This is a genomic window from Paracoccus contaminans, assembly GCF_002105555.1.
In the GTDB taxonomy this organism is placed as follows: Bacteria; Pseudomonadota; Alphaproteobacteria; order Rhodobacterales; family Rhodobacteraceae; genus Paracoccus; species Paracoccus contaminans.
Genome location: NZ_CP020612.1, coordinates 2,847,646 through 2,903,392, shown reverse-complemented (window position 1 = coordinate 2,903,392; position 55,747 = coordinate 2,847,646). Strand labels below are relative to the sequence as shown.

At 69.5% G+C, this 55,747-nt stretch carries 55 protein-coding genes, 1 tRNA gene and 1 pseudogene (2 of these 57 running past the window's edge); 22 read left to right on the top strand and 35 right to left on the bottom strand.

What is annotated here, in order from left to right; all coding sequences use genetic code 11:
- The 3 genes in view from B0A89_RS13885 to B0A89_RS13875 are tightly spaced (each overlapping or abutting the next) and all read left to right on the top strand, a layout consistent with a single transcriptional unit that may run on beyond the window.
- Window positions 1–370, top strand: partial view of an NADH:ubiquinone oxidoreductase subunit NDUFA12 gene (locus tag B0A89_RS13885; protein WP_085378614.1) — the 3' portion only. Its footprint begins 5 nt before the window's first position; 370 of the gene's 375 nt are visible here — the last part of the coding sequence; its start codon lies off the left edge, out of view; it ends in the stop codon at window positions 368–370.
- Entirely contained in the window at window positions 371–850 is a 480-nt protein-coding gene (mlaD, locus tag B0A89_RS13880; protein WP_085378613.1) for an outer membrane lipid asymmetry maintenance protein MlaD, read from the top strand.
- Entirely contained in the window at window positions 847–1,512 is a 666-nt protein-coding gene (locus B0A89_RS13875; protein WP_085378612.1) for a DUF2155 domain-containing protein, read from the top strand. Before mlaD ends, B0A89_RS13875 begins: the two co-directional genes overlap by 4 nt.
- On the opposite strand, the gene aat is transcribed toward B0A89_RS13875, so the two are convergent.
- The 9 genes from aat to B0A89_RS13830 all read right to left on the bottom strand — a co-directional run bounded on the left by aat (window position 1,509) and on the right by B0A89_RS13830 (window position 11,546).
- Complete coding sequence (gene aat / locus B0A89_RS13870) at window positions 1,509–2,156, bottom strand: leucyl/phenylalanyl-tRNA--protein transferase (protein WP_085378611.1); 648 nt, start codon at window positions 2,154–2,156, stop codon at window positions 1,509–1,511. The two genes, B0A89_RS13875 and aat, sit on opposite strands and share 4 nt — an antisense overlap.
- A 410-nt stretch (window positions 2,157–2,566) precedes the next feature.
- Entirely contained in the window at window positions 2,567–3,913 is a 1,347-nt protein-coding gene (gene accC / locus B0A89_RS13865) for an acetyl-CoA carboxylase biotin carboxylase subunit (protein WP_085378610.1), read from the bottom strand.
- A 10-nt stretch (window positions 3,914–3,923) separates the two neighbouring features.
- On the bottom strand, window positions 3,924–4,430 hold the full coding sequence (accB, locus tag B0A89_RS13860) for an acetyl-CoA carboxylase biotin carboxyl carrier protein (RefSeq protein ID WP_085378609.1): 507 nt from the start codon (window positions 4,428–4,430) through the stop codon (window positions 3,924–3,926).
- On the bottom strand, window positions 4,399–5,388 hold the full coding sequence (locus tag B0A89_RS13855) for a lysophospholipid acyltransferase family protein (RefSeq protein ID WP_085378608.1): 990 nt from the start codon (window positions 5,386–5,388) through the stop codon (window positions 4,399–4,401). Before B0A89_RS13855 ends, accB begins: the two co-directional genes overlap by 32 nt.
- The gene (locus B0A89_RS13850; RefSeq protein ID WP_240558566.1) at window positions 5,385–6,335 is read right to left on the bottom strand and encodes a DMT family transporter; all 951 of its coding nucleotides are present in this window, start codon (window positions 6,333–6,335) and stop codon (window positions 5,385–5,387) included. The genes B0A89_RS13855 and B0A89_RS13850 overlap by 4 nt, the downstream gene beginning before the upstream one ends.
- Window positions 6,336–6,432: 97 nt before the next feature.
- A complete protein-coding gene (gene tkt, locus B0A89_RS13845; RefSeq protein ID WP_085378607.1) occupies window positions 6,433–8,454 on the bottom strand; it encodes a transketolase in 2,022 nt (673 codons plus the stop codon).
- Window positions 8,455–8,546: 92 nt separating this feature from the next.
- Window positions 8,547–9,518, bottom strand: a complete 972-nt coding sequence (locus tag B0A89_RS13840; RefSeq protein ID WP_085378606.1) for a tyrosine recombinase — start codon at window positions 9,516–9,518, stop codon at window positions 8,547–8,549.
- Entirely contained in the window at window positions 9,515–11,287 is a 1,773-nt protein-coding gene (locus tag B0A89_RS13835) for a hypothetical protein (RefSeq protein WP_157115362.1), read from the bottom strand. Before B0A89_RS13835 ends, B0A89_RS13840 begins: the two co-directional genes overlap by 4 nt.
- Window positions 11,271–11,546, bottom strand: coding sequence for a hypothetical protein (locus tag B0A89_RS13830; protein WP_157115361.1), 276 nt, complete (start codon window positions 11,544–11,546; stop codon window positions 11,271–11,273). Before B0A89_RS13830 ends, B0A89_RS13835 begins: the two co-directional genes overlap by 17 nt.
- A gap of 225 nt (window positions 11,547–11,771) precedes the next feature.
- Between B0A89_RS13830 and B0A89_RS13825 the strand changes: the two genes are divergently transcribed.
- The 4 genes and pseudogenes from B0A89_RS13825 (at window position 11,772) to B0A89_RS15415 (ending at window position 14,808) form a co-directional block, all read left to right on the top strand.
- Entirely contained in the window at window positions 11,772–12,278 is a 507-nt protein-coding gene (locus B0A89_RS13825; RefSeq protein ID WP_240558711.1) for a shikimate kinase, read from the top strand.
- Entirely contained in the window at window positions 12,275–13,387 is a 1,113-nt protein-coding gene (gene aroB / locus B0A89_RS13820) for a 3-dehydroquinate synthase (RefSeq protein ID WP_420814398.1), read from the top strand. Before B0A89_RS13825 ends, aroB begins: the two co-directional genes overlap by 4 nt.
- A gap of 56 nt (window positions 13,388–13,443) precedes the next feature.
- Window positions 13,444–13,991, top strand: a pseudogene (ssb, locus tag B0A89_RS13815) (single-stranded DNA-binding protein).
- Between the two features lie 31 nt (window positions 13,992–14,022).
- Complete coding sequence (locus B0A89_RS15415) at window positions 14,023–14,808, top strand: transglycosylase SLT domain-containing protein (RefSeq protein WP_205949759.1); 786 nt, start codon at window positions 14,023–14,025, stop codon at window positions 14,806–14,808.
- Between the two features lie 273 nt (window positions 14,809–15,081).
- Here B0A89_RS15415 and hemB read toward each other — a convergent pair whose 3' ends face one another.
- On the bottom strand, window positions 15,082–16,086 hold the full coding sequence (hemB, locus tag B0A89_RS13805; RefSeq protein WP_085378602.1) for a porphobilinogen synthase: 1,005 nt from the start codon (window positions 16,084–16,086) through the stop codon (window positions 15,082–15,084).
- A gap of 127 nt (window positions 16,087–16,213) precedes the next feature.
- Between hemB and B0A89_RS13800 the strand changes: the two genes are divergently transcribed.
- A complete protein-coding gene (locus B0A89_RS13800) occupies window positions 16,214–16,774 on the top strand; it encodes a hypothetical protein (protein WP_085378601.1) in 561 nt (186 codons plus the stop codon).
- A 43-nt stretch (window positions 16,775–16,817) separates the two neighbouring features.
- Entirely contained in the window at window positions 16,818–20,375 is a 3,558-nt protein-coding gene (mfd, locus tag B0A89_RS13795) for a transcription-repair coupling factor (RefSeq protein ID WP_085378600.1), read from the top strand.
- Between the two features lie 269 nt (window positions 20,376–20,644).
- Here mfd and B0A89_RS13790 read toward each other — a convergent pair whose 3' ends face one another.
- From B0A89_RS13790 to B0A89_RS13780, 3 genes are read right to left on the bottom strand one after another with little or no spacing between them, the layout of a single operon-like run.
- Complete coding sequence (locus tag B0A89_RS13790; RefSeq protein ID WP_085378954.1) at window positions 20,645–21,610, bottom strand: 5-oxoprolinase subunit C family protein; 966 nt, start codon at window positions 21,608–21,610, stop codon at window positions 20,645–20,647.
- Window positions 21,603–22,301 (bottom strand): 5-oxoprolinase subunit B family protein, encoded by a 699-nt coding sequence (locus tag B0A89_RS13785; RefSeq protein ID WP_085378599.1) that lies wholly within the window; start codon window positions 22,299–22,301, stop codon window positions 21,603–21,605. Before B0A89_RS13785 ends, B0A89_RS13790 begins: the two co-directional genes overlap by 8 nt.
- Window positions 22,301–23,071, bottom strand: coding sequence for a LamB/YcsF family protein (locus B0A89_RS13780; RefSeq protein WP_205949758.1), 771 nt, complete (start codon window positions 23,069–23,071; stop codon window positions 22,301–22,303). The genes B0A89_RS13785 and B0A89_RS13780 overlap by 1 nt, the downstream gene beginning before the upstream one ends.
- 173 nt (window positions 23,072–23,244) lie before the next feature.
- On the opposite strand from B0A89_RS13780, the gene B0A89_RS13775 reads away from it, so the two are divergent.
- Genes B0A89_RS13775 through B0A89_RS13765 form a run of 3 tightly spaced genes read left to right on the top strand, consistent with a single transcriptional unit; the run spans window position 23,245 to window position 26,120 of the window.
- A complete protein-coding gene (locus tag B0A89_RS13775) occupies window positions 23,245–24,231 on the top strand; it encodes a TRAP transporter substrate-binding protein (protein WP_085378598.1) in 987 nt (328 codons plus the stop codon).
- Complete coding sequence (locus B0A89_RS13770; protein WP_085378597.1) at window positions 24,212–24,799, top strand: TRAP transporter small permease; 588 nt, start codon at window positions 24,212–24,214, stop codon at window positions 24,797–24,799. Before B0A89_RS13775 ends, B0A89_RS13770 begins: the two co-directional genes overlap by 20 nt.
- 10 nt (window positions 24,800–24,809) lie before the next feature.
- Window positions 24,810–26,120 (top strand): TRAP transporter large permease, encoded by a 1,311-nt coding sequence (locus B0A89_RS13765; RefSeq protein WP_085378596.1) that lies wholly within the window; start codon window positions 24,810–24,812, stop codon window positions 26,118–26,120.
- Window positions 26,121–26,169: 49 nt separating this feature from the next.
- On the opposite strand, the gene B0A89_RS13760 is transcribed toward B0A89_RS13765, so the two are convergent.
- The 8 genes from B0A89_RS13760 to B0A89_RS13725 form a co-directional block, all read right to left on the bottom strand.
- Window positions 26,170–26,631 carry a hypothetical protein gene (locus tag B0A89_RS13760; RefSeq protein ID WP_085378595.1) on the bottom strand — a complete coding sequence of 154 codons (462 nt, stop codon included), beginning with the start codon at window positions 26,629–26,631 and terminating at the stop codon, window positions 26,170–26,172.
- The gene (locus B0A89_RS13755) at window positions 26,628–28,274 is read right to left on the bottom strand and encodes a CTP synthase (RefSeq protein WP_085378594.1); all 1,647 of its coding nucleotides are present in this window, start codon (window positions 28,272–28,274) and stop codon (window positions 26,628–26,630) included. The genes B0A89_RS13760 and B0A89_RS13755 overlap by 4 nt, the downstream gene beginning before the upstream one ends.
- 144 nt (window positions 28,275–28,418) lie before the next feature.
- Window positions 28,419–28,970 (bottom strand): preprotein translocase subunit SecG, encoded by a 552-nt coding sequence (gene secG, locus B0A89_RS13750; protein WP_085378593.1) that lies wholly within the window; start codon window positions 28,968–28,970, stop codon window positions 28,419–28,421.
- Between the two features lie 76 nt (window positions 28,971–29,046).
- A complete protein-coding gene (gene hisA / locus B0A89_RS13745) occupies window positions 29,047–29,763 on the bottom strand; it encodes a 1-(5-phosphoribosyl)-5-[(5-phosphoribosylamino)methylideneamino]imidazole-4-carboxamide isomerase (RefSeq protein WP_085378592.1) in 717 nt (238 codons plus the stop codon).
- A gap of 148 nt (window positions 29,764–29,911) precedes the next feature.
- On the bottom strand, window positions 29,912–31,714 hold the full coding sequence (edd, locus tag B0A89_RS13740; protein WP_085378591.1) for a phosphogluconate dehydratase: 1,803 nt from the start codon (window positions 31,712–31,714) through the stop codon (window positions 29,912–29,914).
- A 92-nt stretch (window positions 31,715–31,806) separates the two neighbouring features.
- On the bottom strand, window positions 31,807–33,099 hold the full coding sequence (locus B0A89_RS13735; protein ID WP_085378590.1) for an Nramp family divalent metal transporter: 1,293 nt from the start codon (window positions 33,097–33,099) through the stop codon (window positions 31,807–31,809).
- A 167-nt stretch (window positions 33,100–33,266) separates the two neighbouring features.
- Window positions 33,267–33,342, bottom strand: a tRNA-Ala gene (locus tag B0A89_RS13730).
- Between the two features lie 218 nt (window positions 33,343–33,560).
- Window positions 33,561–33,881, bottom strand: coding sequence for an FYDLN acid domain-containing protein (locus tag B0A89_RS13725; protein ID WP_085378589.1), 321 nt, complete (start codon window positions 33,879–33,881; stop codon window positions 33,561–33,563).
- 92 nt (window positions 33,882–33,973) lie between these two features.
- On the opposite strand from B0A89_RS13725, the gene B0A89_RS13720 reads away from it, so the two are divergent.
- Both B0A89_RS13720 and B0A89_RS13715 read left to right on the top strand, forming a co-directional pair.
- Complete coding sequence (locus tag B0A89_RS13720) at window positions 33,974–34,678, top strand: M48 family metallopeptidase (protein WP_240558565.1); 705 nt, start codon at window positions 33,974–33,976, stop codon at window positions 34,676–34,678.
- Window positions 34,679–34,692: 14 nt separating this feature from the next.
- A complete protein-coding gene (locus tag B0A89_RS13715) occupies window positions 34,693–35,373 on the top strand; it encodes a GntR family transcriptional regulator (protein ID WP_276207429.1) in 681 nt (226 codons plus the stop codon).
- An 87-nt stretch (window positions 35,374–35,460) separates the two neighbouring features.
- Here the strand turns inward: B0A89_RS13715 and B0A89_RS13710 are convergent, their stop codons facing one another.
- The 3 genes from B0A89_RS13710 to B0A89_RS13700 form a co-directional block, all read right to left on the bottom strand.
- Window positions 35,461–36,765, bottom strand: coding sequence for a homoserine dehydrogenase (locus B0A89_RS13710; RefSeq protein ID WP_085378587.1), 1,305 nt, complete (start codon window positions 36,763–36,765; stop codon window positions 35,461–35,463).
- Between the two features lie 91 nt (window positions 36,766–36,856).
- Window positions 36,857–37,375 carry a hypothetical protein gene (locus B0A89_RS13705; protein ID WP_085378586.1) on the bottom strand — a complete coding sequence of 173 codons (519 nt, stop codon included), beginning with the start codon at window positions 37,373–37,375 and terminating at the stop codon, window positions 36,857–36,859.
- Entirely contained in the window at window positions 37,363–38,178 is an 816-nt protein-coding gene (locus B0A89_RS13700; RefSeq protein WP_085378585.1) for a glycosyl transferase, read from the bottom strand. Before B0A89_RS13700 ends, B0A89_RS13705 begins: the two co-directional genes overlap by 13 nt.
- Window positions 38,179–38,539: 361 nt before the next feature.
- On the opposite strand from B0A89_RS13700, the gene B0A89_RS13695 reads away from it, so the two are divergent.
- Window positions 38,540–39,385, top strand: a complete 846-nt coding sequence (locus B0A89_RS13695) for an LLM class flavin-dependent oxidoreductase (RefSeq protein ID WP_338045733.1) — start codon at window positions 38,540–38,542, stop codon at window positions 39,383–39,385.
- 45 nt (window positions 39,386–39,430) lie between these two features.
- Here B0A89_RS13695 and scpA read toward each other — a convergent pair whose 3' ends face one another.
- The gene (scpA, locus tag B0A89_RS13690) at window positions 39,431–41,563 is read right to left on the bottom strand and encodes a methylmalonyl-CoA mutase (protein WP_157115431.1); all 2,133 of its coding nucleotides are present in this window, start codon (window positions 41,561–41,563) and stop codon (window positions 39,431–39,433) included.
- Between the two features lie 48 nt (window positions 41,564–41,611).
- On the opposite strand from scpA, the gene B0A89_RS13685 reads away from it, so the two are divergent.
- Entirely contained in the window at window positions 41,612–42,199 is a 588-nt protein-coding gene (locus tag B0A89_RS13685; protein ID WP_240558564.1) for a DUF4174 domain-containing protein, read from the top strand.
- 109 nt (window positions 42,200–42,308) lie between these two features.
- On the opposite strand, the gene B0A89_RS13680 is transcribed toward B0A89_RS13685, so the two are convergent.
- The 7 genes from B0A89_RS13680 to B0A89_RS13655 all read right to left on the bottom strand — a co-directional run bounded on the left by B0A89_RS13680 (window position 42,309) and on the right by B0A89_RS13655 (window position 48,363).
- Window positions 42,309–44,366, bottom strand: coding sequence for an acetyl-CoA carboxylase biotin carboxylase subunit (locus tag B0A89_RS13680; RefSeq protein ID WP_085378950.1), 2,058 nt, complete (start codon window positions 44,364–44,366; stop codon window positions 42,309–42,311).
- A 106-nt stretch (window positions 44,367–44,472) separates the two neighbouring features.
- Window positions 44,473–44,682, bottom strand: a complete 210-nt coding sequence (locus tag B0A89_RS13675) for a hypothetical protein (protein ID WP_085378583.1) — start codon at window positions 44,680–44,682, stop codon at window positions 44,473–44,475.
- Window positions 44,683–44,793: 111 nt separating this feature from the next.
- A complete protein-coding gene (locus B0A89_RS13670; protein WP_085378582.1) occupies window positions 44,794–45,027 on the bottom strand; it encodes a hypothetical protein in 234 nt (77 codons plus the stop codon).
- Window positions 45,028–45,199: 172 nt separating this feature from the next.
- A complete protein-coding gene (locus B0A89_RS13665; protein WP_085378581.1) occupies window positions 45,200–45,601 on the bottom strand; it encodes a hypothetical protein in 402 nt (133 codons plus the stop codon).
- 102 nt (window positions 45,602–45,703) lie between these two features.
- Entirely contained in the window at window positions 45,704–45,853 is a 150-nt protein-coding gene (locus tag B0A89_RS14870; protein WP_169712181.1) for a YajG family lipoprotein, read from the bottom strand.
- Window positions 45,854–46,028: 175 nt separating this feature from the next.
- Window positions 46,029–46,790, bottom strand: a complete 762-nt coding sequence (locus B0A89_RS13660; protein ID WP_085378580.1) for a DUF6497 family protein — start codon at window positions 46,788–46,790, stop codon at window positions 46,029–46,031.
- A gap of 40 nt (window positions 46,791–46,830) precedes the next feature.
- A complete protein-coding gene (locus B0A89_RS13655) occupies window positions 46,831–48,363 on the bottom strand; it encodes an acyl-CoA carboxylase subunit beta (RefSeq protein WP_085378949.1) in 1,533 nt (510 codons plus the stop codon).
- Between the two features lie 121 nt (window positions 48,364–48,484).
- Between B0A89_RS13655 and alr the strand changes: the two genes are divergently transcribed.
- From alr to B0A89_RS13625, 6 genes are all read left to right on the top strand, one after another.
- Window positions 48,485–49,525, top strand: coding sequence for an alanine racemase (gene alr / locus B0A89_RS13650; RefSeq protein WP_085378579.1), 1,041 nt, complete (start codon window positions 48,485–48,487; stop codon window positions 49,523–49,525).
- Window positions 49,526–49,711: 186 nt separating this feature from the next.
- Window positions 49,712–50,479 (top strand): MlaE family ABC transporter permease, encoded by a 768-nt coding sequence (locus tag B0A89_RS13645; RefSeq protein WP_085378578.1) that lies wholly within the window; start codon window positions 49,712–49,714, stop codon window positions 50,477–50,479.
- The gene (locus B0A89_RS13640; RefSeq protein ID WP_085378577.1) at window positions 50,476–51,207 is read left to right on the top strand and encodes an ABC transporter ATP-binding protein; all 732 of its coding nucleotides are present in this window, start codon (window positions 50,476–50,478) and stop codon (window positions 51,205–51,207) included. The genes B0A89_RS13645 and B0A89_RS13640 overlap by 4 nt, the downstream gene beginning before the upstream one ends.
- A 129-nt stretch (window positions 51,208–51,336) precedes the next feature.
- Window positions 51,337–52,449 (top strand): PhoH family protein, encoded by a 1,113-nt coding sequence (locus B0A89_RS13635; RefSeq protein ID WP_085378576.1) that lies wholly within the window; start codon window positions 51,337–51,339, stop codon window positions 52,447–52,449.
- A 2-nt stretch (window positions 52,450–52,451) separates the two neighbouring features.
- Window positions 52,452–52,973: an rRNA maturation RNase YbeY gene (ybeY, locus tag B0A89_RS13630; protein ID WP_085378948.1), complete on the top strand. Its 522-nt coding sequence runs from the start codon at window positions 52,452–52,454 to the stop codon at window positions 52,971–52,973.
- A complete protein-coding gene (locus B0A89_RS13625) occupies window positions 52,970–53,920 on the top strand; it encodes a CBS domain-containing protein (protein WP_085378575.1) in 951 nt (316 codons plus the stop codon). Before ybeY ends, B0A89_RS13625 begins: the two co-directional genes overlap by 4 nt.
- Window positions 53,921–54,021: 101 nt before the next feature.
- Here the strand turns inward: B0A89_RS13625 and B0A89_RS13620 are convergent, their stop codons facing one another.
- From B0A89_RS13620 to B0A89_RS13610, 3 genes are all read right to left on the bottom strand, one after another.
- Window positions 54,022–54,336, bottom strand: coding sequence for a putative quinol monooxygenase (locus B0A89_RS13620; protein ID WP_240558563.1), 315 nt, complete (start codon window positions 54,334–54,336; stop codon window positions 54,022–54,024).
- A gap of 355 nt (window positions 54,337–54,691) precedes the next feature.
- The gene (locus tag B0A89_RS13615; protein ID WP_085378573.1) at window positions 54,692–55,720 is read right to left on the bottom strand and encodes an HlyD family secretion protein; all 1,029 of its coding nucleotides are present in this window, start codon (window positions 55,718–55,720) and stop codon (window positions 54,692–54,694) included.
- Window positions 55,717–55,747, bottom strand: the 3' portion of a protein-coding gene (locus tag B0A89_RS13610) for an efflux MFS transporter permease (protein WP_157115359.1). The gene runs 1,547 nt beyond the window's last position; the window shows 31 of its 1,578 coding nt (coding positions 1,548–1,578); its start codon lies off the right edge, out of view — the gene reads right to left on this strand; its stop codon occupies window positions 55,717–55,719. Before B0A89_RS13610 ends, B0A89_RS13615 begins: the two co-directional genes overlap by 4 nt.

Here is a 55,747-nt window from a genome sequence, read left to right as displayed (position 1 = left end):
GATCGTCGATCGCCTGCTGACCTGGTGGAACGGCCAGACGCTGGGAACGCAGCTGTGGACCGCCCGCAACGGCACCAGGGTCGGCGAGGACAGCTTCGGCAACATTTATTACCAGACCGCCGGCGGCAAGCGGCGCTGGGTCATCTACAACGGCGAGGCCGAGGCGAGCCGGGTTCCGGCCGAATGGCATGGCTGGCTGCATTTCACGATCGACGCCGCGCCCTCGCAGGTGCCGCTGCCGCGCAAGCCGTGGGAACGGCCTCATGTGCCGAACCTCACCGGGATGCCGGGGGCCTATCACCCGCCGGGATCGCTCTATCGCGCCGCGCCCAAGCCGCGGCGCGACTATGACGCCTGGCAGCCGGAATAGATGGCCGAGGCGGCTGAACGCGTCGAGCTGGTCGTCGGCGCTTTCGTTCTGGCGGTGGCGGCGGGCTTTCTTGTCTGGGCCACGGGTGGACCGGGCGGGGCAGCCGGGGGCAGCTATTCCCTGCGCGCCGCCTTTCCGAATGTGGACGGGGTCGAGAAGGGCACCGAGGTGCGGCTGGCCGGCGTGCGGGTCGGGCGCGTGTCCGATGTCAGGCTGAACCCCCAGACCTATTATGCCGAGGCGGAATTGCAGGTGCCCGACACCATCGCCCTGCCGACCGACAGCGCCGCGCTGATTCAGTCGGACGGGTTGCTGGGGGGGTCCTATATCGAACTGCGGCCGGGCGGCGCTGCCGACATGCTCAGGCCCGGTGACGAGATCGAGGATGTGCAGGGCTCGGTCAGCCTGCTGGCGCTGATGATGAAGTTTCTGGATTCCCAGGGCGGCAAGGGCGATGCCGCTGACAAGGGGGCGCCATGATCCGTCCTGCAATGGTGGCCGCGGTGCTGGTGCAGGCGCTGCCTGCAGCGGCCCAGACGCGCGCCAGCACCGATGTGGCGCCCGGCACGCGGGCCGAAACTGTCGCGCCGTTGGTGGACGGGGACGTTGCGCGGGGGCAGGGGGCGTTGCTGCGGGGCCTGGACAAGGTATCGGGCCAAAGCACCGACCTGCCGGTCAATACTGGCGATGCGGTCGAGTTCGGCCGGCTCGAGGTGCGCCTGGGCGAATGCCGCTATCCCGCCGCCGATCCCGAATCGGATGCCTTTGCCCAACTGACCATCACCGATCGCACGGCGCGCAAGACATTGTTCGCCGGCTGGATGATCGCTTCGTCGCCGGCGCTGTCGGCACTGGACGATGCGCGCTATGACGTATGGGTGGTCGCCTGCACCGACGGCACGGCCACGGCGCGCCCTGACCTGACCTATGTGCCCGATACCGCGGTGCCCGAGGGCGGCGAAGGCGCCGGCCCGGATGGCGAAGGCGCCCCCCCGGTGCAGGGAACCGGCGGCGAGGGCGAGGATGACATGCCCGGCGACCAGGGCACTGACGCCGCGCCGGACGCATCGCCCGGCGATGCCCCGGCAGACGCCATCCCCCCGGCCCCAGCCGCCGCAGGCACGGACGAGGTTGCCCGCTAGGCGCGCCGCGCCCGCAGCGTGTCCAGCAGCCCGGCCGCGTCCTGCAGCGGCCTTTCGTCGAACCGGACGGTCAGCTGCAGCGCCTCGGCCAGACGCGCCTGATAGACGGGGCGTGGGATTTCAAGCCCGCCCATGCTGGCCAGGTGGGCCGAGCGGTATTGCGTGTCCAGCAGCGTGAAGCCGCATCGGTCCAGATGATCGGAGAGCCACAGCAGCGCGATCCGCGATCCGCTGGCCTGGGTCGAGAACATGCTTTCCCCGAAGAACGCACCCCCGAGGCTGACCCCGAACAGGCCGCCCGCCAGAACCCCGCCCTTGTAGACGGCCAGCGCATGGGCATGCCCGGCCTCGTGCAGGGCGGCATAAAGCGCGCGCAGGGGGGCGTTGATCCAAGTCTCGGGCCGGTTGGCGCAGTGATCGACGATCAGGTCGAAACGGGGCGCGGCATCGGCCGTCCAGCCCCCCCGCGCCAGTTCGCGCAGCAGTGAGCGCGAGGCGTGAACCCCGCCGACCGGCAGGATGCCGCGCCGCGGCGGATTGAACCATGACAGCCCCGGATCACCGGCCGAGCCGGCCATCGGAAAGATGCCGTTCGCATAGCCGGCAAGCAGTTCCGCAGGGGTAAGCCGGGTTGACGCAATCATGGGCAGCTCCGGCGGCCGGGGCCTCGCACTGGCGCCCCCATGGTCATTGCCGGACGGATGCCCGCCTGATCGTGTCGTTGTCATCACCGTTTCCACTGCGCAGATCACCGCCCTGATGGGGCGGCGCGAATTGTCTGGCCGGCTGACCCGCCGCGGCACGGGCCCTTCCGGCATATGGGACAGGGGCATCAATAGGGAAAGGCGCGCCCGCGCCCCCTGGCGCCCCGCCCGGCCTTGCAAGGCCCTGCCGTGCAACCACCGCGCCGCCCTTGCCCCGGCAGGGGGGCGCCCCCGACGGCACCGGCGCGGCGCTCGCCTTGTCAAGGCGCAGGCGGGCCGGAACATGCCCGGCCGCCGCGAAGGGTCGGGCGTAAGGCCCAGCCGCCGGCTTTCGGCCCATTACCCCGTCATCAGAACTCGGCCGTCTCAAGCCAGCGTTCCAGCCAGTGGATGGAATAGTCGCCGCGCTGGATCTCTGGATCCTTGAGCAGGCGCCGGAACAGGGGGATCGTGCTGTCCACCCCGTCCACGATCAGCTCGCCCAGCGCGCGGTTCAGCCGCGCCAGCGCCTCGTCCCGGTCGCGGCCATGGACGATCAGCTTGGCGATCAGCGAGTCGTAGTTCGGCGGGATCGAATAGCCGGCATAGAGCGCGCTGTCCATTCTGACCCCCAGCCCGCCCGGCGCGTGGTATTGCGTGACCTTGCCGGGGCAGGGGGAAAAATTCGGCAGGCGTTCGGCATTGATGCGGGCCTCGATCGCATGGCCGCGGATCACCAGATCGCCTTGGGCAAAGCTCAGCGGCTCGCCGGCGGCGACACGGATCTGCTCGCGCACCAGATCGACGCCAAAGATCGCTTCGGTCACCGGATGCTCGACCTGCAGGCGGGTGTTCATCTCGATGAAATAGAAGGCGCCGTCCTCATAGAGGAACTCGATGGTGCCGGCGCCGGCGTATTTCAGCCGTGCCATCGCGTCGGCGCAGATGCCGCCGATGCGGGCGCGTTCCTCGGGCGTGATCGAGGGGCCGGGGGCCTCCTCAAGAACCTTCTGGTGGCGGCGCTGAAGCGAGCAGTCCCGCTCGCCCAGATGAACGGCCTTGCCGCGGCCATCGCCGAAGATCTGGATCTCGATATGGCGCGGACGCTGAAGGTATTTCTCGATATAGACTTCGTCGTTGCCGAAGGCGACCTTGGCCTCTGACCGGGCGGTGCGGAAGGCGACCTCCAGCCCGGCCTCGTCGCGGGCGACCTTCATGCCCCGGCCGCCGCCGCCGGCAGTCGCCTTGATGATGACCGGATAGCCGATCGCCCCTGCGACCTGGCGGGCGGCGTCCACGTCGGGCACGCCCCCGTCCGATCCCGGCACCACCGGGATGCCCAGCGAGCGGGCCGTATCCTTGGCGGTGATCTTGTCGCCCATGATGCGGATATGTTCGGCGCGCGGCCCGATGAAGGTCAGGCCGTGATCCTCGACCATCTGCACGAACTGGGCATTTTCGGACAGAAAGCCATAGCCGGGATGGATCGCCTGCGCGCCCGTGATCTCGCAGGCCGAGACGATGGCCGGCATGTTCAGATAGGATGCCGGCGAGGGCGCCGGCCCGATGCAGATCGATTCGTCCGCCATGCGGACATGCATGGCGTCGCTGTCGGCGGTGGAATGGACCGCGACCGAGGCGATGCCCATCTCGCGGCAGGCACGGATCACCCGCAGGGCGATTTCGCCGCGGTTGGCGATCAGGATCTTGTCGAACATCGCGGGTGCCTCATTCGACGATCATCAGCGGGGTGCCGAACTCGACCGGGGTGCCGTCCTCGACCATGATGCGGCGCACCGTGCCGGCGCGCGGGGCGGGGATGTGGTTCATCGTCTTCATCGCCTCGACGATCATCAGCGTGTCGCCCTCGGCCACCTGCTGGCCGAGCGTGACGAAGGGCGCGGCCCCCGGTTCGGCGGCCAGATAGGCGGTCCCGACCATGGGCGAGGTGACGGCCCCCGGCAGGCTGGCCGGATCGGTGGCAACCGCCGGCGCGGCGGCCGCGGCGGGTGCCGGCGCGGCAAGGGGCGCGGCGACAGGGGCAGGGGCGGCAGGGGCGGCCTGCACCAGCACCTGCCTGCCATGCTTGGACAGCGCGACCGTCAGCTTGTCGTTTTCACCGTATTCGCGCTTGACCGACAATTCGGTCAGCTCGTTGCGGTTGAGCAGTTCGGCGAGCGCCTGGATGAAGGCTGCGTCGCTGTCATGCGGACGGGTCTTGTGGGTGTCGCTCATCGGTCTCTCTGCCTTGGGCCGTTCTCGCGGGGGCGCTGTCGGGGCCGCTTATAGACGCTGGTGCGGGGCAAGGAAACCCGAGGTTCTTCCAGCGGCGGTGGACCCAGAACCACTGGTCCATATGGGCGCGCACCAGGGTTTCCAGATCGTCGTTCAGCGCCTGCATCATCGCGGCCGGATCGCCCGGCGCGACGGGGGCGCCGACCTGCACGCGAAAGGACAGCCCGTCGCGCTGGCGGATCGCCGCGATGGGAACCAGCAGCGCGCCATATTTCAGCGCCAGTTCCGCCGGGGTCAGCACCGTCTGCGTGGGCAGCCCGAACAGCCGCAGCGTCGCGCCGTGGCGGTCATACTGATCAAAGCCCAGGCACAGCATGCCGCCCCCGCGCAGAAAGCGGATCATGCCCGTCAGGCCGGCCCGGCCGCTGCGGGCAAACAGCGGCTGGGCGATCGCCTGCATGGCCGGAATGTAATGGGCGTTGAAGGCGGCGTTGTTCATGGGGCGGTAAAGCGCCCCGACCGGCCAGCCGCGCGCGGCGATGGCGGTCCGCATGGCGTCGTAATTGCCGAAATGCGCGCAGGCCAGGATCACCGGCCGGCACGCCGCCGCCGCCGCCTCGAGCGCGCCCAGACCGGGGCCGGTCAGCGGATCGCTGGCGGTAATGCGTGCGGTGAACGCAGACCCCGAATAGATCTCGATCAGGGCGCGGCCGGCATTGTCGGGAACCGCGCGGGTCAGGCGGCGGATCTCGGCCGCGGGCAGGTCGGGCCGGGCAAGCGCCAGATTGGCGCGGATGCGCCGCCGCCACCCCGCCAGCGGGCCGGCCACATGGGCAAACAGCCAGCCCATCGCGGCGATGCGGCGCGGATAGGGCAGCAGGCCCAGCACCGCGACCAGCAGGCGGAATGCCGCGCTGGCCAGGCGGTCGGGCAGCGCGGCCGGGGGCCGCCCGCTCATCGCCGGGCGGCGCGCATGGACTGCGCCTCGCGCGCCCAGACATAAAGGCCCGCACCCACGATCATCGCCGCGCCCACGAATGTCCACAGATCGGGCACCGCGCCGAAGAACAGCCACCCCCACAGCCCGGCCCAGATCAGCCCGGTATAGCCGAACGGCGCGATGGCGGCCGCTTCGGCCAGGGAAAAGGCCCGGATCAGCAGGGTCTGCGCAACCGTGCCGATCATCCCCATCGCCGCAAAGGCCCACAGATCGCCCGGCGCGATGGGCTGCCACACGAAGGGGACGACGGTGGATGCCGCCAGCGTGGCCACCGTCGTGGACCACAGGATCGAGGTCGCGGTGGAATCGCCCCGCACCATCCGCGTCATGATCGCCCCGGCGGCATAGCTGAAGGCCGCCAGCAGCGGCAGGATCGCGGCCGGATGCAGAACCCCGGTCCCCGGACGGATGATGACCAGCGCCCCCGCAAGCGCCACCGCGATCCCCGCGATGCGGCGGATCCCGATACGCTCGCCCAGGAACACCGCCGCGGCCAGCGTGATGAGAACGGGGTTGCAGTCCATGATGGCCGTCGCCTCGGCCAGCCCGATGAACTGCAGCGCGGCGAAGAAGAGACCGATCGAGCCGACCTGCGTCAGCCCCCGCCCCACCTGCAGCAGCGGCGCGGACGAGCGCGCCAGCGAACGCAGCCGGGGCGCCAGGACGACCAGCACGATGGCAAGATTGATCGCCATGCGCATCCAGATCACCTGCGCCGGGTGATAGCGCGCTGTCAGATGCTTGCCCAGCGCGTCCATCAGCGTGAACAGGAACACCGAGGCAAGCAGCATCAGGATGCCGCCCGTCTGGTGCGCCGTCAGTGCAGGCATTGCCGCAGCGCGGCCCTTGCCCACCGTGCGTCCTGCCCCCGGTTGCAATGGCCCGGCCATCAGGGGGCCGTCCATGCGGCCGGAACGGCCGGCAGCAGGCGGGAAAAGCCAGGATGCATTGCGGCGCGCAGGATCGCGGCGGGGGGCATGAGCCGCCCGCGCAGGGCGCCGCTCACAGCAGCGCCTTGACCTTTTGCACGGTGTCTTCGGCAGTGATGCCGAACTCCTTGTAAAGGCGGTCGGCCGGGGCGGAAGCGCCGAAGCCGGTCATGCCGACGAAATCGCAGCGCCGCCAATCGCCCCGCTCGCCCATCAGCAGCCAGTCCCAGGGCTGGCGCAGGGCCGCCTCGATGGCGATGCGGACAGGCCCCTCGGGCAGCACCTGCTGGCGGTAGTCCTCGGGCTGGCCGGCAAACAGCTCCATGCAGGGAACCGAAACGACGCGGGCGGGGATGCCGTCCGCCTCAAGCGTCTCGGCAGCCTTCACGGCGATCTCCACCTCGGAGCCGGAGGCCAGCAGGATCGCCTGCGGCTGCGCGGATGCCTCGCGCAGTACATAGGCGCCGCGGGCGGACAGGTTCTCGTCGGTGTGGTCGGTGCGCAGCACCGGCAGGTTCTGCCGCGACAGCGCCAGGACCGAGGGCGTGGTTTCGGTGGACAGCGCCAGTTCCCACGCCTCGGCGGTTTCCACCACGTCGCAGGGGCGGAAGGTCCAGGTATTCGGCGTCGCGCGCAGCATCGCCAGATGCTCGACCGGCTGGTGGGTGGGGCCGTCCTCGCCCAGGCCGATGGAATCATGGGTCATTACATAGACGACCGGCACCCCCATCAGCGCCGACAGGCGCATCGCGCCGCGGGCATAGTCGGCAAAGCACAGGAAGGTGCCGCCATAGGGACGGAAGCCGCCATGCAGCGCCAGCCCGTTCATCGCCGCCGCCATGCCGTGTTCGCGGATGCCGTAATGGATATAGCGCCCGGCCCGGTTCTGGGCGTCGAAGATGCCCAGATCGGCGGTTTTGGTCAGGTTCGACCCGGTCAGGTCGGCCGAGCCGCCGATGGTCTCGGGCAGCACCGCATTGACCGCGGCCAGCACCATTTCAGACGCCTTGCGGGTTGCCACCTTGGGCTTGTCGGCGCTGGCCTTGCGCTTGAAATCGGCGATGGCGGGGGCAAGGGCGGGGTTCGCCTCGCCCGAAACGCGCGCGGCAAAGGCATCGCGCCGGTCCTGCGGCAGCGCATCGACGCGCGCCGCCCATGCCTCGCGCAGCGGCGCCCCGCGGCGGCCGATCTCGCGCCAGCGGGCGATCAGATCGTCGGGCAGTTCGAAATCGCCGTGTTCCCACGCATAGGCCAGCCGCGTCGCCTTGATCTCGTCTGCGCCCAAGGGCGAGCCGTGGACGCCCGACGTGCCGCCCTTCTTTGCCGACCCATAGCCGATGGTCGTGCGGCAGGCGACCAGCACGGGGCGGCCGTCATCCTCTTTGGCGGCGGTCAGGGCGCGGTCGATGTCGGCGGCGTCATGGCCGTCGCAGACCATCGTGCGCCAGCCCGACGCCTCGAACCGCCTGATCTGGTCGGTGGCGTCCGACAGCGAGACCTTGCCGTCGATGGTGATGCCGTTGTCGTCCCACAGCACGATCAGGCGGCCAAGGCGCAGATGACCGGCCAGGGCGATCGCCTCCTGGCTGATGCCTTCCATCAGGCAGCCGTCGCCGGCGATGACCCAGGTGCGGTGGTCGCACAGTTCCTCGCCGAACTCGGCGCGCATCTTGGCCTCGGCGATGGCAAAGCCGACCGAGGATGCCAGCCCCTGACCCAAGGGGCCGGTGGTCATCTCGACCCCCTCGGCATGGCCGTATTCGGGATGGCCGGCCGTGACGGCGCCCCATTGGCGGAAGTTCCTGATCTGGTCCAGCGTCATCTGTTCAAAGCCGGTCAGATGCAGCAGCGAATAGATCAGCATGGACCCGTGGCCCGCCGACAGGATGAAGCGGTCGCGGTCGAACCAGTTGGGGGCGCTCGCGTCGAATTTCAGGTGCCTGCCCCACAGGACCGTGGCGACATCGGCCATGCCCATCGGCATCCCCGGATGGCCCGAATTGGCGGCCTCGACCGCATCCATCGACAGCGCGCGGATGGCGCTGGCGAGGCTCCAGTGGTCGGGATCGGCAAGACGGGCTTTGGTCAGGGGCATCGGATGGATCCTCGGGATGGAACGGGCGGCTTGCTGGGGTGATAGGCAGACCCTGCCGCGGTTGCAAGGCGGCGGGGGCGGGGGCGGGGGCGTCAGTCGCCCTGAGGCGGCCGGGCCAGGGGGTGGCGCGTCAGGACCAGCTCGCGCAGCCGCGTATCGAGGACATGGGTGTAGATTTCGGTGGTGCCCAGATCGGCATGGCCCAGCAGCGCCTGGATGGCGCGCAGATCCGCCCCGCCTTCCAGAAGGTGGGTGGCGAAGGCATGGCGCAGCACATGGGGCGTGACCTTGCCTGCGGGCAGGCCGGCCGCCGCGGACAGATCGGCCAGCATGCCGTGGAACGCCTGCCGCGTCATGTGCCCAGCCGCGCCGCGCGCCGGAAACAGCCAGCGCGCCCCGTTGCCCCGCACGAGCCGGCCCAGCGGGCTGTCCGCCCCCGCCCCGTCGCGCACGGCCAGCCACGCCAGGACGGCCCGCCGCGCCGGATCGGTCAGCGGCACCATGCGTTCCCGGCCGCCCTTGCCGCGGATCAGGATCACCTCGGGATTGCCCCGCACGGCCGCGACCGGCAGGCTGACCAGTTCGCTTACGCGCATCCCGGTGGCATAGATCAGTTCCATCGCGGCGGTGTTGCGCAGGCGGTCCTCGGGCGTCGGGCCGTGGTCGGGCACAGCCGCCAGCAGCGCCCCGACCTCGTCCTGGGCCAGCACCCTGGGCAGGCGCTTGCTGCGGCCCGGGCCGGACAGGCGGATGGCGGGGTCGTCCTCGCGCCAGCCTTCCTCGAGCGCGAAACGGGTGAACTGGCGGATCGCCGACAGGCGGCGGGCGCGGGTGGCGGTGGACAGGCCCTCGGCCTCGCAGCGGGCCAGGTAATCCTCGATCTGCTCGCGGCTGAGCGCCGCCAGGGGCGTCGCCTGCGCGGCCGCAAAGGCGGCCAGATCGGCCAGGTCGCGGCCATAGGCCAGCAGCGTGTTGCGCGCCGCGCCGGTCTCGGCCGCGCGTGCATCCAGAAAGGCGCTGATGCGGCGCAGATCGTCGGGCTGTCGGGCGGATGCCTTTGTCAACGCCGCAGGCCGAGGTGATCGGCCAGCAGCAGCTCGACCGCCGTGCGGCGGGCCGCGTCCGGCTGCCCCAGTTCGACCAGACGGCGCAGGCCGGCGGCGGCGCGCTGCACATCGCCGTCCAGCCCCGCCTCGGCATCGGCCATTGCGCGCAGCAGCGCCATGCCCCGCCCCTCGGGCGGGGCCTGCGGCACCGGCACGGCGCCGAGCGCCCCTGCAAAGGCGGCGCCCGGACTGCCGGCAGGGAACGCCGCAGCGGGATAGGGCGCGGTCCCGCCCGGCCCGGATGGCAGGGCGGGCGAGGCATCGGCGCCTGGCGCCGTAGCAGGTGCCGGGGCGCCTGCGGCGGATGGCGCAGGTGCAGCGTCAGCGTCCGGGGTGGTGGTGGCACCCGCGTCGCCGGCAACGGGCGCCGTCCCCTCGACGATGTTCACCAGCGCCCGGTCTGCCCCGGGCAGGCGGGCCGCGCCGGGCACTGGGATCGCGGCCAGCAGGCGCAGATGCGCGGCCGTCTCGGCCGCCGGCCCGTCCAGCACCGCGCCGGGCAGGCGCGGCCCGATCAGCCGCGCCAGCGCCGCCAGCAGCCCCGCCCTGGCAAAGGCCGGCTCGGCCGCGACGAGGACCGAGGACAGCGCCGCCGTATCCCCCGAAACCAGCGCCGCGTCGAGCCGCTGATAGAGCGCCGCGCGGTCCCAGACGCCGCCCGAGGCGGCGGGCTTTTGTTCGGCATAGGCCGCGGCAAGGCGCGCCGGGTCGATCGCGCCTGCGCGCGCCAGCCTTTCGGCCGCCTCGATCTGCGCCTTCCACCCCGCCTCGGGACCCAGGTCGGTCCAGGCGAAGGCGACCGGCAGATCACCTGTGGCCAGCGGCTGTCCGATCGCCTCGGACAGGCGGAATTCCAGCGGCGTGACCGTGTGCGGATCAGGCAGCGCATCGCCTAGATCGGCCGAGCTGTCGTCGAGGAACCGCTCCAGCAATGCCAGCGTCTGATCGGGGATCAGCCGTTCCTGCCGCGCGCCCCGCAAGGTGAGGGCCGCCGCCGACCAATCGCCCGCCTGCGCCAGGCAATAGACCCGTGCCGCAAGGCCGGGGGCAAGGCCAGGCCGCTGCGCCATCTGCGCGCAGACGGCCCCCGCATCGCCCTCATACATCGCCAGATCGAAGCTGCGGGAAAACACCTCGGCGTTCGGCGCACCAGCCGATTGCAGCAGGGCGCGCGCCTCGTCCAGCAGCCCAAGCCCGATCAGCCGGTCCAGCCGGGCCAGGAACAGCCGCCCCTCGTCGCCCGGCGCGCTGCCCGCAGGGGGCGCAAGCTGCGCGGCCAGCATCCGCACCAGCAGCGCGCGTGTCGCCTGCAGGCGCGGCTGGGCCGCGGCGATCGCCTGGGACAGGTCGGCCGCGCTTGCAGGGCCCCACAGATCGCGCGGCAGGCCCGCCGCCCCCGCCGGGATCACGCCCTTGGTATCGGGATTGCCCTCGGCCAGCCGCGTGACCCCGACGCGCGGAACCGAGGCCGTGCTCGCCACCGCCCGGCGTGAGGCCGCGCTCTGGGCAGGGCGCGCCGGGGGGGGCTTGGCGCTGCGGCGGCGCTGGGCGTCGGCGGGCTTGTCCTCGCCCGGCCGCCAGGCCGAGACGGGGCCGGGGGGCGGGGGCGCCTTGCCGGCCAGCCAGTCGCTGGCCGCACGCGGCATTCCCACGCCGAAATCCTGCGCCCCTGCCGGGGCCGCCAGCAACAGCGCCCCGGCCAGCGCCAGATCAATCCAGCGACGCATTGCCCGTCCCGCCGCCTTGGTTGCCGGGCGCCCCGGCGTTGTCCCGGCCCGCTGCCGCCGCGCCGTCGTTCGCGGGGGTTGCGGGCGCGGCAGGGGCGGGGGCAGGGGCAGGCGCACCGGCTGGCAGCCCGCCCAGGTCGATCTGCACCGGAACCCGCATATGCTGAGGATCGGCGCGCATATCCCCGAAATAGGCATAGCCTGCCAGCGCGATCAGCGCGACAGCCAGCAAGACGACGATGACGCGCAGCAGGCGCATGGCGATGGTTCCTTCCTGACGGGCCGGACGGGCGGGCGGCCTGTTACCGGCTGCCCGGTCGGCTCTGCTGTAACGCGCCGCGCCCCGGGGGAAAAGCCGCATGGCCCGCGCAGGCCGACGCGGGGCATTTTGCTGTGGCGTTTGCGCCCGCTTCGCGGCATCAGCAGGCCCTGAACAAGGCAAGAGGGGGCAGCCCAGGTGAGACGCAGCATCGTGCTCGTCGGCATGATGGGGGCGGGAAAGTCGGCTGTGGGGGCCGAACTGTCCCGCCGGCTCCATGCCCCGTTGCGCGATACCGATGCCGAGATCGAGCGCGCCGCCGCCATGACCATCCCCGAGATCTTCGCGCGCGACGGCGAGGCGTTCTTCCGCGCCCGCGAATCCGAGGTGCTGGCGCGCGTGCTGGGGGGCACGCCTGCCGTCGTCTCGACCGGGGGGGGCGCCTGGATGAACCCGGCCAACCGCGAAGCGGTGGCCCGCGCGGGGGTTTCGGTCTGGCTGAACGTGCCGCTGCCGGTCCTGTGGCACCGCGTCCGCCAGCGGCCCGGCCGGCCGCTGCTGCGCACGCCCGATCCGCGGGGCACCATGGAACGGCTGCTGGCCGGGCGCGCGCCCAGCTATGCCCTTGCCGACATCACCGTTCCCGTGGGCGCGGGCGATTCGGTCGAGGATACCACCCTGCGGGTGCTCGACGCCCTGCGCGACCGCCACCCCGACCTGCTGGAGCCGTGATGACCCGCACCGTTTCCGTCCCCCTGGGCGCCCGGTCCTATGATGTCCGCATCGGCGCCGGCCTGATCGAGCGCGCGGCCGATCATATCGCGCCGCTGCTGGCGCGGCCGCGCGCCGCGATCGTGACCGACGAGCATGTGGCCGCGCTGCACCTGCCGCGCCTTGCCGCCGCCCTGAATCGCGCCGGCATCGCCGCGAGCGCCCTTGCCCTGCCGGCAGGCGAGGCGAGCAAGTCCTGGGACCAGCTTGGCCGGACGGTGGAATGGCTGCTTGCCGAACGGATCGAGCGCGCCGACATCGTGATCGCGCTGGGCGGCGGGGTGATCGGCGATCTGGCGGGCTTTGCCGCGGCGATCCTGCGGCGGGGCGTTCGCTTCGTCCAGATCCCGACGACATTGCTGGCCCAGGTGGACAGCTCGGTCGGTGGCAAGACGGGGATCAATTCGCCGCAGGGCAAGAACCTGATCGGCGCCTTCCACCAGCCCGCCCTGGTGCTGGCCGACACCGATGTGCTGGCCAGCCTGCCCGAACGGGATTTCCTTGCCGGCTATGGCGAGGTGGTGAAATACGGGCTGCTGGGGGATGCGGGCTTTTTCGAATGGCTCGAGCTCAACGGGCCGCGCCTGCGCACGGACCGGGCCGCCTTGCAGCATGCCGTCGCCCATTGCGTGGCGATGAAGGCCGGCATCGTCGCGCGCGACGAGACCGAGCAGGGCGAACGGGCGCTGCTGAACCTGGGGCATACCTTCGGGCATGCGCTCGAATCGGCGACGGGCTATTCGGGCCGGCTTCTGCATGGCGAGGGGGTGGCGATCGGCTGTGCGCTGGCCTTCGACCTGTCCGCGCGCCTCGGCCTTTGTTCGCAGGAAGATCCGGGCCGCGTCACGGCCCATCTTGCCGCCATGGGCATGCCCCGCGCCCTGGCCGACGTGCCGGGCGATCTGCCCGAAGATGCCGCCCTGATCGCGTTGATGAGGCAGGACAAGAAGGTCGTCGCCGGCCGCCTGCGGCTGATCCTTGCGCGCGGGATCGGCCAAGCCTTCGTCGCCGATGACGTGCCCCCCGCCGCCATCGCGGCGACTCTGGCGGCGGCGCGCAGGCCGTTCTAAACCCTTTGTCAACCCAAGGCGGATAAAAGCCGCCCCAGCACCCCAAGGAGCCGCTCATGGCAGGCAGTGTCAACAAGGTCATTCTGGTCGGCAATCTGGGTCAGGATCCCGAAATCCGCACCTTCCAGAACGGCGGCAAGATCGCCAACCTGCGCATCGCCACATCGGAACAGTGGAAGGACCGCAATTCGGGCGAACGGCGCGAGCGGACCGAATGGCACACGGTCGTCATCCACAGCGAACCGCTGGTGCGGGTGGCGGAGCAGTATCTGAAAAAGGGCTCCAAGGTCTATATCGAAGGCCAGCTGGAAACCCGCAAATGGCAGGACCAGTCCGGCGCCGACCGCTATTCCACCGAGGTCGCGCTGCGCCCCTTCCGCAGCGAACTGCACATGCTCGACGGACGCGGCGGCCCTGGCGGGCAGGGCGGCGCGCAGGGCGGCGGACGGGGCGGCTATGATGACAGCTATGGCGATTATGACCGGGGCGGCTCGGCCGGCGGCGCATCGGGCGGCTATCAGGGGGGGGCCAGGGCGGACGCCAGGGGGGCGGCGCGCCCGAGCGCAGCGGCGGATCGGAATTCGACGACGAGATCCCGTTCTGATCCGGCAGGCATCCCGCCGGCCTTCGGCGGAATGTCGCCGATCCTTGGCCCCGTTGTCCTGCCGCCGCGGCGCGCGCTATGGCGGCAGGAGGTTTTTGAGCTATCGTCCCGCAAAACCGAAAACCGGCGAGGGACATTCATGCGTGCGGTGGCGACTGGATTTCTGAACGTGGCCCGGCTTGCGGCGCTGGTCGGGGCGACGGGCGCGGTTCTTGGCGCCGCGGCACCCGCGCAGGCCGAGGGGCTGATGCTGGGGGGCGTTTCGTCCAAATCGCGCGCGGCGCAGTTCGCACGGCAGACCCAGCTGATGGATTCCCGCCTCGCTGCCCAGTACCAGCGCTCGCAGCGGCTGCGCCCGGATGCCGGGGGCAGGGTCAAGACCGTCACCATCATCAATCTGGACGGCCGCATCGCCAGCGCGGGCGGCATGATCCCCCGCTATAGCGGCAACCAGCGCAGCAAGTATCTGCCCCATGCCCGCGCAATGGCGCGCAAGCATGGCGTGCCCGAGGATCTGTTCCTGCGGCTGGTCCAGCAGGAATCGGGCTGGAACGCGGGGGCGCGATCCTACAAGGGGGCGCAGGGTCTGGCGCAGCTGATGCCCGGCACCGCGGCCAAGCTGGGCGTCAATCCGGCCGATCCGGTCCAGAACCTCGAAGGCGGCGCGCGCTATCTGCGGATGATGTACAACACCTTCGGCGACTGGCGGCTCGCGCTTGCGGCCTATAATGCCGGCCCCGGCGCGGTGGCCAAGTATCGGGGCGTGCCGCCCTATCGCGAAACCACCAATTATGTCCGGGTCATCCACGGCAGCTGAACGGCCCGCATGACAGGGCATGCTGGGGGCGGTGCCGGTGGCCCGCCCCCTTGCCTTGCCGGAAGGGGCTATCGCGCTGTCCGCAGGCAGGCACCTTCCCTGGGGCGCCTCTGTTCCCGGCCGGTGCGGGTGCCGCATGAAGGGGCGCGATCTCGGCCCTTCGGCCTGCGCGCGCCGCCGGCACCGAACGGCGGTATCCTGTTCCCCGCCCCACAAGGGCCGGGCGCTGATCGGCCAGCGGGCAACTTGGCGAGGCGAGATGCGCCGCCCGCCTCAGCCCTGCGCCAGCAGCGCGGCCACTTGCGGGGCGTAATAGGTCAGGATGCCGTCACAGCCGGCGCGGCGGAAGCACAGCAGGCTTTCCAGCACCACTTCGGGTTTCAGCCAGCCGGCGCGCACCGCGCCTTCGATCATCGCATATTCGCCGCTGACCTGATAGGCATAGGTCGGCGCGCCGAAGCTATCCTTGACCTCGCGGCACAGGTCCAGATAGGGCATCCCCGGCTTGACCATCACCATGTCGGCGCCCTCGGCCAGATCGCGCGCCACGCAGCGCAGCGCCTCGTCCCGGTTGGCGGGGTCGATCTGATAGGTCTTCTTGTCGCCGACCAGCCGGCCCGAGGCGCCAACCGCATCGCGGAACGGGCCGTAGAACCCCGACGCGTATTTCGCCGCATAGGACAGGATCGCCACATCCCCGTGGCCGGCCCGTTCCAGCGCGCCGCGCAGCGCCCCGATGCGCCCGTCCATCATGTCCGAGGGGCCGAGGATGTCGGCCCCCGCCTCGGCCTGCGCCAGACCCATGCGCACCAGCGCCTCGACGCTTTCGTCGTTCAGGATCACGCCATCCCGCACCAGCCCGTCATGGCCGCTGGCGTTGTAGGGGTCGAGCGCGATGTCGGTCATCACCGCCAGATCGGGCACGGCATCCTTGATCGCGCGGATCGCCCGGTTGCCGATGTTCTCGGGGTCCCAGGCGCGTTCGCACCCGTCGGTCTTCAGGTCGGGGTCCGAGTGGGGAAAGATGCAGACCGCCGGAATCCCAAGGCGCGCCGCCCGTTCGGCGGCGCGCTGCGCGCCGTCCAGCGTCAGCCGCTCGACGCCGGGCATCGAGGCGATCTCGCCCTCGCCGCCCGCGACCTCGGTCACGAAGATCGGCCAGATCAGGTTCTGGACGGACAGGCGATGTTCGGCCGTCAGCGCGCGCAATGCGGGCGTGCGGCGCAGCCGGCGCAGGCGGGCGGCGGGAAAGGGGGCGACGATCGGCGTGGCGGGCATGGCGGCACCTTGGATTGACTTGCCTCAACTGGCACGACGCACCGGGCCGGCGCAACCGAGGACCGCTTGCCGCGCGCAGGCGCGCGCGGCTAGGATGCCCGCCGGCCAACCGGGACATGAGGCGGGTATGACGGGCATCAGCGGCCTGATGGCGGTTATGGACACGCGGTCCTTCGCCTCGGTGTGGTACTGGCTGCTGCTCGCCGGGCTCTGGACATGGCTGGGGCGCGGGGCGCTGGGGGTGCCGTCCGATCTGGTGCGCAGGGTGCGGGGGCGCGGGTCGGACGGGCCCGCGCGGATGGCGCTGCTGGACTGGGTGTCGCTGACCGCGCCGCGCTGGCGGATTGCGCCGCGCGATGGGGCGATCCTCACGGCGGCGGCGGCCTTTGCGCTCAGTTCCCTGGCGGCGCTGGGGTTTCTGTTCGACCGGCAGTTCGCGCAGGCGCTGGTCCTGCTGCTGGGGCCGCTGGCGCTGCTGGCGGCGCTTCGGCTGCGGCTGGCCGGGCGGCTGGACCGGATCGTGGGGGCGGCGGGGGAGGGCCGCCTTGCGCCCGATGCCGCCGCGGCAGATGCGGCTGCGGCGATTGCGCGGCATCTGCGGGCCACGATGATCCTGTCGGCGGTGTCTGTCGCGGCGGCGGCCATCTGGGGCACGCGCTGGCTGGCGCTGCATCCGAACGGCTTGTGAAGGGGCGCTTGACTCTGGCCTTGGGCGCTTTACCTCACCGCGCATGGCCGAAACCCTGATCCTGTCCGGCGCGCCCGAAGGCTTCGACGCCGCCCTTCTCGCGCGCGAGGCGGCGCGCGGCGCGCCCGTCATCCATGTCGCCCGCGACGACCGCCGCATGGCCGCGATGCGCGCGGCGCTGGCCTTCTTTGCCCCGCAGCTTGCCGTGCTGGAATTCCCCGCCTGGGACACCACCCCCTATGACCGCGTCTCGCCCTCGGGCGAGATCATGGCGCAGCGTCTGCAGGTGCTGGCCGCGCTGGCGAGCGGCAGCATCAAGCCCCCCTTCGTCCTGCTGACGACCGTGAACGCCGCGCTGCAGCGGGTGCCGGCCGCCGATACGGTGCGCGCGGCCAGCTTCATCGCCCGCAAGGGCGAGCGGCTGGACGAGGCGCAGCTGCGCGGTTTTCTGGCGCGCATGGGCTTTTCCCAGGCCCCGACCGTGACCGAGCCGGGCGATTACGCGGTCCGCGGCGGGATCATCGACATCTATCCCCCCGGCGGGTCCGGTCCGGTGCGGCTGGACCTGTTCGGGGACGTGCTGGACGGCATCCGCGGGTTCGACCCCCAGACCCAGCGCTCCACCGGCGAACGCGACCGGGTCGAGATCGCGCCCATGTCCGAGGTTGTCCTGGACGAGGATGCGATCGCCCGTTTCCGCCAGAACTACCGCGCCGCCTATGGCGGGGGCGGCAACGATCCGCTGTATGAATCGGTCAGCGCGGGCCAAAAGGTCGCCGGGATGGAACACTGGCTGCCATGGTTTCACGAACGGCTGGACACGCTGCTGGACTATCTGCCCGGCGCCGCGGTGATGCTGGACGATCATCTTGATCAGCACCGCGCCGCCCGCTGGGAAACGATCACCGAACAGTTCGATGCCCGGCGCGAGGCGATGGGCCGCAAGGGCGCCGCCGACACCGTCTATCGCCCGGTCGAGCCGCAGGCCCTGTTCGCGGACGAGGCGGAATGGAACCGCTGGCTGGGTGCGCACCGGGTGATCCGCCTGTCGGTGCTGGCACGCCCGCCGGGGCCGGGGGTGCTGGACGCGGGCGGCGGGGCGGGGCGCAGCTTTGCCCCCGAACGGCAGGCTGAAAAGGCCGACCTGTTCGGCGCGCTGGCCGCCCATGTGCGCGAATTGCAGAAAACCCGCCGCGTCGTCATCGCCTCGTTCTCCGAGGGCGCACGCGAACGCCTTGCCGGGCTGCTGGCCGATGAGGGGCTGACCGGGGCGCCCATCGACGACATCCGCGCCCTTCCTGATGCGAAAGGCGCGTTGGGGCTGGCCGTCTGGCCGCTCGAGGAAGGGTTCGTCGCGGATGGGCAGGCAACCGGGCCGCTCGCGGTCATCTCGGAACAGGATGTTCTGGGCGACCGCTTGGTGCGGGGCGCGAGGAAGCGGCGGCGGGCGGAAAACTTCCTCAAGGATACCACCTCGCTGACGCCGGGCGATCTGGTCGTTCATGTCGAACACGGCATCGGCCGCTATACGGGGCTCGAGACGATCCGCGCGCTGGGCGTGCCCCATGACTGCGTGGCGCTGGAATATGCGGGCGGCGACCGGCTGTATCTGCCGGTCGAGAATATCGAGCTGCTGACCCGTTACGGCCACGAGGAAGGCTTGCTCGACAAGCTGGGCGGCGGGGCCTGGCAGGCCCGCAAGGCGCGGCTGAAGGAGCGCATCCGCCAGATCGCCGACCGGCTGATGCGGGTTGCCGCCGAACGGATGCTGCGCGCCGCCCCGGTGCTGGAACCCGAACGCCACGAATGGGAGGCCTTTGCCGCCCGTTTCCCCTGGACCGAAACCGACGATCAGGCCGCCGCCATCGCCGACGTGGCCGAGGACATGGCGGCGGGCCGCCCGATGGACCGGCTGGTCGTCGGCGATGTGGGCTTTGGCAAAACCGAGGTGGCGATGCGCGCCGCCTTCCTGGCTGCCAGCCAGGGCAAGCAGGTCGCGGTGGTCGCCCCGACGACGCTGCTGGCGCGCCAGCATTACCGCAGCTTTGCCGAGCGTTTCCGCGGCACCGCGATCAATGTTCGTCCCCTGTCGCGGTTCGTCAGCGCCAAGGATGCAGCGGCGACACGGGCGGGGCTGGCCGACGGCTCGGTGGATATCGTCGTCGGCACCCATGCGGTGCTGGCCAAGCAGGTCCGCTTCAAGGATCTGGGCCTGCTGGTGATCGACGAGGAGCAGCATTTCGGCGTCGCCCACAAGGAACGGCTGAAGGAACTGCGCTCGGACATTCACGTCCTGACGCTGACGGCGACGCCCATCCCGCGCACGCTGCAATTGTCGCTGACCGGGGTGCGCGATCTGTCGGTGATCGGCACGCCGCCGGTGGACCGGCTGGCGATCCGCACCTATGTGTCCGAATTCGACAGCGTCACCATCCGCGAGGCGCTGCTGCGCGAGAAATACAGGGGCGGCCAGTCCTTCCTGGTCGTCCCGCGACTGTCCGACCTGCCCGAGGTGGAGGACTGGCTGCGCGAGCATGTCCCCGAGGTCAGCTATCTGGTTGCCCATGGCCAGCTTGCGGCGGGCGATCTGGACCAGCGGATGAACGCCTTTTACGATGGCGGCCATGACGTGCTGCTGGCCACCAGCATCGTGGAAAGCGGGCTCGACATCCCCCGCGCCAACACGATGGTCGTCTGGCGCGCCGACATGTTCGGGCTGGCGCAGCTTTACCAGATCAGGGGGCGGGTGGGCCGTTCGCGCACCCGCGCCTATTGCTATCTGACGACCAAGCCGCGCGTGCCGCTGACGCCGCAGGCGATGCGGCGGCTCAAGTTCCTGGGGTCCATCGACAGCCTTGGCGCGGGGTTCAACCTCGCCAGCCAGGATCTGGACCTGCGCGGCGCCGGCAACCTGCTGGGCGAGGAACAGTCCGGCCATATCAAGGAGGTCGGCTTCGAGCTCTACCAGGCGATGCTCGAGGAGACGATCGCCAAGCTGAAATCGGGCGAGATCGAGGGCACCCCCGACGATGAATGGGCGCCGCAACTGACGCTGGGCGTGCCGGTGACGATCCCGGAAAGCTTCATCCCCGATCTGGACGTGCGGCTGGACCTGTATCGCCGCCTGTCGCAGCTGACCACCAAGGTCGAGCTGGAAGGCTTTGCCGCCGAACTGATCGACCGCTTCGGCCCGCTGCCGCGCGAGGTCAACACGCTGCTGCTGGTCATCCGCATCAAGGCGATGGCGAAAAAGGCCAATATCGCCTCGCTGGTCGCCGGCCCCAAGGGCGCGACCATCCAGTTTCATCAGGACAAGTTCCCCAACCCTGGCGGGCTGGTCGAATATCTGCAGGAACAGAAGGGCGCGGCGCGGATTTCCGACAACAAGCTGGTCGTCAGCGCCCCGTGGCCGACCGATGCCGATCGCATCAAGGGCGCCTTTGCCATCGCCAAGGACCTTGCGCTCAAGATCCGCGAGGCAGGCCGGGCGCAACCCGGCAGCGCCGATAAGGGGGCGGCGGAAAAGCCGCCCCCCCCGGCGCGCGATGGCGGCCGGCGCAAGGGCGCCGGTGCCGGGGCGGCGCGGCAGGGATCACGCTGACCGCGGGGGCGGAGCCTCGCCCCTGATGGCATGCCCAGCCGGGTGCATGGCAGCGGCGGCCGTCGTTCAAGGATGCCGCATGCCGGGCAGGGTATGCCCGCGCTGTCGGGATCGGCCTGCCATCCCGCGGCGCCCCGGACAGGTCTTGGCCGCTGCGGATGGTCGCCGCGCAAGGCAGCGATCAGCGTCGGGCCCGCCCGGGGCAGCGGCTCTGGCCGGGGCGGTGCGCGGATGCGGGCCTGGCGGGGCCTTGGCTGACCGGCGGCCGATCAGGGGGCGGCGGGCTCTGCCCCGCTGCCGCCGCTGTCCAGCCGCTCCAGCCATTGCCGGGTCTGCGCCGTTTGACGGCGGGCACGCGCCACCGCCTCGGCCGGGGTGACGCCAATGAAGCGCAGCACATCGCGCGGGCGCAGCTGCACGATCCGGTCCAGGTCGCAGCCCAGCACCGTGGCGATCTTGGGATACCCGCCCGTGGTCTGGTGATCGCGCAGCAGCAGCGTCGGCACGCCGTCCCCCGACACCTGGATCGACCCCGCGACGATCGCCTCGGACGGGATGGACAGGGCATCCCCCAGCGCGAGCGGCGGCCCTTCGAGGCGCATCCCCATGCGGTCATAGGCGCTGCTGACACGCCAGGGGGCCGAAACCAGCGCCCCGATCGCGCCGGGCTGAAAGTGGTGGTCCTGCGGACCGGGCACCACCGCCGCCATGCGCAGGGGCCGGGCAAAGACAGGGCAAGGGATGGGCCGGTTGCCGATCACCCGTGCGTTTTCGACCACGATCTCGGCGCCCGGCTTCAGCAGCCCGCCACCCCGGCCCGACAGGGTATGGGTGGCGGTGTGGCCCAGCCAGGACGGCACCTGCGGATCGCCCGCCAGCGCCAGCGAACACCAGCTGCCCCAGTGGCCGGGGCGGATGACCAGCCGCTCGCCCGCGCGCAGCGTCAGAACGCCCCAGGCAGGAACCGCGGCGCCGGCCGCCGATACGACAAAGCCCCCGCCCGCCACGCAGAGCGACAGCGCCCCGGCCGTGCATTCAAGCACCAGCCCGCCCAGCGAAATCTCGATCGCCGTGGCATCATCGGCCCGGCCGAGCGCCCGGTTCGCCGCCGCATGGGCCAGCCGGTCCATCGGGCCCGAACGGGTGACGCCATAGCGCATCAGCCCCGGCCGCCCCCCGTCCTGGAACGAGACATGCGGACCGGCCTGGATGACCTTCAGCCGCGCCTCAGCCATGATGGGCCGCCATCGCGCGGTCATAGGCGGCGCGGTCGATGCGCCGCATGGTCACGATGTCGCCCGCATCGAACAGAAAAGGGCGGTCCGGGTCGTCGCGCAGGATGCGGGTGGGGGACCGGCCGATCCGCCACCATCCTGCCGGCATCTCCAACGTGGTGACGATGCACTGCGCGCCGGCGATGATGACCTGCCCCGCAGGCACGCCCCGCACCGGCGCCGTCTTGCGCGGCAGCCGGATTTCGGCCGGGGTGCCGGACATGTAGGCATAGCCCGGCGCAAAGCCGAACATCCCCACGCGGTAGCGCCCGGACAGATGGGCCGCGATCACCCCGTCGGTTGTCAGCCCCGTCTGCTCGGCCACCGCCCCCAGATCCGGGGCAAGCTCGGCATCATAGCAGACCTCGACCACATGCGTTGCCGCCGGGCGCGCAGCGATGGCCGGGCGGGCAAGCCGGTCGCGCACTGCCGCCTCGACCGTCGCATGGTCGGTTGCCAGCGGATCAAAGTCGATCAGCAGATTGACGAAGGCCGGCACCGTCTCGCGCAGGCCGGCAAAGGGGGCGGCGGCTAAGGTGCGGTCAAGCGCATGCACGCGGTCGGTCACGGCATCGTCGATGACGGTGCCGAATTCGACCAGCAGCGCGTGATCGGCAACGGGGACAAAGCGCGGGGCGGCAGTATCGGCCATCACAGGAAAGGCGCAATCGTGACGCCGGCGGCCGTCAGCCGCGTGCGCAGGCCGCGGGCGATGGCCACGGCGCCGGGGGTGTCGCTGTGAACGCAGATCGACTGCGCGGCGAGCGTCACCGTCCCGCCATCGATGGTCGGCATCGTGCCGCTTTCCAGAAAGCCGATCAGCCGTTCGGCAATGGCGTCCGGATCATGCAGCACCGATCCCTGCCGCGAACGGGGGACAAGCTGGCCGTCCGGCAGATAGGCCCGGTCGGCGAAGATTTCGGAAAACACCTCGACCCCTTCGGCGCGCGCGGCCTGTTCCAGCGCGGTGCCCGAGATCGCCAGGATTGCCAGACGCGGCGACAGCTGCGCCACCGCCGCGACAATGGCGCGGGCGACCGCCGGATCGGCGGCGGCCAGGTTGCCCAGCGCGCCATGCGGTTTGACATAGCGCACCGCCGTGCCCGCCATCTGCGCCAGCGCCGACAGCGCCCCTGTCTGGGCGGCCACCATGCGGCCGATCTCGGCCGGGGCCATGGGGATCACCCGCCGGCCGAACCCTTCGCGGTCAGGATAGCCGGGATGGGCGCCCACGACGACGCCGCGCGCGGCAGCGGTGCCCAAGGTCGCAAACATCGTCTCGGGATCGCTGGCATGGCCGCCTGCGGCGATATTGGCGCTGGTCACGATGTCCAGCATCGCCTTGTCATCGCCCATCGACCAGGGGCCGAACCCCTCGCCAAGATCGGAATTGAGATCGATCTGCCCGATCCTTGCCGCCATGTCCTGCCCCCGCTTCGGTTTTGGGCATATGAACGCGCCGGGGCGCGCTTGCCAAGGGTGCGGGCGGGCGCATGTTCACATGCCCAGTGGACAGTGCCGCGGGCCTGCCCGTAAGGTTGCCGCGATCTGAGGGGCCCGCCAGAGACCCCGCGCATGCAAGGGAGAAAAAGCCGATGCCGAAGGCGATTGCCGCAACCGCCGTGACTGCCGCACTGACCCTTGCCGTGACCGCCGCCACGGGCGCCGGCGCGGCCGAGAAATGGGACATGCCGGTCGCCTATCCCGCGACCAACTTCCATACCGAGAACGCAGTCGCCTTCGCCAAATGCGTCGGCGAGAAATCGAACGGGTCACTGGAAATCGTGGTGCATCCGAACGGATCGCTCTTTTCGGGCAGCGACATCAAGCGCGCCGTCCAGACCGGCCAGGCCCCGATCGGAGAGCGGGTGCTTTCCGCCCACGAGAACGAGAACCGCCTGTTCGGCATCGACGCGATTCCGTTCCTGGCCACCTCCTATGAGGCCAGCGACAAGCTGTGGAATGCGGCGCAGGGGCCGATCAAGGACGCGCTGGCCAAGCAGAAGCTGACCTATCTTTATTCGGTGCCCTGGCCGCCGCAGGGTCTTTACACCAAGAAGGACATCAACAGCGCCGCCGATCTCAAGGGGCTCAAGTTCCGGGCCTACAACGCGGCCACATCGCGGCTGGCCGAACTGGTGGGCATGATTCCCGTCCAGATCGAGGCGGCCGAACTGAGCCAGGCGCTCGCGACGGGCGTGGCCGAGGCGATGATCACCTCCGGCTCGACCGGGGTGGACAGCAAGGTCTGGGAAAGCGTCGATCATTTCTATGACGTGTCCGCCTGGCTGCCGCGCAACGTGGTGTTCGCCAATGCCGATGCAATGGCCGGCCTCGACGAGGCGTCGCGCGGCGCGCTGTCCGCCTGCGCGGAAGAGGCGCGCAGCCGCGGAACCGCGCGTTCGCAGGAACTGGCCACGGAATATCTCAAGACCCTGGCCGAGCATGGCATGAAGGTCAGCCCCCCCGGCGAGCAGCTGAAGGCGGATCTCGAAGGGTTCGGCGCCACCATGACCCAGGACTTCATCGCCGCCGCCGGCGAGCCGGGCAAGGCGATCATCGATGCCTATCGGGGGCAGTGATCGGGGCGCAGTCCAGGGGACCGGGGCCGGGCAGCAGGGCGCTGCCCGGCGGTCTGCCCTGCGCCGGGGGCTGGACGGGCTTTATGACAGCGGGGCCGTGCTGGCCGCGCTGTGCATGATCGCCCTGCTGGGGATGATCGTCGCGCAGATGATCGCCCGCTGGACGGGTCATGTGATCCGCGGGGGGGCGGATTATGCCGGATACCTGATGGCGGCGGCCTCGTTCCTGGCCTTTGCGCATACGCTGAACCGCGGTGCCCATATCCGGGTCGAACTGCTGCTGCAGGCGCTGGGGCGCCGGCGGCGGGCGGCGGAAACCCTGTGCCTGGCGCTTGCCACGGCGATCGCCGTCTATCTTGCCTGGTATGCCGCGCAGATGGTGCGCTGGTCCTGGGCGCTGGGGGATGTCAGCCAGGGGCAGGATGCGACGCCCCTGTGGATCGCGCAGCTGCCGGTGGCGGTGGGTGCGGCCCTTCTGGCGCTGGCCTTTGCCGACAACCTCGTGACCATGCTGCTGTCGGGGCGCGACAATATCCGCACCGATCCCGAACAAAGCCACGCCGAGTGATGATCCGCCCATGTCCGAACTGATCCCCGTGGCCCTGTTCCTGCTGGTCCTGTTTTCGCTGCTGGGGGCGGGGGTCTGGGTCGGCCTTGCCTTGATGGGCGTTGCCTGGTTCGGGATGGAGATGTTCACCACCCGCCCCGTGGGCGACGCCATGATGACCACGATCTGGCGGTCCTCGTCGTCCTGGACGCTGACGGCCCTGCCGCTGTTCATCTGGATGGGCGAGATCCTCTATCGCACCCGCCTGTCCGAGGACATGTTCCGCGGGCTGGCGCCCTGGATGGCCCGGCTGCCGGGCGGGCTGCTGCATACCAATGTCGCGGGCTGCACCGTCTTTGCCGCGGTGTCCGGCTCGTCCGCGGCGACGCTGACCACGGTCGGCAAGATGTCGGTCCCCGAGCTGCGCCGCCGCGGCTATCCCGAGCGTCTGGTCATCGGCACGCTGGCCGGGGCGGCGACGCTGGGGCTGATGATCCCACCCTCGCTGACGCTGATCGTCTATGGCGTGACCATCAATGAATCGATCACCAAGCTATTCATGGCCGGCATCGTGCCGGGGCTGGTGCTGGCGGCGCTGTTCATGGGCTATATCGCCATCATCTCGCGCATCGCCCCCGATTTCCGCCCCGCGCCCGAGCCGGTGATGAGCTTTGCCGAGCGGGTGCGCAACTCCCGCTTCCTGATCCCGGTGCTGATCCTCATCACGGCGATCATCGGGTCCATGTATACCGGCATCGCCACCGCGACCGAGGCGGCCGCCGTCGGCGTCGTCGGATCGCTGATGCTGGCCGCGGCGCAGCGGTCGCTGACATGGTCCAGCTTCATCTCCAGCCTCATGGGGGCGGTGCGCACCTCGGCGATGATCGCGCTGATCCTGGCGGGGGCATCCTTCCTGTCGCTGTCGATGGGCTTCACCGGGCTGCCGCGGGCGCTGGCCGAATGGATCGGGGCGCTGGAGCTGGGCAGGTTCCAGCTGCTGATGGCGCTGCTGGTGTTCTATATCGTCATCGGCTGTTTTCTGGACGGCATCTCGGCCGTGGTTCTGACAATCGCGGTGGTCGAGCCGATGATCCGGCAGGCCGGCATCGACGTGATCTGGTTCGGCATCTTCGTGGTCGTGGTCGTGGAAATGGCGCAGATCACGCCGCCGGTCGGGTTCAACCTGTTCGTGCTGCAAGGGATGACCGGGCACAGCATGGCCTATATCGCCCGCGCTGCCCTGCCCATGTTCGCGATCATGGTGGTGATGGTGTTCATCCTGATCGCCTTTCCCGGACTGGCGACCTGGCTGCCGGAAAACATGCGCCACGCTGTCCCCTGACGGGGGGCAGCCGGGCAGAGCGGGCAAACAACCGAGGCGCGCCGGGGCCTTACTGAAAGAACCGCTGCAGACACTCGCGCGTCATGCCCAGAGCAAAGCCGCCGCCGGTCTGCGCGACCGTTCCGCACCAGCGCCCGTCGGTGGAAAACAGCGACCGGGTGCCATGCGCGGGGCGATAGGCGACACGGCGGCCGGATGCGGTGAACAGGTTCAGCGTTCCGCTATTGGTCGTGTAATAGCCCACCGCCTCGCCATCGGCGATGATGGCGCGGCCGCCACCGGGACCATTCGCCGGATTGCGGGGCGAATTGGCGTGAATGGCCGAGCCGTTCCCCGGCGCGCTGCCCGAATTGCCGGCGGCAAAGGGGGCGTTGCCCCGGCGCGAGGGCTGGTTGGCCGGCGCGCCGGGGCCGAGGTCGAAGGGCATCTGCGAGGGTTCGACGACGAACAGCGCCGCATCGGCCAGCGCGGCGCCGGGCAGCAAGACCGCCAGTGCCGCAGCGCGGATCATACCATCCGTTCCTGATCCTTGGCCGCGCGCACGAAATCGGCAAACAGCGGCGCGGGTGCGAAGGGCTTGGATTTCAGTTCGGGATGAGACTGCACACCGATGAACCAGGGGTGATCCTCGGCCTCGACGGCCTCGGGCAGGCGGCCATCCGGGGACATGCCCGAAAAGATCAGCCCGCAGCCCTCAAGCTGTTCGCGATAGCGGGCGTCCACTTCGTAGCGGTGGCGGTGGCGATCCTCGATCTCGGTCGCTCCGCCATAGACAGTGCTGATGCGCGATCCGGGCTTGAGGATGGCGGTATAGGAACCCAGCCGCATCGTGCCGCCCTTGTCATCGGAAATCTTGCGCTCGACACGCTGGTTGCCCTGCGCCCATTCCTTGAGGTGATAGACCACGGGGGTAAAGCGTTCGGCCCCCGCCTCATGGTCGAATTCCTCGGACCCGGCATCGGCGATGCCCGCGAGGTTGCGCGCCGCCTCGATCACGGCCATCTGCATGCCCAGGCAGATGCCCAGATAGGGCACCTTGCGTTCGCGCGCATAGCGGGCCGCCGCGATCATCCCCTCGGTGCCGCGTTCGCCAAAGCCGCCCGGCACGAGGATGCCGTGATAGCCGTCCAGCAGGTGGATACCGTTCCCCGCCTCGATATCCTCGGCCGCGATCCATTCGGGCCGCACCCTCACGCGGTTGGCCATGCCGCCATGGGTCAGCGCCTCCGAGATCGACTTGTAGGCGTCCTCAAGCTGCGTGTACTTGCCGACGATGGCGATGCGGACCTCGCCCTCGGCATGGGTCAGGCGGTCCATCACGTCTTCCCAGCGGCGCAGGTCGGGCTTGGGCGCGGGGCTGATCTGGAAGGCATCCAGCACCGCACGGTCAAGCCCCGCCCGGTGATAGGCCATCGGCGCCTCGTAGATCGACTTGAGATCATAGGCCGGGATCACCGAATCGGGGCGCACGTTGCAGAACAGCGCGATCTTGGCCCGCTCGCGGTCGGGGATGGGCTGTTCCGACCGGCAGACCAGCACATCGGGCTGCAAGCCGATCGTGCGCAGTTCCTTGACGGAATGCTGGGTCGGCTTGGTTTTCAGCTCGCCGCTGGCGGCCAGCCAGGGCAGCAGCGTCAGATGCATCAGGATGCACTGGCCGCGCGGGCGGTCCTGCATGAACTGGCGGATCGCCTCGAAGAAGGGCAGACCCTCGATGTCGCCGACCGTGCCGCCGATCTCGCACAGCTGGAAATCGACCTCATCCTCGCCGATGGCCAGGAAGTCCTTGATCTCGTTGGTGACGTGCGGGATCACCTGGATCGTCTTGCCCAGGTATTCGCCGCGCCGTTCCTTTTCCAGCACATTGGAATAGATGCGCCCGGCGCTGACCGTGTCGGTGCGCCGCGCCGAAACGCCGGTGAAGCGTTCATAGTGCCCAAGGTCCAGATCGGTTTCCGCCCCGTCATCGGTGACGAAGACCTCGCCATGTTCGAACGGGCTCATCGTGCCGGGATCGACGTTCAGATAAGGGTCCAGCTTGCGCAGGCGGACGGTATAGCCCCGCGCCTGGAGCAGCGCCCCGAGCGCCGCCGAGGCCAGCCCCTTGCCGAGCGAGGACACCACGCCGCCGGTGATGAAGATGTAACGCGCCATGGAGTTTCCCGTGATAGTCGGCCAAGGCCGGTCCGCGAACAGCGCCGCCAGCACGGGAGTCGGCAAATAGCCGATTCTCGACGCAACGGCAATGACCGCACGTGTGATAGGACAGGGGCCGGGCGGCCCCCATGGGGTGGTCGATCAGTTCGTGCCGGGCGCGGTGATCGGAACCGTCGTCCGCTTGACGGCGGGTTCCGCCGCCGTTCCGGCCGGAACAGGGGCGGCCGGCGCCTGCGCAGCAGGGACGCCGCCCGCAGGGGCGGGGTCAGCAACGGCCGGGGTGGCAGGAACCGGCGCGGCTGCGCCCGCAGCCGGCTGCGCCGGGGGCGTGCTGCCTGCCGCACCTGGCGGCAGAACCGGCTGGCCGCTGCCAGGCGGGGGTGCATAGGCGGGCAGGGTGGGCAGCCTGGAGGCCGGGGCTGTGGGCGCAGGTGCGGCGCCCCCGCCCAGCCGGTCAACGACCGATCCGCCGCCTGCCCCCGCCGCAATCACCGTCAGCGTGATCGAGGTCAGGATGAAGCCGATGGCCAGCGTCCAGGTGGCGCGGGTCAGCGCGTTGGCCGCCTGCCGGCCCGTCATCACGCCCGATCCCCCGCCCATGCCCAGGCCGCCGCCCTCGGACCGCTGCAACAGGACCACGCCGATCAGCAGAAGGGCGAGGATGAGATGCACGGTCAGGACGACGTTTTCCACGGGGCTTTGGCCTTATGCTTTCCGAACGTGCCCATCTAGTCACCGGGCGGTTGCTTGGCAACCCGCCGCGCGCGGCTCAGCGCAGGGCGGCCAGCGCTTCGCCCAGATCCAGCGCCCCGTCATACAGCGCCCGGCCCGAGATTGCCCCCGCAATGACCCCGGTGTCGCGCAGCGCGACCAGGTCGGCCAGCGAGGACACCCCGCCCGAGGCGATCACGGGGATGGTCACGGCCCGGGCAAGCGCCTCGGTCGCCTCGATGTTCGGCCCGCCCATCGCGCCGTCGCGGTCGATGTCGGTATAGATGATCGCGCCGAGGCCTGCGCCCTCAAATCGGGCGGCAAGTCCGCTGGCGGTCAGGGCGGTTTCCTCGGCCCAGCCGCGCGTGGCGACGCGGCCGCCGCGGGCGTCGATGCCGATGGCGATCCGGCCCGGCCAGCGGCGCGCCGCCTCGGCCACGAAAGCAGGATCCTCGACCGCGGCGGTGCCCAGGATCACCCGCGCCACCCCGCCTTCAAGCCAGCGGGCCGCCGTGTCCATGTCGCGGATGCCACCGCCCAGCTGCACGGGGATCGTCACCGCGTCCAGGATGGCGGCAACCGCCGCCCCGTTGACGGGCTGTCCGGCAAAGGCGCCGTTCAGGTCCACGAGATGCAGCCATTCGGCGCCGGCATCCTGAAAGGCGCGGGCCTGCGCGGCCGGGTCGGTGCCGAAAACCGTCGCTGCCTGCATGTCGCCGCGCAGCAGCCGCACGCAGGCGCCGTCCTTGAGATCAATGGCGGGGTAAAGGATCATGGCGCGGCTCCGTCAGGCAGGGTTGGGGGGGGCTTGCCACAGGGTCGGCGCGGGGAAAAGTGCCCGCGGCACCCGGCGGGGCGCCATGCCTGCCCAAAGGCCGGTCCCCTCGCCAGATAGGCTGCCGGATCGGGCCGTGGCGCGCAGCCTAGACCACGATGCCGGCGCCCTGATCGACCGGGGCGGCATGGGCACGGAAGGCGGCGAACAGCTCTCGCCCCATGCCTTCACCATTGGCCGTCAGGTCGGCGATCACCGGCTCGCGCGCGGCAAAGTCGGGCGCTAGGCAGTCGAGCGTGCCGGCCGCCGCGTCCAGCCGCACGATGTCCCCATCGCGCAGCCGGGCGATCGGCCCGCCGGTCGCCCCCTCGGGCGACAGATGGATCGCCGCAGGCACCTTGCCCGAGGCCCCCGACATCCGCCCGTCCGTGACCAGCGCGACCTTGAGCCCCCGGTCCAGCAGCACCGACAGCGTCGGCGTCAGCGAATGCAGCTCAGGCATGCCATTGGCGCGCGGCCCCTGGAAACGGACGACCACGATGGTGTCTTGGGTGAATTCGCCGGCCTGGAAGGCCGCCTTGACGGCGCTCTGGTTGGCAAAGACGCGCACCGGCGCCTCGATCCGGTGCAGCTCGGGCTTGACGGCGGAGATCTTGATGACGGCCCGCCCCAGATTGCCCGACAGCATGTTCAGCCCGCCCGTGGCGGCAAAGGGATCGGCTGCGGGGCGCAGGATGCGATCGTTCAGCGAAACCGACGTTCCGGGAACCCAGGTCAGGCCGTCCTCGGCAAGGCGCGGCTCGGCGGTATAGCGGCCAAGGCCGGGGCCGGCGATGGTGCGCACATCCTCGTGCAGCAGGCCGGCATCCAGCAGCTGCCCGATCAGAAAACCGATACCGCCGGCGGCATGGAAATGGTTCACATCCGCCAGCCCGTTCGGATAGACCCGCGCCATCAGCGGAACCGCCTGGCTGATGTCGTGGAAATCCTGGATGTCCAGCTCGATTCCCGCCGCCCGCGCCATGGCGGGCAGGTGGATGACGAGGTTCGTCGATCCGCCCGTCGCCATCAGCCCGACCAGCCCGTTGACAAAGGCCCTTTCGTCCAGCACCGCCCCGGCGGGGGTATAATCGTTGCCAAGGCGCGTGATCGCTGCCGCGCGGGTCACGCCGGCCACGGTCAGCGCCTCGCGCAGCGGGGTGTCGGGGTTGACGAAGCTCGATCCGGGCAGCTGCAGGCCCATGAACTCCATCAGCATCTGGTTGGTGTTCGCGGTGCCGTAGAACGTGCAGGTGCCGGGGCTGTGATAGCTGGCCATCTCGGCCGCCATCAGCGCCTCGCGTCCGACCTTGCCGGCAGCGAAATCCTGCCGGACCCTGGCCTTTTCGTCATTCGGCAGCCCCGAGGGCATCGGCCCGCCCGGCAGGAACACCGCGGGCAGATGACCAAAACTTGCCGCGGCGATCACCAGCCCCGGCACGATCTTGTCGCAGATGCCCAGCCACACCGCAGCATCGAAGGTGTCGTGGCTGAGCGCCACCCCCGAGGCAAGCGCGATCACATCGCGCGAGAACAGCGACAGCTCCATCCCGGCGCGCCCTTGCGTGACGCCGTCGCACATGGCGGGTACGCCCCCCGCCACCTGGGCGGTCGCGCCCGCGGCCTGGGCGGCACGGCGGATCACGTCAGGATAGCGTTCATAAGGCTGGTGGGCCGACAGCATGTCGTTATAGGCCGTCACGATGCCGATATTGGGGTGCGCGGTCAGGGCCAGGTCGGCCTTGTCGGGCATGGCCGCATAGGCATGGGCCTGGTTGCCGCAGGACAGATGGGCGCGGCGCGGCCCATCCTCGGCCGCGCGGGCGATCCTGGCCAGATAGGCGCTGCGGCGCGCGTGAGAGCGCGCCCGGATGCGATCGGTGACGCGCTCGATGACGGGATGAATGGCCATTGGCGAAAGCTCCGGCATTGTCTGCCCGTGCGGGGCGGCCCGGTCAGCCTAGCGGGTTAGCGGTAACGCCGCAATCGGCGGGGGGCGGCCCCTCAGGGCGCCAGGAACGGAACGTCCAGCCCCAGCGCCGAGACCAGCAGCACCCCGTCGAGGACGAGCACCGCACAGGCCGCAGCCCCCGCCAGCATCAGCAGCGGCGCAGGGATGACATAATCGCCCATCACGTCGCGCCGCCCGGAAAACACGATCAGCGCGATCATCGGCACCGGCAGCGCAGCCGACAGCACCACCTGGCTGAGCACCAGGGCGCGGGTGTTGTCCAGCCCCGAAGCGACGACCAGGAAGGCGGGCACCATCGTGACCAGACGTCGCAGCCAGACGGGAACATGGACATGCAAGAACCCCTGCATGATCATCTGCCCTGCCATCGTCCCGACCACCGAGCTGGAGATGCCCGATGCGATCAGAGAGGCCAGAAAGATCCCCGCCGCAGCCCCGCCCAGCAGCGGGGTCAGGGTGTGATAGGCCGTCTCGATCTCGGCCACCTCGGCATGGCCCTGATGAAAGGCGCTCGCCGCCATCATCACCATGGCCAGGTTGACCAGCCCGGCGACGCCCAGGGCAAGCACCACCTCGATATTGGAATAGCGCAGCAGCCGCCGCCGATCGGCATCGCCCCGGATGGGCGCGCGGTTCTGCGTCAGCCCAGAATGCAGATAGATCGCATGGGGCATGATCGTCGCCCCGATGATGCCGACCGCGATTGTCAGCGCCCCGTGATCGGGCAAGGAGGGCGTCACCGCCCCCCGCGCCGCACCCGCCCAATCGACCGGCGCGATCAGCATTTCGGCCAGATAGCACAGGCCGATCGCCCCGACAAAGGCGCCGATCACCAGTTCCATCGGGCGAAAGCCCCAGCGTTCGAACATCAGCAGGCCATAGGTCACGATGGCGGTGATCGTCATCCCCGCCATCAGCGGCAGCCCGAACAGCAGCGACAGGCCGATGGCACCGCCCAGGAACTCGGCCAGGTCGGTGGCGATGGCGCCGATCTCGCTGACCACCCACATCACCCGGACAAGGGGGCGGGGGAAATGGTCGCGCGACAGCTCGGCAAGGTTACGCCCCGTGACGATCCCAAGGCGCGCCGACAGGGCCTGGAACAGCATCGCCATCAGGTTCGCCGCCAGCACGACCCACAGCAGCGCATAGCCATAGCCGGCGCCCGCCTGGATATTGGTCGCATAGTTGCCGGGGTCCATATAGGCGATCGAGGCAATGACCGCCGGCCCGGCGAACAGCAGCCCGCTGCGCCAGCCCCGTCCTTCGCCCCGCAGAACCGCGCCGATCGCCATACGGGTATCCGAGGTCAGGTGTCGGGGCATCAGGCTCTCATTCCTTGGGCAACAGAGCCATAGCCGCTGTGCCGCGGCGTTTCAATGTCGCCCCGGATGCAGATGGAAGACCAAGGAAACCGGGGGGGCGATCACGGCCGCACGCGCCCGACATGCCGCCCTGATCAGTGCGGCCGGGGATCAGGGCAGAAATGAAATGGTGGAGCCAAGGGGAGTCGAACCCCTGACCTCTTGAATGCCATTCAAGCGCTCTACCAACTGAGCTATGGCCCCACCGGAGGTCCGGGCAGCAGCACCTGCCGCCCGCGTGGGGGGTCGTATAGGGGCTGGCCGGGGGGGCTGCAAGCAGAAAAATCACGCTGCATGATCCGGCCCGATGCGCGCCGCCCGCCGGAACGAAAAGACCCCCGCAGAGCGGGGGCCTGAAGGAAAATGAGGAGCGGGGGCAGGCGGTCACGGGGCGCTCGCCGGCCTCCGACCCTCTGGAGAGGTCATTCCTCGTCGGATTCGGCCACGTCGGCGATGTCATCCAGCGATACGTCGCCATCATCGTCGTCATCGTCCAGCAGATCGTCGTCCAGCTCGCCCGCATCGGGGGCGTTGTCCAGATCGTCGTCGATGACATCCTCATCCGCCGCATCGCGGCTGGCCGCCTTTTCGGCGATCATCGATCGGGTGCGCGCGCTTGTCAGGCTTTCGGCCGAAAACTCCGACCCGCAGGCGGGGCAGGTCATCGGATCGTTGCGAAGGTCGTAAAAGCGTGCGGCACACACGGGACACAGGCGCTTTGTGCCCCATTCCTCTTTGGGCATGGTGTTCTCTTTTCGCCAAAGGTCAGGTAAATCGGCGCACCCGTGCCACAGGCGGGCAGGGGTGTAAAGGCTTAAGGACGGATGGATGGCGCGTGGCAGATCGGCTGATCCTTGCGGGGGAAATCGCCGTCACGCTGAGGCCCGATCCGCGGGCGCGGCGGATGACGCTGCGGGTGTCGGGCCGCGACGGGCAGGTGACGCTGACCCTGCCGCCCGATCTGCCCCGGCCCGAGGCGATCGCCTTTGCCGAAAGCCGCATCCCCTGGCTGCGCCGCGCCCTGGCCCAGGCGCCACAGGCGGCGCCGGTCGTCTTTGGCGCGGCCCTGCCGGTCGAGGGCAGGGCGCTGGTCCTGACCCCTGCGCCCCTGCGCAGCCCCGTGGTGGACGGGGGGGCATTGCTGCTGCCGCAGGCCCGCCCCGCCGCCGCATCGGCCGCGGGTTTTCTGCGGATGCTGGCGCAGGCGCGGCTGACGGCGGCCAGCGACCGGCATGCCGGGGCCCTGGGGCGGGGCTTTCGTGCCCTTTCGCTGCGCGACACGCGCTCGCGCTGGGGCAGCTGCACCCATGACGGGCGGCTGATGTATTCATGGCGCCTGGCGATGGCGCCGCCCGCGGTGCTTGACTATGTCGCCGCGCACGAGGTCGCCCATCTGGCGCATATGGACCATTCGCCCCGCTTCTGGGCCGCCGTCGGGGGGCTGTGCCCCGACTGGCGGATGCATCGCGACTGGCTGCGCCGCAATGGCGCCGCGCTGCAACGCTGGCAGTTTCGCCCCGGCACGGCCGCGGCGAATTGACAGCGGCGGGCTGCGTGATCACAACATCGGGCGATGGCCGCCGCATCCCCCAGCCTGTCCTGCCCGCCGCGCATGAACGCCTGTATCGCAGCCTGCGCACGCAGATCATGATCGGCCAGTTGCCCCCCGGCCGCGCCCTGACGCTGCGCGGCATCGCGGCCGAGCACCGCGTCAGCATGACCCCGGCGCGCGAGGCCGTGCGCCGCTTGCTGGCCGAGGGGGCGCTGACCCTGTCCGCCTCGGGCCGGGTGGCCACGCCAGAGCTGTCGGTCGAGCGGATCGAGGAACTGGCCGCGCTGCGCGCCCTGATCGAGCCGGAACTTGCCTCGCGGGCCATGCCGCGGGCGCATTTCGCGCTGATCGACCGTCTGTCGGCGATCAACGGCGCCATCGGCGAGGCGGCGCAGAATCATGATGCGGTCGGCTATATCCGCAGCAACCTGGAATTCCATCGCACACTGTATCTGCGGGCGCAGGCGCCGGCGATGCTGGCGATCCTGGAAACGATCTGGCTACAGCTGGGCCCGACCATGCGCGCCGTTTATCAGCGCATGCGCCGGAACGAGCCGCCGCGCCATCACCGCATGATCCTGGCGGCCCTGCGGGCGGGGGACGAGCCGGGGCTGCGCCTTGCGGTGCGCACGGATGTGACGCAAGGGCTGCGCCACCTGCTGCCCGCGCCCGAGCGGCGCTGACGCCGGCCCCCTCGGGCGGCCCCAAATATCCCGGGGTGCGGGGCAGCGCCCCGCTCCGACGGCAGGGGCCGGGCGGCTGCGCTGCGCTCAGACTTCCTCGATCCGCAGTTCGACGGGATCGCCGACCAGCACCCCAGTCGAGGGCAGTGTCTCGATCGCGTGGTCGATGGCGTCGGGCGTGGTCTTGTGGGTGACGATCAGCACCGGCGCCTCGCCCGTGTCCTCGTCGTCATACTGGCGCATGCGATCGATCGAGATGCCCGCATCCCCCAGCACGGTTGCCACCTTGGCCAGCGCGCCGGGCTTGTCGGCCAGCGTCAGCCGCAGGTAATAGGCTGCCGGCACCGCGGTCCGGGCGGGCTGGGTGCGGGCCAGGCTGCCGGCAGGCTGGCCGAACACCGGCAGGCGCACGCCGCGGGCGATCTCGATGATGTCCGACATCACCGCGCTGGCGGTCGGCCCCGCGCCCGCGCCTGCGCCGCGCAGGACGATCTGGCCGACGGCATCCCCTTCGATCACCACCATGTTGGTGCCGCCCTCAAGCTGGCCCAGGGGGCTGTCGGCGGGCACGAGGCAGGGCGACATGCGCTGTTCCAGCCCGCGCCCGGTCATCTGCGCCACGCCCAGCAGCTTGATGCGGTATCCCATGTCGGCGGCGCGGTTGATGTCGTCGATGGACACCCGCTCGATCCCCTCGATCTCGACCCCGTCAAAGGCGATGCGGGTGCCGAAGGCAATCGAGGCGAGGATCGCCAGCTTGTGGGAGGCGTCGATGCCGCCCACGTCCAGCGTCGGATCAGCCTCGAGATAGCCGAGCTTGCGCGCTTCCTCGAACACGGCCGCATAGGGCAGGCCGCCCGACTGCATCCGCGTCAGGATATAGTTGCAGGTGCCGTTCATCACCCCCATGACCCGGCGGATGCGGTTGCCGGCCAGGCTTTCGGTCATGGTCTTGATCACCGGGATGCCGCCCGCGACTGCGGCCTCGAACCGGATCAGACGGCCCTTGGCCTCGGCCCGTTCGGCCAGCGCCTGCCCATGGATCGCCAGCAACGCCTTGTTGGCCGTCACCACGTCCTTGCCGTTGTCCAGCGCCAGTTCGACCGCCTGGCGGGCGATCCCCTCGTCGCCGCCGATCAGCTCGACGACCACATCGACATCATCACGCCGGGCCAGGTCGGTGGCGCAGTCCACCCAGTCATAGCCCGACAGATCCGCATCGCGGTTCTTCTTGCGATCGCGGGCGCAGATGGCGGTGATCCGCACCGGCCGGCCGGCACGCGCCGACAGCAGGTCGGCATGCGCCTGGATGATCCTGACGACGCCGATCCCCACCGTGCCGAGGCCGGCGATGCCAAGGCGCAGCGGCGCCGGGGTGATGGGGGCGGTCATGGAATGCCTCGCAGCGTCTGGGTCGGGCGGTGTTAGCGCGGCGCGCGGGGGCTTGGCAACGGTTGGCCGCATGCGCGCCGGGCCTGCGCGTTCAGTCCCCGGCCCCGTTGCCCTCGCTGTCCAGCCCCTCGATGATCCGCCGCGCGCGGGCGGCGGCATCAAGGGTCAGCGCGCGGATCGCGGCAAGGTCCGGCTCGGCAAGGATGCCATCGAAAACCTCGCCTTTCGTATTGGCAAAGACGGGCTGCCAGCCGGCGCCGCCCAGGGCGGGCCTCCAGGCCGCATGGCACAGCAGATTGCGCCATTCCCTGATTTCCGCGAGGTCTGCGGCAAGGGCAGGGTTGGCGCGGCCCTCGCGCAGCAGCGTGCGCTCCAGCCGTTCGATCAGGGTGCCCAGCGAATCGGCGGCGACATGGTCCATCCGCCGCAGCCATTCCCTGAAATCCCGCTCGCTGATGCCCGCCGGCAGATGGTGACGATCCAGCGCGAAGATTGCGCGCTTGAGCATGTCCTCGAGATGGCCGAAGGCGGCGATGGTCAGGCCCAGCTCGGCCGCAAGCGCCGCTGGCAGCAGATGCCATGCGGAGGGCGCGTCGTCTATTCGCGCCACAGCCGGTCGACCCACCCGGTCGGGCGCAGGTAATGGCGCAGGTGCCGGCCCAAGGCTTCGCGCCGGCGGCCGTCAAGGGCGGCGCGCAGATGCTCGGCGGGCGGGCGGTGGATGTCATCCTCGCTCCAGCGGCCGGCGATCGCATCGGGGGGGTTGAGGCTGCCGGCAAAGATCACGATCCGCGCGCCCCTGGGGATGCGCGGTTCCTGCCAATAGCGCAGCGGCACGGGCGGCACGCAGTGCTGCCGGAAATGGACGACCCAGCCCCGCGGCCAGAACTTCACGCCCCCCGGCGCGCGGCGGGTGACGAATCGCTGCTCGAACCGGTATTTGTCGGCCACCCCCTGCGGGTCGGCGGCAAAGATGCGTTGCAGCGGCGCCAGCCTGCCGACCTGCATCCGATAGACCGAGGTCTGCCCCAGCCGCTCGAACGGCTTGACCGTCTGCGGATTGGTCGCCAGCACCGTGTCCGCCGGATCGCCGAAGGTAAAGAAATCGTCCAGATTTCCGGTGATCACGACATCTAGATCGAGAAAAAGCACCGTCCCCCGGATATCGCCCAGATCGCCCCAAAGCCGCGACTTGGGCCATTTGCCCAGCGTGTTGCGCGGCGCCTCATAGTGAAAGTCGGGCAGGGGGCGCACCACCACGTCGGGATGCAGCCCGGAGGCATCATCGGTGAAACAGATCAGCCGGAACGGCGGGGTGATGTTGCGCGCGATCATCGCCCGCAGGCGGTTCACATAGTGGGGGCCGAACTTGGTGCCCCATTTGATGCAGATGATCTGTTTGATGCCGTCCATGCCGCGGGTGGTCGCACGAGGTGCGCGGCGGGGCAAGCGGGCGGTCACCCCAGGGTGCCTCGGCGTCAGCCGCATATCTGCCAACTGGCGCAGATGGTTGAACTTTCCGCCCCGCAGCCGACCTTTCAGGAAACACCGGAACGCGCGGGCCCTGCCCGAGAGGAGACGACATGGACGCAATCACGCTTGGGCTGGATACCTTCGGGGATGTCACGCAGGCCGCCGACGGCACCCCCCGCCCGATGGATCAGGTGCTGCGCGACGTGGTGGAACAGGCGGTGCTGGCCGATCAGGTGGGTGTGTCGATTTCATCGGCCTCGGCGAACATCACCGGCCCGATTTCGCGATTTCGGCGCCCGAGATGGTGCTGGCGGCCATCGCCGCGCGCACCTCGCATATCCGCCTCGGCACTGCCGTCACGGTGCTTTCGACCGATGATCCGGTCCGCGTGGCGGAACGGTTCTCGACGCTGAACGCGCTGTCGGACGGGCGCGCGGAAGTGGTGGTCGGGCGCGGCTCGTTCACCGAAAGCTATGGGCTGTTCGGCTTCGACATGGCCGATTACGACCGGCTGTTCGAGGAAAAGCTGGACGTTCTGGTGCGCATGCTGCGCCAGCCATCCGTCACATGGCAGGGGCAGACCCGTGCGCCGCTGAATGAGGCGCGGCTGTTTCCGACGCTGGCGCCGCAGGGCATGCCGATCTGGGTCGGGGTGGGCGGCTCGCCCGAATCGGTGATCAGGGTGGTGCGCCATGATGTTCAGCTGATGCTGGCCATCATCGGCGGCAATCCGGCCCGGTTCCGCCCGTTCATCGACCTGTATCTGGATGCCTGCAGCCGGATGGGCCGCGATCCGCGCCCCGTGGGCGTTCATTCCCCCGGCTTTGTCGCCGCCACCGACGAAGCGGCGGTCGAGACGTTCTGGCCGCACTGGCGCGATTCGAACGCCCGCATCGGGCGCGAGCGCGGCTGGCCGGCCCCGACCAAGGACCGCTATCTTGCCGAGATCAGGGGCGGGTCGCTGTATGTCGGATCGCCCGAGACGGTGGCCCGCAAGATCGCGGCCACGGTAAAGACGCTGGGCCTCTCGCATTTCGAGCTGAAATACGCCACCGGTCCGATGCCGCATGAGGCGCTGATGGATTGTGTGCGCCTTTACGGCGAACAGGTTATCCCGCGCGTGCGCGCGCTGCTGGCCGAGGGCTGAGGCGGGGCGCCGGGGGGCGGCAGGCGCCGCCCCGGCCCTGCTGCGTCAGATGCCCCGCCGCGCCCGCACGATCCGCATGATCTCGCGCGCCGAATCCGGGATGTTGGTGCCCGGACCGAAGATGGCGGCAACGCCTGCGTCATAGAGGAACTGGTAATCCTGCTGGGGGATCACGCCCCCGCAGATGACGATGATGTCGTCCGCACCCCTGGCCGCAAGCGCCGCGATCAGCTTGGGCGCCAGCGTCTTGTGGCCCGCGGCCAGCGAGCTGATGCCGATGATATGCACGTCATTGTCGATCGCGTCCTGCGCGGCTTCCTCGGGCGTCTGGAACAGCGGGCCGACATCCACGTCAAAGCCGATATCGGCAAAAGCGGTGGCGATCACCTTGGCGCCGCGGTCATGGCCGTCCTGTCCCATCTTGACGACCATCATCCGGGGGCGCCGCCCCTCGGCGGCGGCGAACGCCTCGACGTCCTTCTGGATCTGCGCGAAGCCGTCGTCGCCCTCATAGGCAGCGCCATAGACGCCGGCGAGGGTTTTCACCTCGGCCCGGTGGCGTCCAAAGACGTTTTCCATCGCCATGCTGATCTCGCCCACAGTGGCGCGGGCGCGCGCGGCCTCGACGGCGGCCTCCAGCAGGTTGCCGCCCTCACGCGCGCGGCGTTCGACCTCGGCCAGCGCGTGTTCGCAGGCGGCGGTGTCGCGGCTGGCGCGGATGCTCTCCAGCCGGGCGATCTGGCTGGCGCGGACCTTCATGTTGTCGATGTCGAGGATGTCGATCAGGTCTTCCTTGTCCTTGCGGTACTTGTTGACGCCGACGATCACCTCGTCGCCCCGGTCGATCATCGCCTGACGGCGGGCGGCGGTTTCCTCGATGCGCAGCTTGGGCTGGCCGGTGGCGACGGCCTTGGTCATGCCGCCCATCGCCTCGACCTCCTCGATGATCGCCCAGGCCTTGTCGGCCAGTTCGGCGGTCAGCGATTCGACGTAATACGACCCGGCCAGCGGATCGACGACATGGGTGATGCCCGTTTCTTCCTGCAGGATCAGCTGCGTGTTCCGCGCGATGCGGGCCGAGAAGTCGGTGGGCAGGGCGATCGCCTCGTCCAACGCGTTGGTGTGCAGCGATTGGGTGCCGCCCAGTGCCGCGCTCATCGCCTCATAGGCGGTGCGGATGACGTTGTTGTAGGGGTCAAGCGCGGTCAGGCTGACGCCCGAGGTCTGGCAATGCGTGCGCAGCATCAGGGACGACTGCTTCCTGGCGCCGAACTCGGTCATGATGCGGTGCCACAGCAGCCGCGCAGCGCGCAGCTTGGCGATTTCCATGAAGAAGTTCATGCCGATGGCGAAGAAAAAGCTGAGCCGCCCGGCGAATTCGTCCACGTCCATGCCCGCGGCGATCGCGGCGCGGACATATTCGCGCCCGTCGGCCAGGGTATAGGCGAGCTCCTGCACGAGGTTCGCCCCGGCCTCCTGCATGTGATAGCCCGAGATCGAGATCGAGTTGAACTTCGGCATCTCGCGCGCGGTATAGCCGATGATGTCCGCGATGATCCGCATCGAGGGTTCGGGCGGATAGATATAGGTGTTGCGGACCATGAACTCCTTGAGGATGTCGTTCTGGATGGTCCCCGACAGGGCGGCGCGGGGCACGCCCTGTTCCTCGCCCGCGACGATGAAGTTCGCCAGGATCGGGATCACCGCGCCGTTCATGGTCATCGAGACCGAGACCTTGTCGAGCGGGATGCCGTCGAACAGGATCTTCATGTCCTCGACGCTGTCGATGGCAACGCCTGCCTTGCCCACGTCGCCTTCGACGCGCGGGTGGTCGCTGTCATAGCCGCGATGGCTGGCCAGGTCGAAGGCAACCGACACGCCCTGCTGCCCGGCGGCCAGATTGCGGCGATAGAAGGCGTTGCTCTCCTCTGCCGTCGAAAAGCCGGCATACTGGCGGATCGTCCAGGGCCGGCCGGCATACATCGTCGCCCGCGGGCCGCGGGTGAAGGGCGCGATGCCGGGCAGGCTGCCCATATGGTCCAGCCCTTCGGTATCTGCCTCGGTATAAAGCGGCTTGACGGTGATTCCCTCAAGCGTGTCCCAGTTCAGCATGTCCGGGTCGGCGCCCTTGAGTTCCTTGCTGGCAAGGGCGCGCCATTGGTCCAGGTCGGCTTTCATCATGGCTCAGTCCTTTCCGGTGCGGATGCAGTCGCTATATTCAGGCGCATGATGACGCCCATTGCCAGTGCCTTGCGGCTTTTCCGTTCCAAAAGCCCGCGTTCTGCCGCATTGGCCGCCTTGGTCCTTGCGCTGCCGCCGGCGGCGCTGGGCATGGGCGCCTCTGCCCCGCCCCCGCCGCCCGTCCGGGTCGAGCGTGCCGCCCCCGCACGGCCCGCCCCGCAGGCCGAGGCGCGCATGCCGCAGGCCGCCCCGCCGGCCGCGCGGCCGCAGCCGGCATACCTGCTGGCGCGTGAGGTGACGCCCGAACAGCTGCTGTATCGCAGCCGCGCGGTCGTGATCTTTGCCGATACACCCGCCGATCCCGCCTTTGCGGTGCAGATGGCCGCGCTGCATGGGCAAGCCGGGCCACTGGCCGACCGTGACGTGGTGGTGATTTCCGACACCGACCCTGCGGAACGCAGCGTCTGGCGCCAGCGGCTGGCCCCGCAGGGGTTTTCGCTGGTCATCATCGACAAGGACGGGCAGGTGAAACAGCGCAAGCCCCAGCCACGCGACATGCGCGAGATCATCCGCATCATCGATACATTTCCCAGCCGCCTGGAAGAGATCGCCCGGCGCGGGCCTGCGCCCTGACGCTCAGGTTGGCAGATCGGCGATGCAATATGCGCGCCGTATCGCGCTGCATGGCACAGGGCCGCGCCAGAAAGCGCGTCCTTGCCACCCCCGCAGGCGCTGGTGAGCCTCACTCGAACTCCATGATAACATCATCCACCTTGAGGCTCTGCCCGGCCTCGGCGCTTACCGACTTGACCACGCCCTTGCGCTCGGCCCGCAGGATGTTCTCCATCTTCATCGCCTCGACGGTGGCCAGCGCCTGACCTTCCTGCACCTCATCCCCTGCGGCCACGTTGATGCGGACCACCAGCCCCGGCATCGGGCACAGCAGGAACTTCGAGGTGTCGGGCGGCAGCTTCTCGGGCATCAGCCGGGCCAGTTCGGCCGAACGGGGGCGGCGGATGCGGGTCTTCAGTTCGGCCCCGCGGGTGCGCAGCCGCAGCCCCGCCGGAATGCGATCGACCTTCAGCGCCAGCGGCGCGCCATCCACCATCAGCTGCGCCAGAGACTGTCCGGGCCGCCAATCCGATTCAACACGCAGATCGCGGCCGTTCACCTCGACCGTCGAGCCGGCCCTGTCGGCCCGGACGCGAACGGGATATTCCTGCCCGTTCAGCGTCACGACCCAGCGCTCGCCCACCCGCCGTTCATGATTGTCGAGCCGGCCTGTGATCTGCGTGCGCCGGATCTCGGCCACGCGGTGCATCGCGGCGGCGGCGGCCGCGATGCGCTCAAGCTCGCTCTCGGCCAGCGTCGCGCCCTGGAAACCGTCAGGATATTCCTCGGCGATGAAGGCGGTGGAGATGTCGCCCGACACGAAACGCGGATGGTCCATCACGGCTGACAGGAACGGCAGGTTGTGGCCGATCCCCTCGACCTCAAAGCCGTCCAGGGCGGTGCGCATCGCCTCGATCGCGCCTTCGCGCGTTGGTGCCCAGGTGCACAGCTTGGCGATCATGGGATCATAGAACATGCTGATCTCGCCGCCCTCATAGACGCCGGTATCGTTGCGCACCCCGGTCGATGCGGCGGGAGGCTGGCCGCCGGGCTGGGCAGGAACCCACTTGCCTGCCTCCAGCAGCGGGCCTGCGGCGGTTTCCACGGGCGGGCGATAGCGCGTCAGCCGGCCGATCGAGGGCAGGAAGTTGCGATAGGGGTCTTCGGCATAAAGCCGGCTCTCGATGGCCCAGCCGTTGATGGACAAATCATCCTGGGCAAAAGGCAGCCGCTCGCCCGCGGCCACGCGGATCATCTGTTCGACCAGATCGACCCCGGAGATCAGCTCGGTCACAGGATGTTCGACCTGCAATCTTGTATTCATTTCAAGGAAATAAAAGACCTTGTTCGCGTCGACGATGAACTCGACCGTGCCCGCGCTGGCATAGCCGACCGCCTTGGCCAGGGCGACCGCCTGCTCTCCCATCGCGCGGCGCGTCGCGGCGTCCAGAAAGGGCGAAGGCGCCTCCTCGATCACCTTCTGGTTGCGGCGCTGGATCGAACATTCACGCTCATGCAGATAGACGCAGTTGCCATGCTTATCGGCCAGAACCTGGATTTCGATATGGCGGGGCTGAGTTACGAATTTCTCAATAAAGATGCGGTCGTCGCCAAAGCTGCTGGCGGCCTCGTTGCGCGAGCTGTCGAAACCCTCGCGCGCTTCCTGGTCGTTCCAGGCAATGCGCATGCCCTTGCCACCGCCCCCGGCGCTGGCCTTGATCATCACCGGATAGCCGATCTGGGCCGAAATCCGAACCGCTTCATCCGCATCGGCGATCAGGCCCATATAGCCCGGCACGGTGGAGACTCCGGCCTCCTGGGCGATCTTCTTCGAGGTGATCTTGTCGCCCATTGCCTCGATGGCCGTCGAAGGCGGGCCGATGAAAACCACACCCTCCTTCTCAAGAGCCTCTGCGAATTTCATGTTCTCGCTAAGAAAACCGTATCCGGGGTGAACGGCTTCGGCCCCCGTGCGGCGGACCGCATCCATGATCCGGTCGATCACGATATAGGACTGGTTGGCCGGGGAAGGGCCGATATGCACCGCCTCGTCCGCCATCCTGACATGCAGCGCGTTGCGGTCTGCATCCGAATAGACGGCAACCGTGGCGATACCCATTGTTCGGGCGGTCTTTATCACGCGGCAGGCAATTTCACCGCGGTTGGCGATAAGGATCTTCTTGAACATGAACATTTCCCGGCTGCGCTGATGATGAAAAGCCGCCCCGGTCAGTCAGACCGAGGCGGCGGTTATGGTTCGGGCAGGTGCCCGCAAGGCGGATGGGGTCAGAACGTCACTGGCACAGGCGAACGTCGTCGCACAGGGCGCCGCCGGCCGCGCCGATGGCCGCGCCCTTGATGACCGACTTGCCTGCCACGTCGGCGACGACCGCCCCGGCGCCCGCGCCGATGATGGCGCGGTCAAGTTCGGTCGGCTGAATGTTCTGGGTGCAGCCGGCCAGCAGCGCGGCGGCAAGGCCGACGATGAGGATGGTCTTGGACATGTGGAAAGCTTCCTTGCAAATGTCAGTTGATCGGGCGGGCGGATGCCGCCACCGGCCATGGCCGGGGCCATGCGCCCCATTGCCGGGGTGCTGGCCGCGCCGCCCTTCGTGTTACTGGGCGCACACGCCCGCGTCGTCGCACAGCGCCCCTGCCGCGCCGCCGATGAGCGCGCCGGTGGCCATGTTCTCGTCCAGCGCCTTGGCGACCACGGCCCCTGCAAGGGCACCCCCGGCGGCGCGCTGGGTGTCAGCGGAAAGCCCGGTCTGATAACCCGGAGCGCAGGCCGAAACCCCGGCGGCAAGAGCGATGACCCCGGCAAGGCGCAGCATAAAGGATTTGTGCATTGGTTCGTGCCTGTGTGATGGACCCGTTTGCGGGCCGGTTTGACGTTCCGGCTGAATATTGCACGCAGCCCCTGAACGTCAAACTGACAACGGGGTGATGCAAGCCGCATCGGCAGGATTCCCGCCGGCACAAGGATGGCGGTCATCCCCGGCAAGGCTTGGGACAGTCGGCTCAATCCTCGTCCTCATCGTCCTGCCCGTCCTCGTCCCAGCCGAAATCGGGCGGGGCATCGGGGACGAACAGTTCGGGAAAGCTCGCCTCGGCCCGCGCCAGGTCCACGCGCAGAAGCTGTTCATAGCTGGCCGGGTCCAGCTTGCCCACCGCCACGACCTCGCGCCCCAGCAGCCAGGACAGGCGGCCGGCATCAAGGTTGCCGCGTTCAAAGGGCTCGTCGCCGAAATGTTCGATCAGCGCCGCCAGAAAAGCCGCGTCGGCCCGCCGGTCGCCGGGCGAGCGGTCGCGAAAGCGTTCCCGCTGGGTCAGCCGCGTGGCGCCCTTGGCATTGGCGCGCCGGATCGTGAACTGGTGGTCGGACGAAGGCAGCCGGCCGGGAAATCCACGATGTTTCAGCATGGCGCAGCTTTCCTGCAGGGACGGTCGCGGTGCAGCGCGGCCAAGGCGGATGCGCCGCCCGCGCAAGGGTGGCACGGACCCGAAGGTCCGCGCCGGGTCAGGTCAGTTCCTGCCGTATTTGCCTTTGAACACCGGCTCGGGCGTGACGACCGCGGGCTGCACGACCGTCGTGGTCGAGGGCTGCGGCTGGCAGGCGGCCAGGACGCTGGTGGTCGCGGCAGCGACCAGCAGGAAAACGATTTTCTTGGACATGGAATGCTCCTGTAAGGCAGGGATCCGATATCCCCGCTGCTGGGTTCAACGGCAGCGTCATGCGGCCGATGGGCCATGTTAATGCCCGCCTCGGGCAAAGGGCAGCGGTGCGGGGCGGCGAGCGCGCCGCGCTGTGGCAGGCTTGCATCATCGCCGGCGGCCGGCACGCGGGTCATCAAAGCGGCTCCCATATGCAGGCATCGCGGTTACGGGGGATGGAAAAGCCTTCGAACAGTTGCACCACGGCCGGATCGAAGTTGCCGAAGGGGCTGGGGGCCGAGGCCATGGAGATCACGACCTGCGACGGGCGCGGCGACATCGCGGCCAGGCGCGGCAGCGCATAATGTTCGCACAGCCACACGATGTCGCGGTGAACGGGATCCTGCATCAGAATGTCGGGCGCGGCCGGCAGCGCAGGCCCGGCGGCGGCAAGATCGCCCGTTGCCTCGCTGTCGGACGGCTGATCCGATCCGGGCGGCGGGCTGTCGGGCGGGGACAGCTGGGAGGGCAGCGGCGCATGCGCCCCGTCGCCGTCGCCCGGAAGGGCAGGGGAAAGCGACAATTCGCCCCCGGCCTCGTCCAGGGGCGCCGCTCCGGCATCGGGCACCGCCGATACGACCAGATCGCCCAGCGCCTCGTCCAGCTCGGCCTGCTCGGAAGGGGTCAGCGGCGCATCATCGGGCGCGGTTTCGTCCAGCATTTCGGGCGGCACGCTGTCCGAGGCATCGGCGCTGCCCGCTTCTGGCACAAGCTCGGCCAAGGCTGGCATGACAAAGCGGAACCGCTGGACCAGCCCCATGCCCGGCACCGTGTCGGTCAGTTCCTCCTGCAGCCACACCTCGGCCCCCGAGGGGACGGGGATCAGGGTGCGCGCCGGCTCGGCCGCAAGCGCAGCCGTGGCCGCAGCGGACAGGATTGCGGCCGAGATCGGGATCACGGGCGCTCCACCAGGGTTGCAGGTTGACACCGACACATGCCTAGAGCGGGATATTGTCGTGCTTCTTCCAGGGGTTCGACATCTGCTTGCCGCGCAGGCCGGCAAGCGCGCGCGCCACGCGCCGGCGGGTCGATCGGGGCTGGATCACCTCGTCGATGAAGCCCTTTTCGGCGGCGACGAAGGGATTGGCGAAACGTTCCTCGTAATCCCTGGTGCGCGCCGCGATCTTTTCGGCATCGCCCAACTCGCCCCGATACAGGATCTCGACCGCGCCCTTGGCGCCCATGACGGCGATTTCCGCGGTCGGCCAGGCATAGTTGAAATCGCCCCGCAGATGCTTGGAGGCCATGACATCATAGGCCCCGCCATAGGCCTTGCGGGTAATGACCGTGACCTTGGGCACCGTCGCCTCGCCATAGGCGAACAGAAGTTTCGCCCCGTGCTTGATGACGCCGCCATATTCCTGCGCCGTGCCGGGCAGAAAGCCGGGCACGTCCACCAACGTCAGGATCGGGATGTTGAAGGCGTCGCAGAACCGCACGAAGCGCGCGGCCTTGCGGCTGGAATCGATGTCCAGCACCCCTGCCAGCACCATCGGCTGGTTGGCGACCACGCCGACCGTCTGGCCTTCGATCCGGACAAAGCCGATGATGATGTTGCCGGCGAAATCGCGCTGGATTTCGTAGAAATCCCCCTCGTCAGCAATCTTGGCGATCAGCTCCTGCATGTCATAGGGCTGGTTGGGATTGTCGGGAACCAGCGTGTCGAGCGATTCCTCGATCCGCGCGGGATCGTCGAAGAAGGGGCGCGTCGGCGCCTTTTCGCGGTTGGACAGGGGCAGGAAATCGAACAGCCGCCGGATTTCGACCAGCGCCTCGACATCGTTTTCAAAGGCGCCGTCGGCGACCGAGGATTTCCTGGTATGGGTCGATGCGCCGCCCAGCTGTTCGGCCGTCACCACCTCGTTCGTCACCGTCTTGACCACGTCCGGGCCGGTCACGAACATGTAGGAGGTATCCTTAACCATGAAGATGAAGTCGGTCATGGCCGGCGAATAGACCGCGCCGCCCGCGCAGGGGCCCATGATGACGGAAATCTGCGGGATCACGCCCGAGGCAAGGACATTGCGCTGGAACACGTCGGCATAGCCCGCAAGGCTGGCGACGCCTTCCTGGATGCGGGCGCCGCCCGAATCATTCAGACCGATGACAGGCGCCCCGTTCTGCATCGCCATGTCCATGATCTTGCAGATCTTCTGCGCATGGGTTTCCGACAGGCTGCCGCCGAAGACGGTGAAATCCTGGCTGAAGACATAAACCATGCGGCCGTTGATCGTGCCCCAGCCGGTCACGACGCCGTCGCCATAGGGGCGGTCGTCCTCCATCCCGAAATCGGTCGAGCGATGGCGCACGAACATGTCGAACTCTTCGAAGGACCCCTCGTCCAGCAGCACGTCCAGCCTTTCGCGCGCCGTCAGCTTGCCGCGCGCGTGCTGTGCGTCGATGCGCCGCTGCCCGCCGCCAAGGCGCGCCTGCATGCGCCGTTCTTCGAGCTGTCCGTTGATGTCCTTCATCATTCCCTCCGTCCCGCGTCGGATGCACAATAGGGTCGCTCTGCGCCGCAGCAAAGCGGAAACACACGGTCGGCGCGGCGCGCCCTTGACCTTGGTACGGACCGGGGCCATGCCCTGCGGAATGGGACTGACGATCGATCTTGCGGCGCTGGCCGCGAACTGGCGGGCGCTGGCCGCCCGCGCCCCTGGCGCTCGGCCGGGCGCGGTGGTCAAGGCCGATGCCTACGGCCTGGGCGCGGCGCAGGTCGCGCCGGCGCTGCATGCCGCAGGCGCACGGGATTTCTTTGTCGCCCAGGCCGCCGAGGGGCGGGCCATCCGGCCGCTGCTGCCGGGCGATGCCCGCATCTTCGTGCTGTCGGGGCACATGCCGGGCGAGGGGCTGGACGGGCTGATCCCGGTGCTCAACAGTGCCCCGCAGTTCTTTCGCGATCGCGCGCTGCGACCGCGCGGCGATTTTGCGATCCAGCTTGACACCGGCATGAACCGGCTGGGCCTTGAGCCGGCCGAATGGGCGGCGATCCGGGCCGAGGCGCTGGCCGCCCCCACATCGGCCGGGCGCGGCCCTTCGCTGGTCATGTCGCATCTGGCCTGCGCGGATGAGCCGGGCCATCCGGCCAATGCCGCGCAGCTGCGGGCCTTCCGCGCGATGACGGAAGGGGTATCCGCGCCACTGTCGCTGTCGGCCACGGGGGGCGTGCTGCTGGGGCGCGACTATCACTTTTGCGTGACCCGCCCCGGCATCGGTCTTTATGGCGGTGAGCCTTTCGCAGACGCGCGCCCCGTGGTCACGCTTTCGCTTGATGTCATTCAGGCGCGCTGGGTCGATCCGGGCGAGACGGTCGGTTACGGCTGCGCCTGGACCGCGCCGCGCCGCTCGCGCATCGCCACGCTTTCGGCGGGTTATGCCGACGGGCTGCTGCGGGCGCTGGGGGGCAAGCCGGTGATGCTGTGGGCCGCAGGGGCCGCGGCGCCGATGGTCGGGCGGGTATCGATGGATCTGATCACCGTGGACGTGACCGATCTGCCGGAGCTGCCGGACGAAATGGAAATCATCAATGCCGCGCAGGGCGTCGATGCGCTGGCGGCTCTGGCCGGGACGATCGGCTACGAGATCCTGACCGCGCTCGGCCCGCGCTATCGGCGCGACTATCTGCCGGGGTAGGGGAATGAGGCTCGCTTTGTCCTTGCCGTCTGGCCGGCGCTGGCCGGACAAGGGGCGCCCTGGCGCGCGGGGCGGCTGCCGGCAGGCCCTTACGGATACGCCCGCCGTGCTGACCGGAACCGGGCTGTGTTCCCAATATTCATGCGCTGCGCCTTGCGCCGGCCGGTACGCCTTGGCCCGGCTGCCATGATCCGCGCCCCGATCCGGGCAGTCGGGCGGGTGGCGATCGCGCTGGTCGCGGGGGTCGGGCGCGCCGCGATCTTTGCCGCGCGGGCGCTGGCCAGCCCCGGCTTTCGCCCCGTCCTGCTGGCCGAACAGCTTTTGCGAATCGGCTGGCTGTCGCTGCCCGTCGTGGGGCTGACCGCCCTGTTCACGGGTGCCGCCCTTGCCCTCCAGATCAATGCGGGGGGCGAGCGCTTTCAGGCCGGCGATGTTGTTCCGGCTGTCGTGGCCATAGGCATGGTGCGCGAACTCGGCCCCGTGCTGGGCGGGCTGATGGTGGCGGCGCGCGTTGCCTCGTCGATCGCGGCCGAGATCGGCTCGATGCGGGTGAGCGAGCAGATCGATGCGCTGGTGACGCTGTCGACCGATCCTGTCGGCTGGCTGGTCACGCCACGGCTGTGGGCGGCGATCCTGTCGGTGCCGCTGCTGGTCGGGGTCGGCGACGCCATCGGGATCATGGGCGGCTGGCTGGTCGGCACCAGCACGCTTGGCTTTACCTCGCAGGCCTATCTGGCCAGTTCCTGGGCCTATCTGGAAAGCTGGGACGTGCTGTCGGGGCTGGTCAAGGGCGCGGCCTTCGGCGCCATCGTGGCGCTGTGCGGCTGCTGGTTCGGCCTGCATGCGGGCCGGGGGGCCGAAGGGGTGGGGCGCGCCGCCACCAGCGCGGTGGTCGCCGCATCGGTGGCCATCCTTGCGGCGAACTTTGCCATGACGGGGCTGTTTTTCACATGAGCGTCCCGGTCATCGAGGCGCGGGGGCTGGTCAAGTCATTTGCGGGGCGGCGGGTGCTGGACGGGCTGGACCTGACGGCCCGGCAGGGGGAAAGCCTTGTCATCATCGGCGGCTCGGGCACCGGCAAGTCGGTGCTGCTGCGATGCATCCTGGGGCTGGACCAGCCCGATGCCGGCGCGGTGCGCCTGAACGGCGCGCCGGCCGGGCGCGCGGCCAGGGCCGCGTTCCTGCGCGATTTCGGGATGCTGTTCCAGAACGCCGCCCTGTTCGACAGCCTGCCTGTCTGGCGCAATGTCGCCTTTCGCCTGCTGGAGGCCATGCCGCGCGCGGCCGCGCGCGCGCGCGCGCTGGACAAGCTGTCCCGCGTCGGCCTTGGTCCCGAGATCGCCGACCGGATGCCGGCCGAGCTGTCGGGCGGAATGCGCAAGCGCGTCGGCCTGGCCCGCGCCATCGCCGCTGATCCGCGGGTGATCTTTTTCGACGAGCCGACGACCGGGCTTGATCCCCGCCGGGCCGCTGGCATCAACCGCCTGATCCGCAGCATCGTCACCGAGACGGGCGCAACCGCAGTCACCATCACCCATGACATGACCAGCGTGCGCGCCATCGCCGACCGGGTGGCCATGCTGGCCGAGGGGCGCATCGTCTGGCAGGGCACCGTCGCGCAGATGGACGATGCCGCCGATGAACGGCTGCGCGCCTTTGTCGAGGGGCACCCGCTTGACTGACCGGAACGGCGGGGGCAGGCGCGGCGTTCCCCTGCAGCCTCAAAGGGCCTGACGCATGCGCGCCTTGCTTGCCATCGGCCCCCACGCTTGCAACATGGAACCGAACCCACCCGAAAGGAATCCGCTTCCTTGGCTCTCAGCCCGACGACATCCTCCGCCTCCTCCTCTGCCGGTGCCGCTGGCGAGACATTGCTGGAATTTCCCGACAACCGCCTTCTGATCGCACTCTGCGGTCCCCATGATCGCCATCTTGCGCGGATCGAGCAGGCCATGGGCGTCCATGTCCTGCGGCGCGGGAACCTGCTGGCGGTTGTCGGCCCGGCCGAGGCCCAGGAGGATGCCGCCCGCATTCTGCGCGGTCTTTACGGCAGGCTGGAACAGGGCCGCCCGGTCGAGCTGGCCGAGGTCGATGCGGCGCTGCGGATGGGCCTTCAGCCCGAAACGGTGGCCGCCAGCCCCGCCGAGCAGCTTGAGATGTTCCGCCACGGGCCGATCGAGCTGCGCACCCGCAAGAAGGCGGTCGAGCCGCGCACCGAGGCGCAGAAGGATTATGTCCGCGCCCTGTTTGCCAACGAGCTGGCCTTCGGCATCGGCCCGGCGGGCACGGGCAAGACCTATCTGGCCGTCGCCGTGGGCGTGACCATGCTGATCGGCGGACATGTGGACAGGATCGTCCTGTCGCGCCCCGCGGTCGAGGCGGGCGAGCGGCTGGGCTTTCTGCCGGGCGACATGAAGGACAAGGTCGATCCCTACATGCAGCCGCTGTATGATGCGCTGAACGATTTTCTGCCCGCCAAGCAGATGCAGAAGCTGATCGAGGAAAAACGCATCGAGATCGCGCCGCTCGCCTTCATGCGCGGGCGCACCCTGTCGAACGCCTTTGTCGTGCTGGACGAGGCGCAGAACGCCACCACCATGCAGATGAAGATGTTCCTGACCCGTCTGGGCGAAGGCTCGCGCATGGTCGTCACGGGGGACCGGACGCAGGTGGACCTGCCGCGCGGCGTGCAGTCGGGCCTGCGCGATGCGGAACGCATCCTTGCCGGCGTGCCCGGCATCTCGTTCAGCTATTTCACCGCGTCCGACGTGGTGCGCCACCCGCTGGTCGCCCGGATCATCCACGCCTATGACGCCGCGGGCGAGGCGGCCCATGGGCGCGAGGCCAGCGCAGCGGGGGGCGCAACGCAGGGGGCCGCGCCGGGGCAGGACCGGGCTGCCCCCGGCCCCGAGGCGCCGCAATGACCATGCCGCCCGCCTCCGCCGGCTTGGGGACTGTCTCGGACCCTGTCGATCTGGTGATCGAGGATGAACGCTGGCTTGACGCCGATCTGGGCGGCATCGCCGCGCGGGCGGCGCAGGCCACGGTCAGGCATCTTGGCATCGACCCGGTCGAGATCGTCGTCATGGGCTGCGACGATGCCCGCATCAGCGCCCTGAACGAACATTTCCGCGGCAAGCCGCGCCCGACCAATGTGCTCAGTTGGCCCGCGGTCGAGCCGCCCCCCCGCCCGCCGGGCGCCGTCCCTGTCCCGCCCGAGGGCGAGCTGGGCGACATCGCGATCAGCTATGACACCTGCGCGGCCGAAGCCGCCGCGCAGGGAAAGCCCTTTGCCGATCACGTCACGCATCTTGTGGTTCACGCGATCCTGCATCTGGCCGGTTATGACCACGAAGCCGACGCCGACGCCGAGACCATGGAGGATGCCGAGCGTTCGATCCTTGCCGGGCTGGGCATCCCCGATCCCTATCGCGAGATCCGATCGTGACGAACGAATCACAGACACGCCGCGGGGCCGATCAGGCCGCCGATCCCGCTGCGGTCCAGCCCCCTGCCAGTTGGGCCGATGGCACCGGCAGCGAGGGACGCGATCTGCCCCTTTTGCGCGGCTTTCTGGGGCGCATCCTGAAAAGCCTGGCCCCGGCGGGTGCGGCAGGCGACGACGAGCCCCCCGATTCGATGATGGAGGCCGCGACATCCGCCGCCGCACCCTCGATCCTCAACCTGCGGCGCAAGACGGTCGATGATGTCGCGGTGACCAAGACCGACATCGTTGCCGTGCCGGTGACGGTCAGTCTGCCTGAGCTGGTCGAGGTGTTCCGCGAGCACGGCTATTCGCGCCTGCCGGTGTTCCGGGGTGATCTGGACCAGCCGCTGGGCCTTGTGCTGTTCAAGGATCTGGCGATGAAGCACGGCTTTGCGGCCAAGGGCCCGGTGCCGCGATTCGCGCTGCGCCCGCTGCTCAGGCCGCTGCTGTATGTGCCGGGGTCCATGCCGATCGGCGCGCTGCTCCAGCAGATGCAGCAAAAGCGCATCCACATGGCGCTGGTCATCGACGAATATGGCGGCGTGGACGGGCTGGTGACGCTCGAGGATCTGGTCGAACAGGTCATCGGCGCCATCGACGATGAACATGACGAAGGCGAGGAAGGGCTGTGGGTCAAGGAACGGCCCGGCCAGTGGCTGATCCTGTCGCGCGCGCCCATCGCGCAGGTGGAACAGGAAATCGGCGTCAAGCTCGTCTCAGGGATCTACGAGGAAGAAATCGACACGCTGGGCGGCCTGATCTTCATGCTCGCTGGCCGCGTCCCTGCCCAGGGTGAGATTGTGACCGACGACAGCGGCGTGCAGTTCGAGATCATTGACGCCGATGCACGCCGCATCAAGCGCGTGCGCGCCCGGCTGCCCGACATGGAACCGCCCAAGGCCGGATAGGCCGGCAGACCGGCGGCAGGGCGTTTGCAGCCGCCAGGGCGGGACAGGGGCGGGCAGGCATGGCGAGGACCATGGCCCCGCGATGATGGGGCCGCCCGTGCCTAGTCCGTCACCCCGCGGCGGTCGTATTGCGCGCGGGCGATGCTGGCGGTGGCCTTGCCCCAATCGCTGGCGCGGGTGCGGGCCTGGTGGAGGCGATAGGCCTCGATATCGGCAAAGCGTTCGGCAATGTCGAACACCAGGGGCTCGTCTGTCTGTCGCAGGTCAAACTGCAGGCAGCCCGGTTCGGCCCGGCTTGCCTCGACATGGGCAGGGGCGTGATCCAGCACCGCCATCATCTCGGCCATGTCCCGGCACATGAGGCGGAGGGTCAGCGAAACCTGCCCCTCGGCCCGCGCCGCATGCGGGTCAGTCAAGCCGGGGCCGGAAGGGCAGCAGCCGCAGCCGGGCGGATGGTCATGCATGGCAAGCCTCGGGCGTGATGGAACAGCGGGACGGAAGGCGCCCCGGCCCATGGCAGGGACAGGGCCGCCGGTGCGGCATATCATGACGGGGGCGGTGCCCTGCAAGGCCTTCGCGCTACCCGGTTGCAGGACAGCGGGCCAGGACAGCGGGCGGTGCCTTGGCGCCGCCCTTGCCGCTCGGCGGGCGGGCGTCGCCCCGGCGCGGCGCGCTGCGGGCCGGGGACAGCGCCCCGCATCCGCCCTGGCGGCCGCGCGCCGGGGGTGCCTTTTCGCAGGCCGGTCCAGCCGGCCTTGCCGCCTGTTCCCTTCAGGGCACGTCCACGCGGACGACGACCGACATGCCGGGGCGCAGATATTCCGACATTTCCTGCCCCGGATCGATCGAGATGCGGACCGGCAGGCGCTGGGCCACCTTGGTGAAATTACCGGTCGCGTTGGTGGCATTGATCAGGCTGAATTCGGACGCGGTCGCGGGGGAAAACGCCTCGACCCGGCCGGTGAATTCACGGTGCTGCATCGCATCCACCGTGAACCGGGCGACCTGGCCCAGCCGCATTCCGTGCAAACTGGTTTCCTTGAAGTTGGCGATGACCCACACATCGGGACCGACCAGCGCCGCCAGCGCGCTGCCGGCCGTGACATACTGGCCCTTGCGCGCGCCGATCTGGCCAAGGCGGCCATCCTCGGGCGCGCGGATGACGGTATTTTCCAGATCGATGGCGGCCAGTTCAACCGCCGCCTGCGCGGCCGCGATATCGGCGCGCCTTGCATCCAGGGCCACGCGGGCGCTGCGCACATCCTCTTTCGCGGTGGCCAGCGCCGCCTGCGCCTGCGCAACGCCGGCCTGGGCTTGGCTCAGTGCCGCGCCCGAGGCCTCGGCGGTGCTTTCCGCCGCGATGCCCCGCTTGCGCAGGGCCGAGGTGCGGTCCGCCGTGGATTGCGCCGTATCGGCCGCGGCACGGGCCGAGATCAGCGCCGCCTCGCGCGCGCCCACGACCGCCTCGGCCGATACGACCGACTGTTCCCCGATCGCCAGCGCCGCTTGCGCGCCTGCGAGAGAGGCGCGCGCCTGTTCCACCCTTTGGCGCGGCTGGCGGTCATCGAGGCGGACGATCACGTCCCCCTTGTGGACCGTCTGGAAATCCGTGACCTCGACCACGGCGACATAGCCCGCGACCTGCGGCGCAAGCGACGTAATCCGGCCGCGGACATAGGCGTTCTCGGTTGCGGGCACGGCCGCCTCGAACGGGGGCAGATGCCAGGCGTAAAGGATCACCAGGACGCCCACGACGCCGATCGCGGCGACGATGATGGTGGAGAGGATCTTGCGATTCATGAGGAGCTTGCCGGTGGGGGAACGGGT

Coding starts and splice junctions, on each gene's coding strand:
- B0A89_RS13800 (WP_085378601.1), top strand. CDS start 16,214: ATGACGGGCATCAGCGGCCTGATGGCGGTTATGGACACGCGGTCCTTC.
- B0A89_RS13775 (WP_085378598.1), top strand. CDS start 23,245: ATGCCGAAGGCGATTGCCGCAACCGCCGTGACTGCCGCACTGACCCTT.
- mlaD (WP_085378613.1), top strand. CDS start 371: ATGGCCGAGGCGGCTGAACGCGTCGAGCTGGTCGTCGGCGCTTTCGTT.
- B0A89_RS13835 (WP_157115362.1), bottom strand. CDS start 11,287: ATGCGTCGCTGGATTGATCTGGCGCTGGCCGGGGCGCTGTTGCTGGCG.
- tkt (WP_085378607.1), bottom strand. CDS start 8,454: ATGCCCCTGACCAAAGCCCGTCTTGCCGATCCCGACCACTGGAGCCTC.
- edd (WP_085378591.1), bottom strand. CDS start 31,714: ATGGCCATTCATCCCGTCATCGAGCGCGTCACCGATCGCATCCGGGCG.
- B0A89_RS13665 (WP_085378581.1), bottom strand. CDS start 45,601: ATGCTGAAACATCGTGGATTTCCCGGCCGGCTGCCTTCGTCCGACCAC.
- B0A89_RS13645 (WP_085378578.1), top strand. CDS start 49,712: ATGATCCGCGCCCCGATCCGGGCAGTCGGGCGGGTGGCGATCGCGCTG.
- accC (WP_085378610.1), bottom strand. CDS start 3,913: ATGTTCGACAAGATCCTGATCGCCAACCGCGGCGAAATCGCCCTGCGG.
- B0A89_RS13640 (WP_085378577.1), top strand. CDS start 50,476: ATGAGCGTCCCGGTCATCGAGGCGCGGGGGCTGGTCAAGTCATTTGCG.
- aat (WP_085378611.1), bottom strand. CDS start 2,156: ATGATTGCGTCAACCCGGCTTACCCCTGCGGAACTGCTTGCCGGCTAT.
- B0A89_RS13710 (WP_085378587.1), bottom strand. CDS start 36,765: ATGACCGCCCCCATCACCCCGGCGCCGCTGCGCCTTGGCATCGCCGGC.
- B0A89_RS13785 (WP_085378599.1), bottom strand. CDS start 22,301: ATGGCCGATACTGCCGCCCCGCGCTTTGTCCCCGTTGCCGATCACGCG.
- accB (WP_085378609.1), bottom strand. CDS start 4,430: ATGAGCGACACCCACAAGACCCGTCCGCATGACAGCGACGCAGCCTTC.
- B0A89_RS13615 (WP_085378573.1), bottom strand. CDS start 55,720: ATGAATCGCAAGATCCTCTCCACCATCATCGTCGCCGCGATCGGCGTC.
- hisA (WP_085378592.1), bottom strand. CDS start 29,763: ATGATCCTTTACCCCGCCATTGATCTCAAGGACGGCGCCTGCGTGCGG.
- scpA (WP_157115431.1), bottom strand. CDS start 41,563: ATGAAAGCCGACCTGGACCAATGGCGCGCCCTTGCCAGCAAGGAACTC.
- B0A89_RS13850 (WP_240558566.1), bottom strand. CDS start 6,335: ATGGACGGCCCCCTGATGGCCGGGCCATTGCAACCGGGGGCAGGACGC.
- B0A89_RS13655 (WP_085378949.1), bottom strand. CDS start 48,363: ATGAAGGACATCAACGGACAGCTCGAAGAACGGCGCATGCAGGCGCGC.
- B0A89_RS14870 (WP_169712181.1), bottom strand. CDS start 45,853: ATGTCCAAGAAAATCGTTTTCCTGCTGGTCGCTGCCGCGACCACCAGC.
- B0A89_RS13770 (WP_085378597.1), top strand. CDS start 24,212: ATGCCTATCGGGGGCAGTGATCGGGGCGCAGTCCAGGGGACCGGGGCC.
- B0A89_RS15415 (WP_205949759.1), top strand. CDS start 14,023: ATGTCGCCGATCCTTGGCCCCGTTGTCCTGCCGCCGCGGCGCGCGCTA.
- B0A89_RS13695 (WP_338045733.1), top strand. CDS start 38,540: ATGGTGCTGGCGGCCATCGCCGCGCGCACCTCGCATATCCGCCTCGGC.
- B0A89_RS13875 (WP_085378612.1), top strand. CDS start 847: ATGATCCGTCCTGCAATGGTGGCCGCGGTGCTGGTGCAGGCGCTGCCT.
- ybeY (WP_085378948.1), top strand. CDS start 52,452: ATGCCGCCCGCCTCCGCCGGCTTGGGGACTGTCTCGGACCCTGTCGAT.
- B0A89_RS13760 (WP_085378595.1), bottom strand. CDS start 26,631: ATGATCCGCGCTGCGGCACTGGCGGTCTTGCTGCCCGGCGCCGCGCTG.
- B0A89_RS13675 (WP_085378583.1), bottom strand. CDS start 44,682: ATGTCCAAGACCATCCTCATCGTCGGCCTTGCCGCCGCGCTGCTGGCC.
- hemB (WP_085378602.1), bottom strand. CDS start 16,086: ATGCCCGCCACGCCGATCGTCGCCCCCTTTCCCGCCGCCCGCCTGCGC.
- B0A89_RS13700 (WP_085378585.1), bottom strand. CDS start 38,178: ATGGACGGCATCAAACAGATCATCTGCATCAAATGGGGCACCAAGTTC.
- B0A89_RS13765 (WP_085378596.1), top strand. CDS start 24,810: ATGTCCGAACTGATCCCCGTGGCCCTGTTCCTGCTGGTCCTGTTTTCG.
- B0A89_RS13670 (WP_085378582.1), bottom strand. CDS start 45,027: ATGCACAAATCCTTTATGCTGCGCCTTGCCGGGGTCATCGCTCTTGCC.
- mfd (WP_085378600.1), top strand. CDS start 16,818: ATGGCCGAAACCCTGATCCTGTCCGGCGCGCCCGAAGGCTTCGACGCC.
- B0A89_RS13685 (WP_240558564.1), top strand. CDS start 41,612: ATGATGACGCCCATTGCCAGTGCCTTGCGGCTTTTCCGTTCCAAAAGC.
- B0A89_RS13855 (WP_085378608.1), bottom strand. CDS start 5,388: ATGAGCGGGCGGCCCCCGGCCGCGCTGCCCGACCGCCTGGCCAGCGCG.
- B0A89_RS13680 (WP_085378950.1), bottom strand. CDS start 44,366: ATGTTCAAGAAGATCCTTATCGCCAACCGCGGTGAAATTGCCTGCCGC.
- B0A89_RS13780 (WP_205949758.1), bottom strand. CDS start 23,071: ATGGCGGCAAGGATCGGGCAGATCGATCTCAATTCCGATCTTGGCGAG.
- B0A89_RS13755 (WP_085378594.1), bottom strand. CDS start 28,274: ATGGCGCGTTACATCTTCATCACCGGCGGCGTGGTGTCCTCGCTCGGC.
- B0A89_RS13790 (WP_085378954.1), bottom strand. CDS start 21,610: ATGGCTGAGGCGCGGCTGAAGGTCATCCAGGCCGGTCCGCATGTCTCG.
- B0A89_RS13725 (WP_085378589.1), bottom strand. CDS start 33,881: ATGCCCAAAGAGGAATGGGGCACAAAGCGCCTGTGTCCCGTGTGTGCC.
- alr (WP_085378579.1), top strand. CDS start 48,485: ATGGGACTGACGATCGATCTTGCGGCGCTGGCCGCGAACTGGCGGGCG.
- B0A89_RS13825 (WP_240558711.1), top strand. CDS start 11,772: ATGATGGGGGCGGGAAAGTCGGCTGTGGGGGCCGAACTGTCCCGCCGG.
- B0A89_RS13830 (WP_157115361.1), bottom strand. CDS start 11,546: ATGCGCCTGCTGCGCGTCATCGTCGTCTTGCTGGCTGTCGCGCTGATC.
- B0A89_RS13735 (WP_085378590.1), bottom strand. CDS start 33,099: ATGCCCCGACACCTGACCTCGGATACCCGTATGGCGATCGGCGCGGTT.